Source organism: Janthinobacterium sp. SUN211, assembly GCF_030587315.1.
GTDB lineage: Bacteria > Pseudomonadota > Gammaproteobacteria > Burkholderiales > Burkholderiaceae_D > Janthinobacterium > Janthinobacterium kumbetense.
The window spans coordinates 688,519-746,189 of record NZ_JAPWIC010000002.1 but is presented as its reverse complement, the minus strand read 5'-3'; the positions used below and the strand labels follow the sequence as shown (position 1 = coordinate 746,189).

Here is a 57,671-nt window from a genome sequence, read left to right as displayed (position 1 = left end):
CTTGATCTGCAACAACTTGCCCATGGCGCGACCGGCCACGGCCGGCGCTTTTTGCGCCACGTCCTTGCGCAGCGACCAGTCTTTCAGGCGCACGAAAGCGATACCCGTATTCTGGCCGTTACCGCCGAAGCTGAAACCGGCCACGGCAAACACGGAAGCGACGTTATCTTTCTCGCTGTTCATGAAGTGGTCTTCGACCTGTTCGATCACTTTCAGGGTGCGCTCTTGCGTGGCGCCCGTCGGCAATTGAATCTGCGTAAACAGGATGCCCTGGTCTTCTTCCGGCAGGAAGGAGGTCGGCAGGCGCATGAAGATGAACACCAGGCCGGCCAGCAACAGCACATACAACAGCATCGAACGGGCGCGGTGGCGGATCATGCTGCCGACCAGGCCCTGGTACTTGTTGCTGCTGCTATCGAAGCTGCGGTTGAACCAGCCGAAGAAGCCCTTGTTCGTCGCGTGATGGCCTTTTTCGACCGGTTTGAGCAGGGTGGCGCACAGGGCTGGCGTAAACACCAGCGCGACGACGACGGACAGCACCATCGACGAGACGATGGTGATTGAGAACTGGCGGTAAATCACGCCCGTCGAACCGCCGAAGAAGGCCATCGGCACGAACACGGCCGACAGCACCATGGCGATACCGACCAGCGCGCCCGTGATCTGCGTCATGGACTTGCGCGTCGCTTCCAGCGGCGACAAGCCCTCTTCGCTCATCACGCGCTCGACGTTTTCCACCACCACGATGGCATCGTCGACCAGCAAACCGATGGCCAGCACCATGGCGAACATGGTCAGCGTGTTGATCGAATAGCCAAACGCGTTCAGGATACCGAAGGTACCCAGCAGCACGACCGGCACGGCCATGGTCGGGATCAGGGTGGCGCGGAAGTTCTGCAGGAACAGATACATCACCAGGAACACCAGGATCACCGCTTCGACCAGGGTCTTGACCACTTCTTCGATGGACAGTTTCACGAACGGGGTCGTGTCGAACGCCACCTGATAGCTCATGCCTTCAGGGAATTGCTTGCTCAGGTTGCCCAGCATGGCTTTCGCCGCATTGGCCGTATCGAGCGCGTTGGCGCCCGTCGCCAGCTTGATCGCCACGCCGGTTGCCGCATGGCCGTTGTAGCGGGCCACGGTATTGTAGTTCTCGCGGCCCAGTTCCATGCTGGCCACGTCCTTCAGGTACACCATGGCGCCGTTGGTCGTGGTTTTCAACAAGATGGCGCCGAACTGCTCCACCGTTTGCAGACGGCTTTGCGCCGACACGGTCGCGTTCAGCTGCTGGCCCTTGATGGACGGCGTGCCGCCCAGCTCACCGGCCGACACTTCCGCATTCTGCGCCTGCACGGCCGTGATCACGTCCGCCGGGGTCAGGTTAAAGCTTTGCAGCTTGGCCGGATTGAGCCAGATACGCATGGCGTACTGCGAACCGAACAATGTCACGTCGCCCACGCCGGGCACGCGGCTCAGCGGATCGACGACGTTGGCGGCCACATAGTCGCTCAAGTCGGTCTGGTCCATCTTGCCGTTTTCGGAAATGAAGCCGAACACCATCAGGAAGTTCTTCGTCGCTTTCGACACGACCAAGCCTTGCTGCGTGACAGCCGTCGGCAGCAGTGGCGTGGCCAGCTGCAGCTTGTTCTGTACCTGCACCTGGGCGATGTCGGGATTGGTGCCGCTGGTAAACGTCAGCGTGATGCTGATGCCGCCAGTGGCATCGCTCGACGAAGCCATGTAGCGCAAGCCGTCGATACCCTTCATCTTTTGTTCGATGACCTGGGTAACGGCGTCTTCCACGGTCTTGGCGGAGGCGCCAGGATAGGAGCCGCTGATCGAAATCGACGGCGGAGCAATGCTCGGGTACTGCGCGATCGGCAGGCTGAGGATCGAAATCACGCCGGCAAGCATGATGACGATCGCGACCACCCAGGCAAAAATCGGGCGGTCAATGAAAAAACGGGCCATTAATATTCTCCTGAATTAGTGGGCGCTGGCAGCCGATGCTGCGGCAGAGGCGGCAGCGGCCTTGGCCGGTACGGCAACGGCTGGTGCGCCTGGCTTGACTTTTTGCAAGCCTTCCACGATCACGCGATCGCCTGCGGCCAGGCCGGACGTCACCAGCCAGTTGGTGCCGACGGTGCCGCTGGTGGTCAGAACGCGTTGCTCGACCTTGTTTTCCTTGTTCAGGATCAAGGCGGTTGCCTGGCCCTTCTGGTTGCGCGTCACGCCCACTTGCGGCACGGTGATGGCTTTTTCATCGACGCCCGTTTCCAGCTGGGCACGTACGTACATGCCTGGCAGCAATTCGCCTTTCGGGTTCGGGAACAGCGCGCGCAAGATCACGTTGCCGGTGGTCGGATCGACCGTCACGCCAGCGAACTGCAGCTTGCCCGGTTCGCTGTACTTGCTGCCATCCGGCAAGATCAGGTCGACCTTGGCCTGACCTTCGCCCACTTTTTTCAGCGAGCCGTCGGCCATCTGGCGTTTCAGGCGCAGCAGGTCCGTGCTCGACTGGGTCACGTCGACATAGATGGGATCGAGTTGCTGCACGGTGGTCAGCGCGTCGGCCTGGCCCGCCGTGACCAGCGCGCCGGCCGTCACGCTCGAGCGGCTGGTGCGGCCGCTGATCGGCGCCGTCACGGTGCTGTATTTCAGGTTGATGTTCGCCGTTTCCAGCGCCGCGGTGGCGGACTCGACGTCTGCCTTGGCTTGCTCGAACGCAGCGACGGCATCGTCGTATTCCTGGCGGCTCACGCCTTCGATGGCGACCAGTTCCTTGTAGCGCGAGGCTTTCGGACCGGCCGTCAGCAAGTTGGCCTTGGCTTTCGACAGCGCGGCCTTGGCTGAATTATAGGCAGCCTGGTAGGTGGCGGGGTCGATCTGATACAGGGCCGTGCCCGCTTTCACATCGCTGCCTTCGACGAACAGGCGCTTCTGGATCAAGCCGCCGACTTGCGGGCGCACATCGGCGACCTGGTAGGCATTCGTACGGCCAGGCAATTCGGCGCTCATCGGCAACGCGGCCGGATTAACAGTAAACACGACCACCTGTGGCGCTTGCTGCGCGTGAGGTGCTTCCTGTTTTTTACTGCAGCCGGCCATGATTACAGTGGCGCACAGAACGGCAATAGCGCCGCTCGTACGCGGCGACGTCAAGGAAAATGTTGGTTGCATCTTGGACTTTCTGAAAAAGAAGCTGGCTAGTGTCGTTAGAAATGACTAAATTTATTAACGCAGATCAAAGAATGAACGATCATTCTAAAATCGTCAAGCATCGTTACAATTGAAACATAGTAACTATCAAGCGGATTAAATTATCAATGAGGCAATAAAATGAAGGCAACAACAGCGTCGGCACGCCCGCCAATTCGAATGGGAAGCGGGCGGGCGGCGGCAAAACGGCAAAGCGGGAAAGTTGGATTGAATGATTACTGTAGCAGGGTAATGCGTTTTTTGCTGAGACCGTGATCGCGTACGCAACACTGCCTTGCGCGCCCCCGCCCTGTCACGATGAATATTTACCAATGGTATCGAAAAGACATGTCGCGCCGGACGCGCTAGTATAGTGATCACGGCGTGGCAAAGCGGGGGCGCAACGATGACGGCACAGGCGCGAAACACAGGGCAGCACGATGGCGCGAGCGGCCCGGACGCGCCGCCGCTGCTGTCGACGGGCGTCGCAGGCCTCGACGCGATACTCACCGGCGGCATGCTGGCCGAGCGCCTGTACCTGGTCGAAGGCGCCCCCGGCACGGGCAAGACCACCCTGGCGCTGCAATTTCTGGCCGAAGGCGCGCGCAGCGGCGTGCCCGTGCTGTATATCGCCCTGGCGGAATCCGCGATCGAGCTGCGCGGTGCGGCCCTGTCGCATGGCTGGGACCTGGCCGGCATCGCCATCGAAGAAGTGGCGCCCGGCGACGATATCCTCGACCCCGAGCGCCAGTACACCATCTTCCACCCGTCGGAAATCGAACTGGCCTCGACCAACCAGCGCATCCTCGCCGCCATCGAAAAGCACCGCCCTGTCCGCCTCGTGCTCGATTCGCTGTCCGAACTGCAGTTGCTGGCGGAAAATCCTCTGCGCTACCGGCGCCAGGTCGTCGCGTTGAAACAATACCTGGCCAGCCGGCACTGCACCACCCTGCTGATCGATGACCGTTCCGCGCTGGACGACGGCTTGCAAGTGCGTAGCGTGGCCCACTGCGTCATTTCGCTGGAGCTGCAAAACCAGGCCTACGGCAATGACCGGCGCCGCGTGCGGGTGGTCAAATACCGGGGCGTGCCGTTTCGCAGCGGCACGCACGACTACAAGATCGCCCATGACGGCCTGGTCGTCTTTCCGCGCCTGGTGGCGGCCGACACGCGCCGCGATGGCGACCATCGGCGCCTGTCGAGCGGCGTGCCCGAACTCGACACCATGACAGGGGGCGGCCTGGAAGAAGGCATGAGCACGCTCATTTCCGGCCCGGCCGGCAGCGGCAAGTCCACCCTGGCGGCGCAATTCGTGCACGCGGCCATAACGCGCGGCGAACCGTGCGCCATGTTCCTGTTCGAAGAAGCGCGCAGCAAACTGCTGAACCGGGCCGACAACGTGGGCATGCGCCTGCAGCCGGCACTCGATTCCGGCCTGTTGAGTGTGCAGCAAGTCGATCCGGCCGAGCTGACACCGGGAGAATTCGCCCAGGCCGTGGTCGACGCGGCAGAACGGGGCGCCCAGGTCATCGTCATCGATAGCCTGAACGGCTACATGCATGCCGTGCCCGACGAGCGCTTCCAGAGCACCTATCTGCATGAACTGCTCAATTACCTGGGCCAGCGGGGCGTGGCCACCCTGCTCGTCGGCGTGCAGCAAAACATGCTGGGCACCTCGATGACGACCTCGGCCGACGCCAGCTACCTGGCCGACGGCGTCATCATGCTGCGCTATTACGAAACGGAAGGCGAGGTGCGGCAAGCCATTTCCGTCTTCAAGAAGCGCGGCAGCGCGCACGAGCGCAGCATCCGCCGCTTCGAGATCAGCCCGCAGGGCATCCGCATCGGCCCGGCCCTGGCCGGCTTTCACGGCATCCTGTCGGGCTTGCCCACCATCGGCGGCACGCCCTTCCCCTAGGAGTTGCCATGGAGCAGCGTATCCTGATCTACGCGCCTGGCGGCCAGGACGCCGCCCTGGCTGCCAGGGTGCTCGCAGGCGAGGCCATCGCCAGCCACGCCTGCCGCTCCGCCGGCGAACTGGCCGAGCAGCTGGCGCTGGGCGCCGGCGGCGTGCTGACGGTGGACGAATCCTTGCCTGCAGGCGTGTACGCCGTGCTAGACGCCTACGCCCGCCAGCAACCGGACTGGTCCGATTTGCCGATCATCCTGCTGACGCACGCGGGACTCGATTCCCTGTCTTTGCGGCAAGCCGTCGCCACCCTGGGCAACCTGACCCTGCTGGAGCGCCCCGTACACATATTGACCCTGATCACCTCGGCCCACGCCATGCTGCGCGCACGCCAGCGCCAGTACCAGGTGCGCGAGACGCAGCGGCGCAAGGACGAATTCCTTGCCAGCCTCGGGCATGAACTGCGCAATCCGCTGGCGCCCATCAAGACCTCGGTGGCCCTGCTCAAGCACCTGTATCCCGCATCGGAGCAGGTCAGCAAGGTCAGCGGCGTGATCGAGCGCCAGGTGATACACCTGACGCGGCTGGTGGATGATTTGCTCAACGTGGCGCGCATCACCAGCGGCAAGGTACTGCTGCAGCGAGAAAACATTGATTTACAGCAAGTACTCGACCATGTGATCGAACTGTGCCAGCCCGCGGCCGACAGCCGGCACATCAGCATCACGCAGACGTTGCCGCCGCATGCCGTGACCTTGCACGCCGACTATGCCAGGGTGGTGCAGATCTTTGCCAATATCGTGTCGAATGCCGTGAAGTTCACGCCGGAAGGCGGCCACATCCACATGACGGCGCGCCTGGCGCAAGGCTTGCTGCAAGTGGCGGTCGAAGACAACGGCATCGGCATCGAACCGGACGCCATCCCGCGCATCTTTTCCATGTTTGAACAGGGGCGCACGGTGGAAGGCCAGATGGCCAGCGGCCTGGGCATCGGCCTGAGCCTGGCGCGCCAATTTACAGAGATGCATGGCGGCAACATCGAAGCGTACAGCGACGGCCCCGGCCGCGGCAGCCGCTTCATCGTCACCCTGCCCGCCAGCGCCGGCGACGCCCAGGCAGCCGCCCCGGCCGCGCCGGAAGCTGCCCGCAGCGAGACGCCCGCCGGCGCTGGCCAGCCCGTGCAAGTGCTGGTGGTGGACGACAACCTCGATGCGGCCGATGCCTTGCAAAGCCTGTTCCAGCTCGAGGGCTATGCCGCCAGTGTCGCGTATGGCGGCGCGCAAGCCCTGGCGGCCGTCGACAGGTCGTGGCCGCAACTGGTCGTGATGGACCTGGGCATGCCGGACATGGATGGTTATGAGGCGGCGCGCCAGATACGTCAGCGTGCGCAGGGGCGCGAGGTGCTGCTGATCGCCCTGACGGGCTGGGGAGAGGCGCGCTCACGCACGGAACAAGCCGGTTTCGACCATCACCTGACGAAACCGGTGGACTTCGCCGCCATCGCCGCCCTGCTGGAACAGCGCCTGGCGGGGCGGATGGGGACAGCTACGCGAACAAAATAGCGTTTATTTCCACTTGCCGCGCAATTCCTGCACCTTTTGCTGCAACAGTTCCGGCGTGGCGGCCTCGGGCGCCACGGGCATGCCCACGGCCAGCGACAGGCGCGAGCGCAAGCCTGCCTTGAAGGCGCGCTCGAACAAATGGCCATTGCGATGGCTCAACAGATGTCCCCACAAGCCGCGCAGCGCCAGTGGAATCACGGGCACCTTGCTGCGCTCAACGATCTTCGCGATGCCGCCCTTGAATTCGCTGATCTGGCCCGTGCGCGTCAGCTTGCCTTCGGGGAAGATGCACACCAGCTCGCCCTCGTGCAGCGCTTGCGCGATATCAATGAAAGCCTTTTCCATGAGGAAAGGATCTTCCTTGGCCGGCGCGATGGGAATCGCCTTGGCCGTGCGGAAAATCCAGCCCATCAGCGGCATCTTGAAGATGCGGTGGTCCATGACGAAACGGATGGGCCGAGGGCTGGCCGCCATGATGACGATGGCGTCCACATAGCTGACGTGGTTACACACCAGCACGGCCGCCCCTTCCGTCGGGATGCGCTCGCCATCGACGACTTTCACGCGGTGCACGGTCTGTATCAGTATCCACGCGAGGAAGCGCATGAGGAATTCCGGCACCAGCGAGAAGATGTAGGCCGCCACCAGCGCGTTCAGGATGGCCGTGACGAGGAACAACTGCGGAATCGTAAACCCCTGGCCCAGCAGCACGATGGCCACGCCGGCGGCCGCCACCATGAACAGGGCGTTCAGGATATTCATGCCGGCGATCGTGCGCGAAATGTGTTTCGGGTCGCAGCGCGTCTGGATCAGGGCGAACAGGGGCACGATGAAAAAGCCGCCGAAGACGCCGATCATGACGATGTCGAGCAAGATGTGCGGCACGCCGGCCTGGCTGACAAAGGCCAGCGCATCGACCACTTGCGTATTCGCATACGCATTGCTGGCGAAATACAGGTCGATGCCGAACAGCGACAGGCCGATGGAACCGAACGGCACCAGGCCGATCTCGATCTTGTGGCCGGACAGGCGTTCGCACAGCAGGGAACCCGTGCCGATGCCGACGGAAAACACGGTCAGCAGCAGCACGAACACGCTGTGGTCGCCATGCAGGAAATCCTTCGAATACACGGGGAACTGCGCCAGGATCAGGGCGCCATAGAACCAGAACCAGGAGTTGCCCAGCATGGCCAGGAAGACGGGACGGTTCTTGCGCGAAAAATTCAGGTTGCGGAACGATTCGGCGACGAAATTCAGGCTCACCTTCAAGTCCGGCTCGGGCGCCGGCGTGCGCGGCACGCGGTAGCTGGCGATGAGGCCGAAGACGGCCACGGCAATCGTCGCGCCCGCCACCAGTTCCACGCCCAGCGGCTTGTGCACGATCAACACGGCGCCGAGGATTTCGCCCAATAAAATGCCGACAAAGGTGCCCATTTCGATCAGGCCATTGCCGCCGACCAGTTCCTCGGGTTTGAGCTGCTGCGGCAGGTATGCATACTTGACGGGGCCGAACAGGGTCGAATGCACGCCCATGCCCACGACGGCGGCCACCAGCAGCCACAGGGTATGCGTCATCCAGCCGGCGGCGGCCACGGCCATGATGGCCAGTTCCATCCATTTCACGAAACGGGCCAGGCCTGCCTTTTCGAACTTGTCGGCCAGCTGACCCGCCGTGGCTGAAAACACGACGTAGGGCAGGATGAACAGGCCGGGAATCAGGTTGGTGATGGTGGACGGGTCGAGCGTGGTCCAGCTCAGCGCATCGTAGGCGAGGATCACCATCAAGGCCGTCTTGAACAGATTGTCGTTAAAGGCGCCAAAGAACTGGGTCCAAAAGAAGGGCCCGAAACGGCGCTGCGACAATAAGGAAAACTGGCTGCTTTGACTCATGGCATGGGGAACTGGCAATTAAGGAATTGCTAAAATACAGCACTATCTTGCGCACGACAATCTGAATGTCGACATCTTGCTTGACATCAATATGAAAAGCCCGCTCCGGCCCCATGCTTGCCTTGCCGCCGCACGCACTTCCTGGCACTTGCCCTGACACAACAGAAATCGCCTGTTTCTTGATAATAAGGTAATGTGCGCATACATCGGGCGCCTTCGCCCTGCCCTTTCAGGAAAGCTGCCCCATGTTTGGATTGATCACGCTGTTCATCCTTGGCTTGCTGATTACCGCCTTCGTGCTGGTGCTGCAGTACCGCCGCAAGGTGGCGGATCTGGAACTGCTGACAGCCCGCCTGCGCAAGGAAGTCGACGGCATCCAGCAGCGCCTGCGGACGCTGGAAGGCCAGGGCGAAGCGCCTGCTGCCGTTCCCGCTGTAGAGAGCGCTGCGCCGCTGTCGGCACCAGTACCGGCGCCTGTTGCGGTTGCCCCGCTGGTGCCTGCGCCGCCTGCCGCCCCCGTGCCGCAAGCGGCCGCGAGCGAGCCCGTCGCACTGGCAAAGGCTGCGCCAGCCGCCCCATCCGCCCCAGCACCATCGGCTCCGCCGCCCCCTGCCAGGCCCGCCCCTGCCGTCCCGAATACCCCGTCCTGGATCGCGCACCCGGACGGCCTCGTTGCCAAGGCGAAAAACTGGCTATTCACGGGCAACCTGGTCGCCAAGCTGGGCTTGCTGATCCTCTTCCTCGGCGTCAGCTTCCTGCTCAAGTACGTGTCGGCCCAGGTCACGCTGCCCATCGAGCTGCGCCTGGCCGGCATCGCGCTGGCCGATATTGCCCTGCTGGCCTGGGCCTGGCGCATCCGCCTCAGCCGTCCAGGCATCAGCCTGCCGCTGCAGGGCACGGCGCTGGCGATATTGATGTTGGTCACGTTTGGCGCTTTTCGCCTGTATGAATTGATCCCGGCCGGCCTGGCGTTTGCCGTACTGTTCGTGCTGACGGCGTTCACGTGTCTGCTGGCCGTGCTGCAAAACGCTGTCTGGCTGGCCGTCTTCGGCATCGTCGGCGGCTTTGCCGTGCCCCTGCTGGTGTCGACGGGCAGCGGCAACCATATCGGCCTGTTCAGCTATTACGCGCTGCTCAATGCGGGCGTCTTCGCCATCGCCCTGAAACGCGCCTGGCGCGTGCTGAATGTGCTGAGCTTTGGCTTTACCTTTGTCGTTGCCACCACCTGGGGCCTGCTGCGCTACTCGCCCGAGCACTACCTGTCGACGCAACTGTTCCTGATCCTGTTCGTGCTGTTCTATATCGGCATCGCGATCGCCTACTGCGCGCGCCAGGCGCCGCGCCTCAAGCATTACGTGGATGGCACCCTCGTCTTCGGCACGCCGCTGGCGGCCATGGGCCTGCAATACGGCCTGGTCCGGCACTTTGACTTTGGACTGGCGTTTTCCGCGCTGCTTGCCGGCCTGTGCTACACGGGACTGGCCGTGGCGCTGTGGCGCCGCGCAGGTTTCAAACTGCTGGCCGAAGCCTTCCTCGCGCTGGGCATCGTCTTCGGCACCCTGGCCATCCCGTTCGCCCTTGACGGCCGCTGGACGTCCGCCGCCTGGGCGCTGGAAGGCGCGGGCATCGTCTGGGTCGGCTTGCGCCAGCGCCAGACGCTGGCCTGGGCTTTCGGCCTGCTGGTGCAGGGAGCCGCCTGGCTTGCCTTCCTCGGCGCCATGCTGGAACTCGATACGGCAGCGGCCCTGGACGCCAACATCTGGCTCGGCTGCGCGCTGCTGGCCGCCGCCGCGCTGGTGATGGCCTTCAACTTCCGCCGCAACGGCAGCCACTTGCATCCGGAGTTCATGAGCAGCCTGTCCGTGCTGTTCCTGACGGCCGCCACAGTCTGGCTGCTGGGCGGCATCTGGACCGAAATCCTGCTGCGCACGGATGCCGCCACGCAACTGAACCTGCTCACCGTCAGCGCGCTGGCAGTGGCAGCCCTGCTGGCGGCGCTGGCGCGGCGCGAACAATGGCATGCGCCGCGCGCGCTGCTGCTGGCCGTGCAGGTCCTGGCCGGCATGGTCATGCTCAGCCGCGCCAGCTGGGCCTGGGATCAGCATCCGGCCAGCCTGTTCGGCGGCTCCTTCCTCAGCGCCCTGCTGCTGGGCGCCGCCGCCTTTGCCAGCGCCCGTTTCCTTGCGCTGCGCGCGCGCGGCGGCGACGAGCTGCTGGCCCTGGTGGCGCGCCCCCTGCTGGCCTGGAGCGGCTTGCTGTGGTTTGCCGCCATCCTCGTGCCCTTCACCAGCTGGCTGCTGCGCCTGATCGACGGCAACCTGGCGCTGCAAGCACACGCGGGCGAACACTGGCTGGCGCTGTACCTGATCGCCGTCTGCGTCACGACGCCCGCGTTCGCCCTCCTGGCGCGGCGCCTCGATTGGCCGCAGCTGCGCTGGATCAGCGTGGCCGCCTGGATTGGCCTGGGCTTGTGGAGCGCCAACCTGCTGCTGGCGCTGTACCTGCGCGACTACCTGCCGACCGGCTTGAGCTGGCTGGCCCTGGCCAGCGCCCTGGCGGCAGGAGAATACCTGCTGCTGGCCTGGCCGCAAGCGGGCTGGCAACTCGACGTGCGTGCGCTGCGCCTGCTGCATACGCTGCGCACGGCCGCGCCCTGGCTGATGCTGTGGCCGCTTGGCGCCATGCAGGTCAGCGCCTGGCTGGCACAGCATGAAGGCAGCGTCAGCCCTGCCTGGGCCCGCTACTTGCCGGCCTGGGCCATGATGCTGGTGCTGGCCTGGCTGATCCGCCGCTGCCGCGCTGGCGCCTGGCCGGTGGCGCCGATTGCAGCGTGGTACCAGCGTTATCTGATACCGCTGGCGGCGGCATGGTCGCTGCTGCTGATCGCCGCATGGAATATCTTCGACGACGGCGCCATGGCACCGCTGCCGTATTTGCCATTGCTCAATCCGCTGGACCTGAGCACGGGTTTTGCCGTCCTGCTGGCCATTGCCAGCTACCGCTTGCTGCCGGCGGGCCAGATGCCGCTGCCCGCGCTGTGGCAAGCGCGCTTGCCCGTCGTGGCCGCGTGCCTGCTGTATGGCTGGTTCAACCTGATGCTGCTGCGCACGGTGTCGCAGTACCTGGGCGTGCCCTACACCTTTGACGCCATGCTGGCCTCGCAGTTCGTGCAAGCGATGCTGTCGCTGGTGTGGAGCGTGACGGCCCTGCTGCTGATGCGTCACGCGGCGCGCCAGCAGCGGCGCCAGCAATGGAGCCTGGGCGCCGTGCTGCTGGGTCTGGTCGTCCTGAAACTGTTCCTGATCGACCTGTCGAACGTGGGCGGCATCGAGCGCATCGTCTCCTTCGTGGGCGTCGGCTTGCTGATGGTCTTGATCGGCTACCTGGCGCCGTTTCCCAAGGCTGCCGCGCCCGCTTCAGCCGAACCGCAACAAGGAGCCGCATGAAGCCCTCATTGATCTGCTGCAGCCTGCTGGTGGCAGGCGCCGCGCTGGCCGCGCCCGGCCAGGACCGGCCACAGGACTATGCCTGGAGCATGCCCGTGCAGGTGCCGGCCGGCGCCGGCATCGTCCAGCTGATATTGCCCAGGGACGTCTACCTGCACGCCAGCTCGGCCAGCCTGGCGGACCTGCGCCTGTTCGACGCGGACGGCAAGCGCCTGGCCTACGCCATCGGCGCGCCGCCCGCGCAATCGGCCACGCAACGGACAGCCATTCCGGCCCGCATTTTCCCCGTGACGAGCGCGCCGGCAACTGGCGATGGCTTGCAAGGCATCGATATCCGCACGGCGGACGATGGCCGCTTGCTGTCGGTCAGCACGCGCGCCGGCACGGCGGCGACCACGGCGGCGCTGCAAGCGCTGATCCTCGACTTGGGCAAGCAAACGCAAGACAAGCGCATCGCCGCCTTGCGCTTCACGCCGCCGGCCCGCACGGACAATTACAGTGCGCAAGTGCTGCTGGAAGTGAGCGATGACCTGAAGCAATGGGACGCCATCAGCACCACCACCCTGAATTGGCTCAGCAACAGCGACACGCAAACCCTGGCCAACGACAGCATCGCCTTTGCGCCGCGCGCCTTCCGCTATGCGCGCCTGAGCTGGCAAGCGGGCGAACCGCTGGCCTTTGCGGCGATCACGGCGCAAGCCGTCAGCGAAACGGAGATCGCCCCAGCGCGCGCCTCCATCGTGCTGCAAGGCTTGCCCGGCAAGCAGGCGAATGAATGGCGCTACGCCACGCCCCTCGCCATTCCCGCCGACAGCATCGCCCTGCAATTGACGCGCAACAATGTGGTGCTGCCCGTGACTCTGGGCGTGTATCGCCAGCACAACTATGTTCCCCGGCACCGGCTGCACCTGCGCCACCAGGCGCGTCCCGCGCAAGGCGCGTATTTCGATCCCCTGCTGAGCACGACGTTTTACCGCATCGGCCTCGATGGCAAGGAGAGGATCTCGGGCGACCTGGCCATGCCCGTGACGCAAACGGGCGAATGGGTGCTGCAGACGGCCACGGAACTCCAGCTCGACGCCAGCGATGCGCCCGCCCTGCGCCTGGGCTGGACACCGGCCACCGTCGTTTTCCTGGCCAGCGGCAAGCCGCCTTATCAACTGGCATTCGGCAACAGCAACGCCGCCGCCGTGGCGCAACCGCTGTCGCAGGTGGCGCCCGGCTTCAAGGCGGACGAATTGCTGGCACTCAAGACGGCCAGCGCCGGCCCGCTCCACCCCAACGGGGGCGCGGCGGCACCCGCACGCGCCACAAAGGACGGGGCACCGTGGCGCCTGGCCGCGCTGTGGGGCGCACTGCTGCTGGGCGTGGGCGTGCTGGGCTTCTTTGCCTGGCGCTTGCTGTCGCAAATGAAACAGGAACAAGAAGAACAAGAGGGGCAGCAGAAATCGGGCCAACAGCAAACGGGGCAGCAATAAATGAGCCCGCAAGCAATGGGCCAGCAAGCAATCGAGGATGGCGCAAACAGGCGCGGCCAGCGGCCAGACTAGGGGCCAGAAAGACCCGGCGCCACGCATGGCTTTACACAAATGGCTTTATTGCGGCGTACTGACTTGCTGACTTGCTGGCTTGCTGGCTTGCTGGCTTGCTGGCGGCTGGCTTGCTTACAGGCTAGCAGGCTTGCTTATCGACCGGCTTGCACGCTCACTGCCGCAGTAACGCCTTGAACGTCTGCGGCATCCAGGGACGCGCCGCCAGCATGAAGCTGATGGCCAGGCGCTCATCGCCGGGCAGGCGCGCGTCTTCCTGGTGTTGCTGCGAGAATTCTACCGCCACTTGCTTCAGGCGTTCCAGCAAGGCCGCCGTGGATTTTTTCGACAGCATCACGTTCACCAGGCGCAACAATTCCGTTTCGCCATCGAATTGGGAATTCAAATAGTCACCATAGGCTTCCTTTTTGAAATACGTATGGATGGGACCGTTCGGTATCCACGCAAACGTACGCGCCACCAGCAGTTTGACCCGGTTATTCGGCAGCAGTTCCAGAAAGCCGATCTTGTCGAGGCGCAGCAGGTATTTCACGGCTTGCGCCTCGCTGATGTCGTAGATGGCGACGATCTGTTCCAGCGGCAGCAGGTTCAGGGCAGACACGGCCACCACGAACAGCCGGGTGTCCTCGATGATTTCCTTTTCCTGCGCATATGTCAGTCCCGTGATCAGGGTGGGCGCGGCCTGGGCAGACTGCACGGCCAGCGCCAGCTGCTGGAAATCGCTGCCGATGGCCACCAGGATCTGATCCAGGCGTTGCAAGGTAAATTGCTTCTGCGAAAACATCCGCTTGACGCTGGCTTCGGATACGCCGATGCGCTGGGCCAGCTCGGCATATGTGACGGCGCGCGCTTTCAACAGGCGTTTCAAGGCTTCTATCAAGGCGTGGGTTTGCGGCATGCATTTCCTTTATAAAAATGGCATCGGTTCTGACGGCAAAAAAGTAGCGCAATACGCTACCTGCGGTATGCCTGCCCGCTACGAGTAGCGTTTTCATTGACCAATTGCCCACAGTCTACAATGATGGCGTTGCCACTTGGCACACTTGAAGGAGAAACACATGAAACGCCTGCTGCCCCTCTGCCTGTCCCTGTCGCTGTTGACGCTCTCCGTGGCCGCTCCCGGCCTGGTCCACGCCGCCGCCTCGGAGAACCTGTCGAAAGGCTCGCAAAACCTCAGCCAGGGTTCCGCCATCGTCGTCGCCGGCTCCATGTCGATGCTGGTCGCCTCCGGCCAGGTGGTGGTCGCCAGCGTGGAAACGGTGGGCGAAGGCATCGTCATCGTGCTGAAAGGCGCGTCCGAAGCGGGCGGCGCTTCCATCCAGATGAGCACGCAAGCGGCCAAGGGCCTGTCGCTGGCGGCCGGCACCGTGGTCAACGTGGTGGCGCTGTCCACCGGACACATGCTGGTTCTTTCCGGCAAGGCCATCGCCTTCATCCCGAACGAACTGGGCAAGGCGCTGCTGCACCACTCCAAAGTGTAACCACCAATGAAGAACGGAAATCCCATGAAACATCTGCTCGCCACCGCCCTGCTGTGCGCCGCCACCATGGCGCCGCTGGCCCAGGCCGCCAATTCCGACACCACCAACGCGTCCGACAATGCCAGCATGGCGTCGGCCATCGTGCTCGTCGGCTCCATGTCGGTGCTGGCCGCCGCCGGTGAAATCGTCATCGACAAGGTGGAAGACGTGGCCGACGGCAGCGTCCTCGTGCTGAAGAGCGCAGCCAGGGGCGCCTCGCAGGCGGCCACGGCCTCCGTCAAGCTGAGCCTGAAAGCCGCGCAAGGCCTGTCGCTGGCGGCCGGCACGGCCATCCAGGTGGTTGCCGTCTCGACGGGCCACATGCTGGTACTGTCAGGCAAGGCCATCGCCTATGTGCCGGATGCGGCCGGCAATGCCATCCTCCACCATTCGAAAGCGTGAACCCATGAAACGCCTGACTGTCATGATCATCAGCCTGGCCCTGGCCGGCGCCGCCCATGCGGGACGCTCGTGCGAGGAAAAGCCAACGGATGCGACCACCCTCGTCAAATCGATGGATCTGGCGCAAAAGACCCTGCAGGCGCTCGATGGTTCGGGCGCGCAAGTGGCGCTGGTGGCGCGCGCCGGGCAAGACTTGTCGAAGTACAATTTGCGCTATTCGCACATGGCGCTGGCCTGGCGCGACCACCCGAAGGGCCGCTGGCTGGTGGTGCATGAACTCAATGAATGCGGCACGGCGCAATCGTCGCTGTACAACGAAGGCTTGGGCAATTTCTTCATGGATGACGTGTTCATGTATGAAAGCCTGATCCTGATTCCCGGCCAGGATACGCAGCAGCAACTGGTGCGACTGCTGACGTCGAACACGCCCAAGCGCCTGCATGAGGCGCACTACAATATGCTGGCCTATCCGTTTTCCACCAAGTACCAGAACTCGAACCAGTGGGTGCTGGAAACCCTGGCCGCTGCCAGCAACGAGCCGGGCAAGATCGAAACGCGCGCCGAAGCGCAAAGCTGGCTGCGCAGCGCCAGCTACGCGCCGCAAACGCTCAGCATACCGGCCGCCACGCGCCTGGGCGCGCGCATGTTCCGCGCCAATATCGCCTTCGACGATCACCCGTTCGAGCGCCGCATGACGCGCCAGATCGACGTCGTCACGGTGGACTCCATCGTGCGCTTCATGCGCCAGCGCGAACCGCAGGTGCAGGAAATCGTCGTGCGGGGAAATTAAGGACGCGGCAGCAGGCGAAACAGCGGTCCGATCAGCAATACCAGCACTACCATGCGCGCCACGTGGAAGGCCGTGACGATGGGGACGCCCAGATGCAGGGCCTTGGCCGTCAGCGACATTTCCGCGATGCCGCCGGGCGAGGTGGCCAGGACGGCCGTGCCGGGATGGATGCCCAGCCAGTGCGACAGGCCCAGTCCGAAGGCGGCCGCCAGCAGCAACATCAGGACGCTGCACAGAGCCACGCCGGCCAGGTAGCGGGGAGCAGCATGCAGGAAGGCGGGAGTGAAGCGCGTGCCCAGGGCGATGCCGATGAACAGCTGGCCCGCGCGTATCATCCATTCGGGCAGGCGCGACAGATGGATGCCGCAGGCCGTCAGCAGCAGCGCGGCCAGCAGCGGGCCGATGACCCACGCGTTGGGCAGCCGGCCCCGTTTTAATGCGAGGGCCGCCAGCACCGTGATGCCGACCAGCAGCGCCAGCCCGCCATAGTCGACCAGCGCGGCGCCCGGCACGAAAGTCTCATGCCCTTCTGCCAGGCCATGGCTGCCCCAGTAGCGCACGCCGAACGGAATCGTCGCCACCACCAGCATCATGCGCAGGCTGTGCGCGGCGGCCACCTTGCCCACGTCGGCGCCATGGCGCTCGCTCTGCACCGCCATCTCGGATGCGCCACCCACGGCCATGGCAAAGAAGGCGGTGGCATGGTCGACGCCGGAGAGGCGACGCAGCAGCATGGCGCCGGATGCGCCCAGCGCCAGCGCGAACAGCACGGCGCCGGCGATCCATGGCGTATAGACCGTGAGCACGGCCAGCACGGGCGCCGTGAAATACAGACCCAAGGCCGTGCCGATGGCCCACTGTCCCGCTTCCCGCACGCGCACGGGACAGGCCAGTTCGCGCCCTGCCAGGCGCAGCGCGGCCGTGGCAAACAGGGGGCCGATCATCCACGGCAGCGGCGTGTGCAGCCACAGGCAGATGGCGGCACCCGCCAGCCCGGCGGCCAGCGCCGCGCCGACTGCGCGCCAGCGCGGCCACCACGGCACCGTTAAAACACCCAGAGCTTATCGGCCGGCATGTGCAGCCAGTACTTGCCCGCCTCGAGCTTGTGGCGCGAATACGCGCGCAAGCTGATGTTCTCGGCGCCGCCGCGTTCGAACAGGCATTCCCAGCGGTCGCCCAGGTACATGCACGTCAGCAGCGGCAGCTCGATGGCGTTGTCGACCTGTGTGGCGCTGATCTTCACTTCCTCCACGCGTATCATGGTGGTCACTTCCGTGCCCGCGTTGGCGCCGCGCGCCACGCCCTGCATGGAGGCGCCATCGACCAGCAGGCGCACCTGCTTGCCGTCGCGCTGCACCACCTTGCCGGGCAGACGATTGTTACTGCCCATGAATTCGGCCGTGAACAGGGTGTCCGGCGTTTCATACATGCTTTGCGGCGTGCCCTGCTGCTCGATCTTGCCGTTATTGAGCAGCAAGATACGGTCGGAAATGGCCATCGCCTCGCCCTGGTCATGCGTCACCATCAGGGCCGACAGGCCCAGGCGCACGATCAGTTCGCGCAGGAAGGCGCGCGCCTCCTCGCGCAGCTTGGCGTCCAGGTTCGACAGCGGTTCGTCGAGCAGGATCACGGGCGGGTTGTACACCAGCGCGCGGGCGATCGCCACGCGCTGCTGCTGGCCGCCGGACAGCTGGTGCGGATAGCGCTCGCCCAGATGTCCGAGTCCCAGCTGCGTCAGCACTTCCTTGATGCGTGCGGCGATTTCCGTGCTGCCCATCTTGCGCAATTTGAGGCCGTAGGCGACGTTGTCGAACACGGTCTTGTGCGGCCACAGCGCGTACGACTGGAACACCAGTCCCAGGTTGCGATGCTCGGCCGGCATCTCGAAATGCTTCGCGCCGTCGAAGACATTGCGCTCGCCGATCTGGATGGTGCCCGCCTTCGGGCTTTCCAGCCCGGCGACGGCGCGCAGCAAGGTGGTCTTGCCGCTGCCCGAAGGTCCCAGCAGCGCGACCACTTCGCCTTTTTGCAGGTGCATCGAGACACCTTTCAGGATCTGGTTGGCGGCGGCGCCCGTGCCGTAGTCCAGGTACAGCTCATTGACGGTCAATTCATTCATGATGTGGTCTCAGTCTATTCTTAGTTATGCAGCTCAGTTATGTAACTTCACGCCAAAGCGCAGCGCGATGCCCAGGCCGATGGCCACCAGGGTGATATTGATGAAGGACAGCGCCGCCACCAGGTCGGTCGAGCCGCCCGCCCACAGCGACACCAGCATGGCGCCGATCACTTCCGTGCCCGGCGAGAGCAGGTACACGCCCGTCGAATATTCGCGCTCGAAAATCAGGAACACCATCAGCCAGGCGCCCAGCAAGCCGTACTTGATCAGCGGCAGGGTCACGTCGCGCGTCACCTGGCCACGGCTGGCGCCGACGGCGCGCGCCGCCTCTTCCAGCTCCGGCCCCACCTGCAGCAGCGCCGTCGAAATGAGGCGCATGCCGTAAGCCATCCACACCACCGAATACGCGAGCCACAGGGCGAAGATCGTCGAACGCACTTCGCGCAGCACGGGAATCACATGGCCGCTGAGCCACAGGGCCACGCCGTTGTCCATGCCTTTCAATATGCCGTCGAGCCAGGCCGGCACGAACAGGAACACCCACAGGAACGACAGGCCGGCCAAGAGGCCCGGCACGGCGCGCGGCACCAGCACGCTGTAATCGAGCAGGCGCGTGATGCCGTCCTGCTTGCGGTGCATGGCCAGTGCGATGAAGCTGTAGCAGCCCACGGCCAGCGCGCCGCCGACGACGCCGATCAGGATGGTGTTGACGATGCCGCGCACCAGCGAAGGCTGGTCGAAAATGTCGCGGAAATGCTGCAACGTCAGCACGTCGGCCAGGTGCACGCCCTCGCCCCAGTACTGCACGAAGGAGCGCAGCACGATGCCCGTCAACGGCAGGATGATGGTGAAGATCAGCCAGCCGGCCAGCAAGGCAAACGCCAGCCACTTCCAGCGGCCCAGCGGCATGGCCTTGCTGCGCGCGCCCTTGCCCTTGATCGACACGTATTTGTTGGCGGATTTGAGCAGCCAGCGCTGTATCATCACCAGCGGCATGGTCACCATCACCAGGCAGACGGCGACGGCGGCCATCAGGTGGTACGACGGCGTGCCCAGTTTGTTCGTCAGCTTGTACAGATAGGTCGGCAGCACCAGATGGCCTTCCGGATCACCGAGCACCAACACCAGGCCGAACACCTCGAAGCCGAGGAAGAACACCAGCACGCCCGCATACGCCAGCGCCGGCATGATCATCGGCAGCGACACATTGAGCATCACCTGGATCGGCGAAGCGCCGGCCACGCGGGCCGCTTCTTCCACGTCCGAACCCAGGCTTTTCAAGGCCGACGAGGCATACAGGTAGACGTGCGGCACGTGCGTCAGGCCAGCGATGATGACAATGCTGGTGAAGGAATAGATATTCCAGGGCACGAAGCCCAGCAGCTCCTTGGCCCAGATCGAGTAGAAGCCCACGGGTCCCATCGAGACGACGTAGCCAAAGCCCATCACCATCGGCGAGACAAAGATCGGCACCAGCAGCATGGGCGCAACCCAGCCGCGGCCCGGCAAATCCGTGCGCACCATCAGGAAGGCCAGCATGCCGCCCAGCGGCACGGCGATGACGGTCAGGCCGAAGGCCAGCATCAGGCCATTCTTGAAGGCCATTGCGAAATCGGGATCATCGAAGATGAAACGGTAGGAATCAAAGCCGAATTCGCGCACCGGCATGAAGAAGGGCGCGTTCAAAAAGCTCTGGTAAAAAATCAGGAACAGCGGCAGGAAAATGGCGACCAGGGTGATCGCCACGACCACGCCGCGCGGCCAGTTCAGGCGCGACAAGGGAGAGCGCGACCGTGCAGGCAGCGGCAAGATAGCAGTTTGCATGATGAATCCAATGAATGAAGGGTACGGCGTGCGCCCGCAAGCCAGGCTCGCGGGCGGCTAAGTCGGCGTTATTTTTTGCCGGCTGTTTCTTTCCATTGCTTCAGGAAGGCCATGCGCTTGGCTGGCCCCAGGAATTGCAGGATGATCGGATGCACGGGAATCGGCTTGACGTTGGCCGTACCGATTTCCTTGATCAGTTCCGCCGAGGTCGTCTCGCCCGTGACGTCGGCGCGGATGGCGAACAGCTTGGCGCCGTTGGCGATGATGGTCTGGCCGCGGTGCGACAGTATGTAATCGAGCCACAGCTTGCTGGCGTTGACGTTCTTCGCGTTCTTGTTGATGAACTGCACGCGCGACAGGATCAGGGTGTAATCCTTGGGCAGCACCACGCCGATCGACGGGTCGGTCTTGGCGCGCACCAGCGCGTAAGAGCCCAGCACGTTGTAGCCGATCAGGTTTTCACCGGACGAGATACGCTCCATCATGGTGCCCGTCGACGACTGCACGCGCACCTTGGCCGTGCCGAACGCGTTTTGCAGCGCCAGGAATTGCGAATATTCCTTGGCATCCTGCGCCATGAACATGAAGCCGACGCCCGATTTCTCGATGTCGTAGGTGGTGACCTTGTCCTTGAACTTCGGCGTGGCGATCAGCTTGACGAAGTCATCGTGGTTCTTCGGCACTTCCTTCGGGTCGAGCAAACGCTTGTTATAGACGATGGCGGCCGGCTCGAACGTGGTGCCGTATGCCTGGTCGTCCCACATGGCCCAGCCGGGGATCTTGGCCGCTTCGACCGACTTGTATTTCAGGGCGTAGCCATCGGAGGCCAGGCGCATCTGCAAGTCCATTGCCGAAGACCACATCACGTCGGCCGTGTTGCCGCCGGCGGCCACTTCGGAAATGAAGCGGTTATACACTTCGGTGGAATTCATGTCGTTGTATTCGACCGAGATGCCGGGATACAGGGCGCTGAAGTCCTTGATCAGCGGCGCGGCGGCCTTGCTGTCGGTAGCGCTGTAGATCACCACCTTGCCTTCCTTTTTGGCCGCGTCGATGATCTTCTGGTAGTCGGCCGGATAACCTGCCGGTACCTGGGCGAAAGCGGCGCCGGCCAAGCTGGCAAACGCGGTGGCAAGGGCGGCTTGAAGCAGGGTCTTGGTTTGCATGGGGTTGTCTCCGTCTATGAATAGGTTTTTTATTTAATATGAGGTCGATCAGCGCATCAGGCCAAGCTCATTTGCCTGCCTGGCATACTCGTCGACCGCCTTCCTGACATACGCCGTCAGCTTCGGCCCCGTCAGGGCGAATGGATACAGGCCGGCCTGCGCGCGCCATTCCGCGAACTGCGGCGTGGCCATGACGCGGTCAAAGGTGGCCACCCAGCGCTGGTAGTCCGTCTCCGGCACCTGGGGCCCCATCCACACGCCGCGGATGATGGGCCAGACCACGTCGACGCCTTGCTCGCGCGCCGTCGGCACGCCGGCCAGCACGCCCGGCAGGCGCTTCTCCGACAGCACGGCCAGCACGCGCGCGTGGTTGGCGCTGGCGTTCAGGGTGGCTTCAGACGTGTCGCCCGAAACCACCTGCACATAATCGGCCTGCATCGCCGTAAACACTTCGCCGCCGCCTTCGAGCGCGACAAAACGCAGTACTTTCGGATCGATGCCGGCGTGGCGCGCCACCAGCGCCATCTTCAACCAGTCCTGGCTGCCGATGGTGCCGGAGACGCCGATCAGCACCTTGTCCGGATGCTGCCGCAATGCCGCGATCAGGTCGCCCAGCGTCTTGTAGGGCGAATCGCTGCGCACGGCGATCATGCCGTAGTCGGCGCCCAGCGCCGCCACCCAGCGCACGTCGCCCGCCTTGGCATTGCCGAACTTGCCCTGCGCCAGATTCAACAGCGAACCGCCCGAAAAGGCCACCAGGGTGTTCGGCTCCGCGCGGCGGCGCTGCGAACCCATCGAGTGCCAGGCCACGGCGCCGATGCCGCCGGGCAGATAACTGATGCGCATCGGTGCCATGGCGGCTGCCGCGCCCTCCTGCGCCAGGCCTTTTTTCGCCAGCTTGCAGGTCAGGTCCATGGCGCCGCCCGGCTTGGACGGCACCACGCACTCGGCCGGCGCCGACGCCTGCGCCCCCGCGAGGGCGGGCAGCAGGCACAGCAAGGACAGGAACAGGGAGCGCAGCATCGTCATGCCTTAGAAGCGGTGCTGGATGCCGGCGATCAGGCCGCGCTGCGTGTCGCCGAAACCGGCATCATCACGCGACAGGCTGACCAACTGATTGTGCTTGGCCTTGGCGTAGGCGCCGGCCACGTACAGGTCGGTGCGCTTGGACAGGGCATAGCGCACGCGCGCCACGTACATGATCGGATCGGCATTGAGGTTGGCGGCCACGTTTTTCACGTCCTGGTAGTAGATCACGCCCGTCAGGGTGATCACCGGCGTGGTCTTGTAGCTGACGCCGCCCCAGTACAGGGTGCCGCGTACGTCAGCCTTGCCGGAGGCAGCCGGATCGAGCTTGTAGTCGCGCGCCGCCGCCTGCACTTTCCACGGGCCGTCGTCATACATGGCGCCCAGGTGGTACACGGTGGTCTTGTCGCGCGCGCCGCCGGCGATGGCATTGCCGTTCACCTGCTCATACGTGGCCAGCAGGCTGACAGGACCGGTCTTGTAGGTGACGGCCGTGGACAGCTTGGCGCTGTCCGAGTTGCCCGTCGACTGCTCGCCGAAGCCGTACGATGCGCCGTAGCTGAAGTCGCCCGTCTTGCCCGAATACTTGACCATGTTGTCGAAGGCCGTCGTCATGCCGTACTTGCTCGGGCCCGTCGCGTTGGCCGAAGTGGCCCACGAATAGAACGGCGCATAGGCCATCGGATCGAACGGCAGCACGAAGTCATACACGGTGGTGAACGAACGGCCCAGCACGACGCGGCCAAACGCGCCTTCCAGGCCCACATTGGCCTGGCGCTTGAACAGCGCACCGTCGGCCGCGCCCGTGTCGACCAGGATGCCTCCTTCCAGGTTGAAGACAGCTTTCAGGCCGCCGCCCAGGTCTTCGCTGCCCAGGATGCCCCAGCGCGAGGTGTTCATGCCGCCGGAGCTCACTTGCGTCATCGAGCTTTTGTTCGGACCGGCGTTGCTGGTGGTGCTGACGCCGGCGTCCAGGCGGCCGTACAGCGTGACGTTCGATTGTGCCTGGGCGCTGCCAGCGGCGGCCAGGACAGCCAGAGCGGCCAGCGAGTATGCGGTCTTCTTCATGTAGAGTATCTCCCTTAGATATAGTTATTAGTGATATGCCTGATCAATTTCATGAATCAGGATCACACTATATGAGCGCGATCCTTTCAATTCGCTTTCAGACTGACAGGTGTCGCCAGCCAGCCACAAAGGGGACAAACATATTCATTGCCGCCCCTGTCGGCGCGGCGCCGGCAGGCTTACACTGCATCCATTTCAACGAATGGCGGAGACCATGCGCATATTATTAGTGGAAGACCATCTGGAGCTGTCGCACTGGCTGGCAAAGGCCCTGCGCGACGCGCACCTGACGGTGGAGACCGCCCACAACGGCGCCGATGCCGACGCCCTGCTGCACACGCAGGAATACTCGCTGGTGCTGCTCGACCTGACCCTGCCGAAGATGGATGGCCTGGACGTGCTGCGCCGCCTGCGCGCGCGCGGCGGCACGCGCGGCAAGACTCCCGTCATGATACTCACGGCGCGCGGCGGCCTGGATGAAAAAGTGCAGGGCCTGAACCTGGGCGCCGACGACTACATGGCCAAGCCGTTCGAGCTGGCCGAACTGGAAGCGCGCGTGAAAGCCCTGCTGCGCCGCAGCCAGGGCAACGAAGCCCTCGTGCATGCGTGCGGTGCCCTCAGTTTCGACACCGTCACGCGCATGTTCAGCTATGCCGGCGCCCCGTTTCCCCTGACGCCGCGCGAACACGCGGTGCTCGAAGCGCTGATCACGCGCTCGGGACGCGCCGTGTCGAAGGAAAAACTGTTCGACGAAGTCTTTGCGCTGGCCGACGACGCCAACCTGGACGCCATCGAACTGTATATCCACCGCGTGCGCAAGAAGCTGGAAAGCGGCGTGGAAAGCGGCTCGCCCGACGGCGCCGTCATCACCACCCTGCGCGGCATCGGCTACCTGCTGCAGCCGCGCAGCGCCATGGCGCCGGCCGCGCCGAAATGACGGTGCGCGCCCCACGCCCGCCCCTGCTCGAACGCCTGCGCCGGCGCTGGGCGCAGGGCCGGCCGCTGGGCAGCCTGCGCAGCCAGCTGCTGCGCTGGCTGCTCATCCCCCTGGTGATGCTGGTGCTGCTCGATGCCGTCTTTGTCTACCGCAACGCGCTCGACGCGGCCGACATGGCCTACGACCGCTCCTTGCTGGCGTCGACGCGGGCGCTGGCCGAGCGCGTCTCCATCGTGGGCGGCAAGGTGGTGGCCGAAGTACCCTACGTGGCGCTCGACAGCTTCGAAACCGACACCCTGGGCCGCATCTACTACAAGGTAACGGGCATCAATGGCGAACTGGTGTCTGGCTATGGCGACTTGCCGCCCGTGCCGAAAAACGTGCCGCGCTCGCAGAATTATCCGGCCCTGGTGCGCTTCTACCATGCCGACTACCACGGCAAGCCGATCCGCATCGCCGCCCTGCTGCAACCCGTGTACGACGACTCGATGCGCGGCATCGCCCTGATCCAGGTGGCCGAAACGCTGGACGCGCGGCGCGGCCTGTCGAACCAGATCCTGTTCGATACCCTGAGCTGGCAGGCGGCGATGATACTGGTGATGGGCGCCCTCGTGTGGTTTGCCGTGCGCCTGGTGCTGCGCCCGCTGATGCGCTTGAAAACGGAAGTCGAGACGCGCACCCTGTCCGACCTGTCCGACGTCGACCCCACGCTGGTGCACAAGGAAATGCGCCCTCTGGTGAGCGCCATGAACGGCTCCATGTCGCGCCTGCAGCAGCTGATCGCCAGCCAGCGCCGCTTCATCGCCGACGCCTCGCACCAGTTGCGCACGCCGCTGACGGTGCTGAAAACCCAGGCCGAACTGGCCATGCGCGAGTGCGACCGCCAGGCGGGCGCGCCGCCGGACATCGCCGCCTTGCGCGACATCGTGCGCTCGATCGCCGCCACCACCGATTCGACCGTGCTGCTGGCCAACCGGCTCCTGACCCTGGCGCGCATCGAGCATGGCGGCGACAGCCTAGCGATGGACACCGTCCCCTTGCGCGACGTGGCGCAGCAGGTGGGACTGGAAATGGCCATGGCCGCCGTCGGCAGGCATATCGACCTGTCGCTGGAAGCGCCCGACGAAGCGCCCGTGCATGGCCAGGCCCTGCTGCTGCATGAACTGGTGGCCAACCTGGTCGACAACGCCCTGCGCTACACGCCGCAGGGCGGCAGCGTGATCCTGCGCGTGCGCGCGGCGCAGACGGGGAACGGCCACGAATACGGCGCCGTGCTGGAGGTGGAAGACAGCGGCAAGGGCATCCCGCCGGCCGAGCGCGAACGCGTATTCACGCCGTTCTACCGCGTCGGCACGGCGCTCGAGAGCAATCCTGGCGGCGCGGGGCTAGGTTTAGCCATCGTGCGCGACATCGCCGCCCTGCACGGCGCACGCCTGGAACTGGCGACGGCGGAAAATGGCCACGGATTGAAAGTCAGCGTGCATTTCGGCGTGGCCGCATGATGGCCTGCATAGATAGTCATTCGACACGAATCGTTGCCCAAAAACAACACGTAGTTTATTTCTAATATTTTTTAAATAATTGCCTTACATAAACATATTCATCCCTATACAATTCGGCTCCCATTAAGCGGCGAGACAGTCTCTCCGCATTAATTACCTAGGATCAATATGAAAAAGCAATTGTTTGCAGCAGTCGTAGGCGCCGCCCTGGCATTCCCATTGTTCGCCCAGGCTGAAGGCTACTACGTCGGCGCCAACGTCGGCCGTTCGGAAATGAAACTGTCCATCGATGAAGCAGGTTCGTCCAAAAAGAGCGATACCGGCTACAAAGCCTACGCCGGCTACGACTTCACGCAAAACTTCGGCGCGGAAGCCGGCTACATCGACTTCGGCAAGCGGACTTTCGACATCGACGGCGAAAAACTGGACGTGAAAAACCACGCATTCTACGTCGCCGCCACCGGCACCCTGCCGCTGAACGAACAGTTCTCGCTGTTCGCCAAGGCTGGCGCCGCGCAAAACCGCACCAAGCCAGCCGATGACAAATCGATCAACAAAACCTCCGCCATCTTCGGCATCGGCGCTGCTTACCACTTCGACAAAAAACTGTCGCTGGTAGCGGAATACGAAAACTTCGGCAAGGTAGCGAGCGAAGACGGCGCCAAGCTGAAAGCCGACCTGCTGTCGATCGGCCTGCGCTACAAGTTCTGATTCACGCTTGCGTGAATGAATGTCCAGCCGATTTCATGGCGGATAAGAAAAACCGGCTGCACAGCCGGTTTTTTTATGGGCGCATGGCGCGCCACGGGCGCCGATGTTAAGATCTCGCCCTGAAATTGACTGAAAGATTCCGCCATGATGACCAAAGAAGACGTAAGCGAACTGTTCGCCAACATCGCCGAGAACGCGCCCTGGGACCTGTCCCAGCCGCTGCTGTGGGGCTATTACTTCACCAACCCGACTTCCGAACCGCTGGAGCAGGCCGCCACCGTGCTGGCGCTGCAGGGCTACCGCCCAGTGGAACTGTACCAGCCGGAACTCGACGATCCGGCTGCACCGCCCGTGTGGGTGCTGCACGTGGAAAAGGCCGAAGTGCATGGCGTCGACAGCCTGCACGCGCGCAATGGCGAACTGATGGCATTTGCCCAGGAAAACCAGCTGGCCAGCTATGACGGCATGGATGTGGGCCCCGTCGGCGCGCCCGACGTACCGCAGCATTAAGACAGTCATCGGATGAAAAAACGGCGCCCGCGGGCGCCGTTTTGCATGGATCGCTTGAAAACGCTCAGCTGAGGTTTTCCAGGCGAATCTTGGTGACCGTACCCACCACGCTATTTAACGCTTCCATCTTCTCGATGGCGGCCGTGACGTTCTTTTCCTGCGTCTGGTGCGTCAGCATGATGATGTCCGTATGCGTTTCGCCTTCGGCCGGCTCTTTTTGCAACATGGCGTCGATCGAGATGCTACGTTCGGCCAGGATGCGCGTCAGGTCGGCCAGCACGCCCGGCTGGTCGGCCACGTGCATGCGCAGGTAGTAGCTGGTGGTGATTTCCGACATCGGCAAGATGGCGATGTCGGTCATCGCGTTCGGCTGGAACGCCAGGTGCGGCACGCGGTGTTCCGGGTCGGCCGTGGCCAGGCGGGTGATGTCGACCAGGTCGGCGATCACCGACGAAGCGGTCGGCTCGGCGCCCGCCCCGCGGCCCGAGTACAGGCTGGCGCCGACGGCGTCGCCATGCACCAGCACCGCGTTCATGGCGCCTTCCACATTGGCGATCAGGCGCTTGGCCGGGATCAGGGTCGGATGCACGCGCAGCTCGATGCCTTCCACGCCATTGACGGTGGCGCGCTTGGTGATGCCCAGCAGCTTGATGCGGTAGCCCAGTTGCTCGGCGTAGCGGATGTCGACGGCATTGAGGTTGCTGATGCCCTCCACATAGGCCTTGTCGAACTGCACCGGGATGCCGAAGGCGATGGCCGACATGATGGTGGCCTTGTGCGCGGCGTCGACGCCTTCGATGTCGAAGGTGGGGTCGGCTTCCGCGTAGCCCAGTTCCTGCGCCTGTTTCAGCACGGTGGCGAAATCGAGGCCCTTGTCGCGCATCTCGGACAGGATGAAATTGGTGGTGCCGTTGATGATGCCGGCGATCCATTCGATGCGGTTGGCCGTCAAGCCTTCGCGCAGCGCCTTGATGATGGGGATGCCGCCGGCGACGGCCGCTTCGAAGGCCACCATCACGCCCTTGTCCTGGGCGGCGGCGAAGATTTCATTGCCGTGCACGGCCAGCAGGGCCTTGTTGGCCGTGACCACGTGCTTGCCGTTGGCAATCGCCTGCATTACCAGGGTTTTCGACAGGTCGTAGCCGCCGATCAGTTCGACGACGATGTCGATCTCGGGATCGTTGACGATCAGGTAAGGGTCATTGACGACCTTGCAGCCGCCGGCGACGAGCGCTTCGGCGCGCGCCACGTCGCGCACGGCGACGGCGACGACTTCAATGCCGCGGCCCGCGCGGCGCTTGATTTCTTCCTGGTTGCGTTTCAGGACGCTGAACGTGCCGTAACCGACATTGCCCAGGCCCAGCAGGCCGATCTTGATGGATTTCATAGTTGTGCTTGACTGCTCATAAGTGGCGCCCCCCTTGGGCGACGCCAGGTTGATCGGTATTGCTACTGTCTGGCTCAGCCCCGGCTATGGCGCTTGCGGTAACCTTCGAGGAAGCGCGCAATGCGACCCATGGCCTCGGTCAGGTCATCGGAGTTGGGCAGGAAGACGACGCGGAAATGATCGGGCGCGATCCAGTTGAAGCCCGTGCCCTGCACAATCAGGACCTTCGCTTCGGCCAGTAATTCATAGGCAAACTGCTGGTCGTCGGCGATCGGGTAGATCTCCGGGTCCAGGCGCGGGAACATGTACAGCGCGGCCTTCGGCTTGACACAGGTGACGCCCGGAATATCGGTCAGCAGCTTGTGCGCCAGGTCGCGCTGTTTCAACAGGCGCCCGCCGGGCCCCACCAGGTCTTGTATGCTCTGGTAGCCGCCTAACGCCGTCTGGATGGCAAACTGCCCCGGAGCGTTGGCGCATAGCCGCATCGAGGCCAGCATGTTGAGGCCTTCGATGTAATCTTTTGCGTGGCGCTTTTCGCCCGAGACCACCATCCAGCCGGAACGGTAGCCGCAAGAGCGGTAATTCTTCGACAAGCCGTTCATGGTGATGAACAGCACGTCGTCGGCCAGCGAGGCGATCGACACGTGCTCGGCTTCGTCGTACAGCACCTTGTCGTAGATCTCGTCGGCGAAAATGATCAGTTGGTGCTGGCGCGCCAGTTCGACGATCTGCAGCAGCACTTCCACTGGATACAGCGCGCCCGTGGGATTGTTCGGGTTGATGACGACAATAGCCTTGGTGTGCGGCGTGATCTTGCGGCGCATGTCCTCGATGTCGGGATACCACTGGTTCTGCTCGTCGCACACATAATGCACGGGATTGCCGCCCGACAGGCTGACGGCGGCCGTCCACAGCGGGTAATCGGGCGCCGGCACCAGCACTTCATCGCCGCTGTTGAGCAGGGCGTTCATCGACATGACGATCAGTTCGGAAGCGCCATTGCCCAAATAAATGTCATCGATGGTCACGCCGGCGATGTTCTTGCCCTGCGTATAGTGCATGACGGCCTTGCGCGGCGCGAACATGCCCTTCGAATCCGTATAGCCGGCGGCATTTTGCAGGTTGAGCATCATGTCGCGCACGATCTCGTCCGGCGGATCGAAGCCGAATACGGCCAGGTTGCCGATATTGAGCTTGGTGATCTTGTGGCCTTCTTCTTCCATTTGCCTGGATTTTTCCAGGACCGGGCCGCGGATGTCATAGCAGACGTCCGCCAATTTATTCGATTTCTGAATCGGTCGCAAAATAAATCCCTGTCGTGATGCGGCGCGGTAAGCAGAACTTGCAGCATGATAGCCGCGCCAGAACTATGAACCCGTGAAACTGCGATGCGAAAGACTGCAAGGCGAAAACAACCATTCTCGCCGAAAACAGGCCATTTTATCAAATTAAACATGGCCAACCCCAGCATTTGACGCCGATTCTGCCACGCCGGCGCCTCCGGACGACAATCCGGCACGCGCCATCTTCATCTTCCCTTAATCTGGCAGCATTACCATGGCGCAAGCAGGCAGTCCCTCTGTGGCGCCGAAGATTGCAATTTGGAAAGGATATTGCTTTTCAGTCGCTCTTTTCTGTCATTTATGGCATGCTTACGCCCTTGGCCGCGGCACGCAGTTTGGCCGCGCGCGCACCGATCAACCGACACGACCAGCCCCCGATATCGCCATGAAACTCCATGCCAGCAGCACCCAACAATACCAGACTGTCACCGGCTATGACGAAAACGGCGTGGAGATCAATGCCCAGCCCTACAACTACAGCCTGATCGTCATGCCGGAAATGCCTCCGCGGGCGTGGGAAGTGGACAGTTTCGAGCAATTGAACGAGGCGCATTTCGCGCAAATCCTGGCCGATGCGCCCGACGTGGTCATCCTCGGCACGGGCGAGCGCCAGCGCTTCGTGCATCCGAAGCTGACGGCCGCGCTGACCATGCGCCGCATCGGCGTCGAATGCATGGATAGCCAGGCTGCCTGCCGCACCTACAATATCCTCATGGGCGAAGGCCGCAAGGTCACGCTGGCACTGATCCTGGCCCCGGCCGCGGGCAAGGCCGCATGAAAATCAATGTCAACGAACTGCACTCGTCGCGGGTGCTGATGTGGTCCCTGCTGGGCATCTTCATCGTCGTCACCCTGTATGCGCTGGGCGTGCGTACCCTGGTACCGCCCGACGAGGGCCGCTACGCCGAGATGGCGCGCGAAATGTTCGTCACGGGCGACTGGATCACCACGCGCCTGAACGGCATCAAGTACTTTGAAAAGCCGCCGCTGCAAACCTGGATGAATGCGCTGACCTTCGCCGCCTTCGGCCTGGGCGAATGGCAGGCGCGCCTGTGGACTGGCCTGTGCGGCATCATCGGCGTGTGCATGACGGCTTACGCGGGCAAGAAAGTGTTCGGCCCGCGCGTGGGCCTGTATGCGGGCCTGGTGCTGGCATCGAGCCTGTTCTGGCTCGCTTCCGGCCAGATCAATTCGCTGGACATGGGCCTGTCGGGCATGATGACCCTCACCCTGGGCAGCCTGCTGATCGCCCAGCGCGACGACGCCACGGAGATCGAGCGGCGCAACTGGATGCTGGCCTGCTGGGCCGCCATGGCGCTGGCCGTGCTGGCCAAGGGCCTGATCGGCATCGTGCTGCCGGGCGCCGTGCTGGTGCTGTATTCGCTGTGCGCGCGCGACTGGCGCATCTGGACGCGGCTGCACCTGGTCAAGGGCTTGCTGCTGTTCTTTGCCATCGCCACGCCGTGGTTCGTGCTGGTCGCCCTGCGCAATCCGGAACAACCGCATTTCTTCTTCATCCACGAGCATTTCCAGCGCTTCCTGATGAAGGGCCACAAGCGCGAAGGCGCCTGGTATTACTTCCTGGTGCTGCTCATTCCCGGCATCCTGCCATGGATAGGCGTGCTGCCGCAAAGCCTGGCCGCCGCCTTCAAGCGCCAGGAAGGCGCCTTCCAGCCCCGCTTGATGCTGCTCGTCTGGGCCGTCTTCATTTTCTTCTTCTTCAGCTATTCGACTTCGAAGCTGCCTGGCTACATCGTGCCCATCTTCCCGGCGCTGGCCCTGCTGGTGGCGCTGTACCTGGAATCGGCCTCGCGCCGCCAGCGCCTGTTCGCCGCCGGCCTGCTGTGCGTGCTGGGCGCGGCCATCCTGATCGGCGGACCGATCGCCTTCAGCAAGGCCAGTGCACGCGACGCGGAAGCCCTGGTCGCGCTGAAGGGCTACCAGCCATGGCTGATGGCGGCCGGCTTCTTCGCCCTGGCGGGCGGCGCCCTGGCCTTGCTGCATGCGCGCCAGTTGCGCCGGGACATGACGGTGCTGACCATCGCCGGCGCCGGCTTCCTGGCCACGCACTGCATCCTGGCCGGCTCCGAACTGTATGGCCAGAACCGCGCAGGCACCGACATGCTGCCGCAGATCCAGGCCGAACTGACAGCCGATACCAAGCTCTATTCGGTCGGCATCTACGAACAATCGCTGACCTATTACCTGCAGCGGCCCGTGATCCTCGTCGATTACTGGGATGAGTTTACGTTTGGCCTGAAACAGCAGCCCGAACTGTCCATCCCGAACATCGAGCCTTTCATCACGCAATGGACGAACGATGCCAATGCCGGCGTGCACGACATGGCGATTATCAGCCTGAACCGTTACAAGGAATTGCAGGGGCGTGGCGTGCCCATGCGTGTGATTGCCGAAGATGCGCGCCGCATGGTCGTTGCAAACAAGTAAATATTTAAAGGGGCGCGAGGCTACACGGATCGCGCCCCCGGCCAGCTTGCCCCGCCCCTGCATCAGCATGTTTTTTCACCGCTGAAAGGCTGCGCCGCCATACTGACAATATAAAATAGCCATGCCTGCCGGCGCCTTTTGACAGCACTGGCAGCGTCGGCGATGCCGATACCCTGACACAATACAGATCCAAGAACTGCGCCCCATGACCTCTACCCTGCCCTTTTTGCCCTTTTCCAAACCCACCATCGATGAAGCGACCATCGCCGCCGTCGGCGAAGTGCTGCGCTCGGGCTGGATCACCAGCGGCCCGAAAGTGCAGGCTTTCGAAGCCCAGCTGTCCGAGTATTTTGGCGGGCGCCCCGTGCGCACCTTCAATTCGGGCACGTGCACCATGGAAATCGCGCTGCGCATCGCTGGCATAGGCCCCGGCGACGAAGTCATCACCACGCCCGTGTCGTGGGTCGCGACGGCCAACGTCATCATCGAAGTGGGCGCCACGCCCGTGTTCGCCGACATCGATCCCGTTACGCGCAATATCGACCTCGACAAACTGGAAGCGGCCATCACCCCGCGTACCAAGGCCATCATCCCCGTCTACCTGTCCGGCTTGCCCGTCGACATGGACCGCCTGTACGCGATTGCTGAAAAGTACAACTTAAGGGTCGTGGAAGACGCTGCACAAGCGTTCGGCTCCACGTGGAAGGGCAAGCGCATCGGCGCGTTTGGCGACTTCGTCTCGTTCAGCTTCCAGGCCAACAAGAACATCACCACGGGCGAAGGCGGCTGCCTCGTCCTCAACAACCTGGAAGAAGCCAAGCTGGCCGAGAAATACCGGCTGCAGGGCGTGACGCGCAGCGGCGTCGACGGCATCGACGTTGATGTGCTGGGCGGCAAGTACAACATGAGCGACATCATGGCCGCCATCGGCCTGGGCCAGTTCGCCAATATCGAAGCGATCACGGCCCACCGCCGCGCGCTGGCACGCCACTATTTCGCGCAATTCGACAGCGATTTCGAAGCGCTGAGCGGCGCCCAGCTGCCCGTGCAAGACTTTGAAAACAGCAACTGGCATTTGTTCCAGATCATCCTGCCTGACAATGGACCCGGCACGCGCGCCGCCTTCATGCAGCAAATGGCGCAGCAAAACGTGGGAACGGGCTATCATTACGCACCGATCCACCTGTTTACCATGTACCGCGAACGCGGCTTTACCGAGGGCATGTTCCCCGTCTCGGAAAAGATCGGCCGCCTGACCGTGACCTTGCCGATGTTCTACGCCATGACGACACAGGACGTGGAACGCGCCGTCGCCACCGTCAAATCCATTCTCATCAAATGAGCAGCGCGCCGATGAAACCTGAACTGTCCATTATCATTCCGATCTACAACGAGCAAGATGGCCTGGCCAGCCTGTTCGCCCGCCTGTATCCGGCCCTCGACGCCCTCCAGACGAGCTACGAGATCATTTTCATCAACGATGGCAGCCGCGACAATTCGGTACCCATCCTGGCGGAACAGTTCCGTCAGCGCCCGGACGTCACGCGCGTAATCTTGTTCAACGGCAATTATGGCCAGCACATGGCCATCCTGGCTGGCTTCGAGGCATCGCGCGGACAGATCATGATCACGCTCGACGCCGACCTGCAGAATCCGCCCGAGGAAATCGGCAACCTGGTGGCGAAGATGCGCGAAGGCTACGATTATGTGGGCTCGATCCGGCGCAAGCGGCAAGATTCCGCCTGGCGCACGCTGGCCTCGAAGATGATGAACCGCCTGCGCGAAAAAATCACGAATATCAAGATCACCGACCAGGGCAACATGCTGCGCGCGTATGGCCGCAACGTAATCGACTTGGTCAACCAGTGCGCCGAAGTCAATACCTTCGTGCCGGCACTGGCCTACACATTTGCCCGCAAGCCGACGGAAATCATCGTCGAACACGAGGAACGGGCGGCCGGCGAATCGAAATACTCGCTGTACAGCCTGATCCGCCTCAATTTCGACCTGGTCACGGGCTTTTCGCTGATTCCGCTGCAAATCTTTTCCATGCTGGGCATGGCGCTGTCGCTGGGCTCGGCATTGCTGGTGGTCTTCCTGCTGGTACGCCGCTTCCTGCTGGGCGCGGAAGCCGAAGGCGTGTTCACCCTGTTCGCCATCGCCTTCTTCTTCATGGGCGTGATCCTGTTCGGCATCGGCTTGGTGGGCGAATACGTGGGACGCATCTTCCAGCAAGTGCGCGCCCGTCCCCGCTACGTGGTGCAAACCATCTTGCAGGACGGCATGACACAGGCGGAAGCCGAGGCGCCATCGTATGTGCGCCTGGAAAAGCGCCAGGTGGGCCGCTGATGGGCGCCCCGCGCGCCGTCGTCTTCGGCTACCACAATGTAGGCGTGCGCTGCATCAAGGTGCTGCTGGCCGGCGGCGTCGACATCGCCCTCGTCGTCACGCACGAAGACAGCCCCACGGAAAACCTGTGGTTCGAATCCGTCGCCAGCCTGTGCCAGGCGGAAGGCATTCCGTACATCACGCCATCGGACGCCCGCGCGCCCGAGTTGCTGGCGCAGGTGCAGGCGGCAACACCGGACATGCTGTTCAGTTTTTACTACCGCCACATGTTGCCGGCTAGCATCTTGGAAGTCGCACCCGCCTACAATATGCACGGCTCGCTGCTGCCGGCGTTCCGCGGCCGCGCGCCCGTCAACTGGGCCGTGTTGCATGGCGCCCCGCAAACGGGTGCCACCCTGCATGAAATGACGGTCAAGCCCGATGCCGGCGCCATCGTCGCGCAAACGGCCGTGCCCATCCTGCCCGACGACACGGCCTTCGAAGTCTTCGGCAAGGTCACCGTGGCGGCGGAACAAACCCTGTGGAACGTGCTGCCGGCTTTGCTGGACGGCACGGCGCCGCGCCAGCTCAACGATTTGCGCCAGGGCGGCTATTTTGGCGGCCGCAAGCCCGAAGATGGCAGGATAGACTGGAAGTTACCCGCGCAGCAGGTTTACAACCTGCACCGGGCCGTCGCGCCCCCCTATCCCGGCGCCTTCACCGAAGTCAATGATGTCATTTACATTATCGAAAAAGCCCGTTTGAGCAAGCTTTCCGCAGGAAGTTTGCCACCGGGCTTGGCGGTAGTGGATAATTGCATCTTTGGCGTCTGCGGAGACGGCCGCATGCTGGCCATTTCCGCGCTGAGGGCTGCCGGGGAGCCGATTTCGGCTCAACAATTGCAAGCAAGTCTGACCACCCGCGTCAGCACACACTGATTTAACTCAAGAGAATCTCACATGAAAAAAGTCCTCATCTTAGGCGTCAACGGCTTCATCGGCCACCACCTGTCCAAACGCATCCTGGAAACCACCGACTGGCATGTCTACGGCATGGACATGAACACGGACCGCATCACGGAATTGCTGGAAGATGACAACTACAAGTCGCGCATGCACTTCTTCGAAGGCGACATCACGATCAACAAGGAATGGGTCGAATACCACGTCAAGAAATGCGACGTCATCCTGCCCCTGGTCGCCATCGCCACGCCTTCGACCTACGTCAAGCAGCCGCTGCGCGTCTTCGAACTGGACTTCGAAGCCAACCTGCCGATCGTGCGCTCGGCCGCCAAGTACGGCAAGCACCTGGTCTTCCCGTCGACCTCGGAAGTGTATGGCATGTGCCATGACGAGGAATTCGACCCGGAAAACTCGGAACTGATCTGCGGCCCGATCAACAAGCCGCGCTGGATCTATTCGAACGCCAAGCAGCTGATGGACCGCGTAATCTGGGGCTACGGCATGGAAGGCTTGAACTTCACCCTGTTCCGTCCGTTCAACTGGATCGGCGCCGGCCTGGACTCGATCCACACGCCAAAAGAAGGTTCCTCGCGCGTGGTGACGCAATTCTTCGGCCACATCGTGCGCGGCGAGAACATCTCGCTGGTCGATGGCGGCGCGCAGAAACGTGCATTCACCTACATCGACGACGGCATCGATGCGCTGATCCGCATCATCGCAAACAAGAACGGCATCGCCAGCGGCAAGATCTACAACATTGGCAATCCGACCAATAACTATTCGATCCGCGACCTGGCCGGCATGATGCTGACCCTGGCCGCCGAATACCCGGAATACGCCGAAGGCGCGAAACACGTGAAAATCGTGGAAACGACCTCGGGCGCCTACTACGGCGCCGGCTACCAGGACGTGCAAAACCGCGTGCCGAAAATCACGAATACCTGCGAAGAGCTGGGCTGGGCGCCGACCACCACCATGGCCGATTCCCTGCGCAACATTTTCGACGCCTACCGCAGCCAGGTAGCCCAAGCCAAAGCACTGATGGATTAATGTTGAGCAAGCCGTTCCTGACCCTGAAAATCGACGTCGATACCTATCGCGGCACCCGTGAAGGCATGGGCAATCTGGTGCGCATGCTGGCCGCGCACCAGGCCAAGGCCACCTTTCTGTTCTCGCTGGGCCCCGACCACACGGGCTGGGCCCTGCGGCGCGCCTTGAAACCCGGCTTTTTCAGCAAGGTATCGCGCACCTCGGTGGTCGAGCACTACGGCTTGAAAACATTGATGTACGGCACTTTGCTGCCGGGACCCGATATCGGCAAGCAATGCGCGGCGCAATTGCGCGCCGTGCGCGATGCCGGTTTCGAGTGCGGCATCCACACCTGGGATCACACCCTGTGGCAAGACAACGTGGCCAAGCGCAACGCCGCCTGGACCATCAACATGATGCGCAAGGCCGCCAACCGCTACGAACAAGTGTTTGGAACAAAGCCGCACACGCACGGCGCGGCCGGCTGGCAAATGAATGTCAGCGCCTTTGTCGAACACGACACGGCCGGCTACCGCTTTGCCTCCGATGGCCGCGCCATGCTCGACGCGCGCGGCGCCATGGTGCATCCAAGCAATGGCCCGCACCGCGTGCGCAACGGCAACACGATCCTGCAATGCGTGCAATTGCCCACCACCCTGCCCACCCTGGATGAATTGCTGGGCTGCGAAATCGACGGCAAACTGATCACGACCGGCAATGTTGCGGCGCATATCCTGTCATTGACGGCCGACAATCCGCGCGATCACGTATATACCTTGCATGCGGAACTTGAAGGACAGAAACTCGCCCCCATTTTCGAACAACTGCTGGCTGGCTGGAAAGCCCAGGGCTACCAGTTTGCAGCGATGGGCGATTATTATGAAAAGATAAAAAATACGGACTTGCCCGTTTGTCCCGTCACCTGGGATGAGTTGCCAGGCCGTTCGGGACGCCTGATTGTGCAGGGCAAAGCGGCCTGAATGCTGTATTGTTGCACCTGGATGCGTTGCCAGATTAAAAACAGCGCTGATGATCACCGTTCAGGAGAGAACCTGTGGCTGATAGCCAATCCCTCGTTAGCATACCCGACTTTAGCGCCGCGATGACCAGCGGCAAGACCTTTCAGTTGCTGGGCCGCCCGGCCAAGGCCACGGTGCTGTTTTTCTATCCGAAGGACAACACCCCTGGTTGCACCACGGAAAACATCGCCTTTCGCGATGCGTATTCGCAATTCGTCGCTGCCGGCGTGGAAATCTACGGCATCAGCCGCGACTCCCTGCGCTCGCACGAAAGCTTCAAAGCCAAGCTGGAGCTGCCATTCGAGCTCATTTCCGACCCGGACGAAGCCGTTTGCCTGCTGTTTAACGTCATGAAGATGAAACAGATGTATGGCAAGACGGTCCGTGGCGTCGAGCGCAGTACGTTTGTGATTGACGCCCAGGGCCGATTGGTGAAAGAATGGAGAGGCGTGAAGGTCGCAACTCACGTGGAAGAAGTGCTGGAATTCGTAGCGCATCTGAATTGATCGTCCATTTTGATCCAATGCGCGTTGCCGGCTTCCAGCGAACTTAGTTCAACCGCAGTTCAGTTCACGGTACCTATCGCCATTTTGAGTCAACGAAGCGCCTCCATCCACTCCGCCAGGCGGGCCTGCAGCCCGCCGATGGCGTCCATGACCGGCCATGCTGCCGGCCTTCCGGCAGTTACTCGTCCTGTAGCATTGTTGTTCCCCCCGCATCCACCCCATGAGAAGTGCCGCCAGAAGCTGGCTGCCCATGGGCGATTCATTCCAGAAATTTTTTGATTGAGATCCTGATGCCACTGCCAAAATTACCGAGCAAGCCAGCCACCATCCTGGCCACCCAAGATTACCCAACCGCAGGCGCAGCGCGCCCGGCCACCAAAACCCCGGCAGCCAAGAAAGTGGCTGCACCGATCATTGAAGCGGCGATCGCCGAAGTTGCCAAGCCAGTCCGCAATGCGGCCACGAAGATCAAGCAGGTGGCGGCCCTGATGGTCGCCAAGCCGGCACAGGCGCCCGCACCGGCGCCAGTGACCGCAGCCCCTGCTCCTGCCGCGAAAACCAAGCCGGCAGCCAAGGGCAAGGTCACGCCGCTGAAATCCGTCAAGCAAGTCGAGCAGCCGCATCCGGCCAAGCACAAGGCGGTCGAAGTCCAGCTCAAGTCGTCCGCCAGCCGCGCCGCCGATCAGCGCGGCATCAGCAAGCTGTTCGTGCTCGACACGAACGTGCTGATGCACGATCCATCGTCGCTGTTCCGCTTCGAGGAACACGATGTGTACCTGCCGATGATGACCCTGGAAGAGCTGGACAACCATAAAAAGGGCATGACGGAAGTGGCGCGCAATGCGCGCCAGGTCTCGCGCACCTTGGACGCCCTGATCAGCAACACGGATGACGACGCCATCGAGCACGGCATCCTGCTGTCCAAGCTGGGCAACAAGGATGCCAAGGGCCGTCTGTTCTTCCAGACGCGCCTGCAAAGCGCCGACCTGCCGGCTGGCTTGCCAGTAGGCAAGGCCGACAACCAGATCCTGGCCGTCGTGCGCTCGCTCGAGTCGGAACAGGATGGCCGTCCCGTCGTGCTGGTGTCAAAAGACATCAACATGCGCATCAAGGCGCGCGCCCTGGGCTTGCCAGCCGAAGATTACTTCAACGACCATGTGCTGGAAGACACGGACTTGCTGTACTCGGGCATCGTGCAATTGCCGGACGACTTCTGGAACAAGCACGGCAAGGACATGGAATCGTGGCAGGAAAGCAAGAACGGCTACAGCTCCACCTTCTACCGCGTGACGGGCCCGTTCATTCCATCGTTGCTGGTCAACCAGTTCATCTACCTGGAACCGAAAAACGGCGAAACGCCGTTCTATGGCCAGGTGAAACAGATCAACGGCAAGACGGCCGTGCTGCAAACCCTGCGCGACTTCAGCCACACGAAGAACAATGTATGGGGCGTGACGGCGCGCAACCGCGAGCAGAATTTCGCGCTGAACTTGCTGATGAATCCGGAATGCGACTTCGTCACCCTGCTGGGCCAGGCCGGCACCGGCAAGACCCTGCTGGCCCTGGCCGCCGGCCTGGCGCAGGTGCTGGAAACCAAGCTCTACAATGAAATCATCGTCACCCGCGTGACGGTGCCGGTGGGCGAAGACATCGGTTTCCTGCCAGGCACGGAAGAGGAAAAGATGTCGCCATGGATGGGCGCCTTCGACGACAACCTGGAAGTGCTGAACAAGTCCGACTCCGATGGCGGCGAATGGGGCCGTGCTGCAACGCAAGACCTGATCCGCTCGCGCATCAAGATCAAGTCGCTCAACTTCATGCGCGGCCGCACCTTCGTCAACAAGTTCCTCATCATTGATGAAGCGCAAAACTTGACGCCGAAACAAGTCAAGACCCTCGTCACGCGCGCCGGTCCCGGTACGAAGATCCTGTGCCTGGGCAACATCGCACAGATCGACACGCCGTACCTGACGGAAGGCTCGAGCGGCCTGACCTACGTGGTCGACCGCTTCAAGGGCTGGACCCACAGCGGCCACGTCACCCTGGCGCGCGGCGAGCGTTCGCGCCTGGCCGACCACGCCAGCGAAGTACTGTAAGTGATGGCGGGCGGCGCGAGCTGCCCAGTTATTCGAAAGCCCCGGCTGCAGCGATGCAGGCGGGGCTTTTTTCATGTGCGCGACTTTTCCCTGCGACATGTTCTAATACCGCTCCATTCCACCAGGACACCTCACCCGATGCATCCCGCCCTGCAGTTGCTGCTCTGCTTCATCCTTTTCATGTTCCTCCACATTTCCATCATAGCCCTGTGCGCTCGCGCCTTGGGTATTACCGTGCGCAGCATCAGCTACGGCGTGGGACCCGCCTTGCTGACCTTGGGGAAGGTGCACGTCAGGCTGCTGCCCCTGGCCGGCAACGTGGTGCTGAAAGATACGCGCGAGGAAACGCTGTACGACGACGATCCCTGCCGCGATGCCTACAACTTCCAGCCGCTGTGGAAACAGGTGCTGCTGCCCCTGAGCGGCGTGGCGGTGCTGCTGGCCGTGGCGCTCTGGCTCATGGGGCCACAAGGCTGGGAGCGCTTTGTCGCGGCCTTCGGACAAATCGTCCATGGCGCGCTGGCGCCGTTGTCAACGGCGCAGGAATTGCTGGGTGAAGGGGAAACCTTTGCTCGCACGCACGGCTTTGCGCTGGTGTTCGCCCTGTTCTCGTTGAAACTGTGCGCCTTCAACCTGCTGCCGTTTGCCGGCTTGAACGGGGGACAGGTGCTGCTGGCCATCGCGCGCGGCGGCAAGCCCTTTGTGGCGTGGGAAGAGGCGGCGGCAAAATGGCTGTTGCTGCCGGGGCTGGCGATCTTGCTGGCGTGGCTGGCGGCGTTTGCCTGGCATGGCTGGAAAAGCATGGGGATGTAGTCGGCTGGCGCTATTCTTTTTTGCCGACCTGTCGTATGCTCGCACCACTATCCCATCCAATAAACGCGACCGGCCAAGGAGAGCGCATTTTCTCATTCGACACCTGCGGTACGCAGCTGGCCCTGTGGGCAATCGGTGCCTACCAGCGCTATCTGTCGCCCCATAAAGGGTTTTCCTGCGCCTACCGCGTGCTCACGGGACGCGACAGCTGCTCCGTGTATGGCCACAGGGTCATCGCCCGCCATGGCTTGCGGCCGGGACTGTCCCTGCTGCGGCGCCGCTTGCACAGCTGCAGCGCACACCACCGCCTGCACCAGGCCCAGCACGCCAGGGGCCGCAGCGCGCGCCATCGGGCGCAGGCAGGGTATTGCGATCTGCAGGTCCCCGATTGCGGCGACTGTGCCTGCGACTGCGCCGATATCGCCAACCTGGCCGATTGCACCTGGCCAGGCCGCAGCAAGAACCCGAAGTGGTTCCGCAACGACTATGCAGCCAGTGCAGCATTGAAACGACAGCAAGAGGAACACCGCAAGAAGCTGCGGCAAGGGCGGGATGCGGGCAACTGAGATTCACACATTCACTTACAAATGAAATATTCATTCATAAAATGAATAATATCCATTATCACTGTGAATTGGCGGGAAGCGGGACGGCGGCCTATACTCATGCCGTCTCCCCTACACTGCGTCCCATGCACACCCAGCTCAGCCCGCACACACTGCGGGCTTTTTGTTCCCGGCATTTGCCACTCTGCCATTCCACACAATGGTTTTTCAATAACAAGAACAGGGCACGGCTTTCACCGCCAGCCCAGCACCCGACAGGGAGCACAGCATGATCGTGCGCGAGCGTCCTTCGGCGCTGCGGCTGTTCCTGGTGGTGCGCGGCTCCGTCCTGCCGCGCATCCGCACCACGCTCATCGTCAATACCCTGATCGCCACCCTCGTCACGTGGTGCCACGGCACCTTGTTCGACCACAAGGTCATCCTTACCACCATCCCGTTTACCCTGATCGGCTTGCCGCTGGCCATCTTCCTGGGCTTTCGCAACACGGCCGCCTACGACCGCTACTGGGAAGCACGCAAGCTGTGGGGCGAACTGGTCTTGCGCAGCCGGAATTTCTCGCGCCAGTGCCAGACGATGATACGCGGCGACATCCCTGCCCACGCCAGGCTGGGCCTGGAGGACGTGCGCGTGCGCATGATTTACCGCACCATCGCCTTTTGCCACGCGCTGCGCCACCAGCTGCGCGACACGCGCGGACCAGCCGACTTGCAGCCGCTGCTGCGTCCAGCCGAATGGGAGGCGGCCTGCAAGGCGGCGAACCCGTCCGACTACCTGATGCTGCAGATGGGCCACGACCTGGCCGACTGCGTCCGGCAAGGCCGCATCGACAGCATCCTTGCCACACAGATCGATAACACGGTCTCGGCCATGGTAGCGGCAGGCGCTTCGTGCGAACGCATCCGCAGCACGCCGATTCCCTTCTCGTATTCGCTGCTGCTGCACCGCACGGCCTACCTGTACTGTTTCCTGCTGCCCTTCGGCCTCGTCGACTCGCTGGGTTTCATGACGCCGTTCGTCGTCGCCATCGTCGCCTACACCTTCTTTGGCCTCGATGCGCTGGGCGACGAGATCGAGGAACCGTTCGGCGAAGACGCCAACGATCTGCCGCTGTCGGCCATGTGCCGCGCCATCGAAATCAGCCTGCGCGAATCCGTGCAGGATGACAATGTGCCTCCGCCCATGCAAGCGAGCGACTTCCTGCTGCATTAATTTCCAGTACGCCCATGCTTCCGCTTGACCTTCCCATCGGGGCAAGGATTACAGTGGAAGCACTTAATCATTCAAGGAGTGCTTGCCATGTATCAGTTACAAGTTGAAAACATGAGCTGCGGCCATTGCGTCGGCTCGGTCACGAAAGCGGTGCAAGGCGTCGATCCGCAAGCCCAGGTACAGATCGACCTGGCCAGCAAGCGCGTGACGGTGGAATCACCCGCCGAACTGGGCGCCATCAGCGCGGCCATCGTGGAGGCGGGCTACCCCGTTACCAGCGCGCAATAAACAGCAAGGACACGACAGCCGGCCAATGCGCCGGCTGTTTTTGTTTATCCGTCCAGTTCAGGGTAATGGCGAAAGATGCCTTCTTCATTGAACGGGATCCTGCGCTTCGACTTCAGGTAACGGGCAATATTCGGCCGCGCCGCCACGGCGTCATGCAAGTCAGACAAGGCAGGATATTCGGGCGCCAGGCGCGCCATGGCTTGCGGAAACGCATAGTGCAAACCGGCCAGCATCTGGAACAGCGACAGGTCGCCATACGTGAGTCTTGCACCCACCAGATACTGGCCGCGGCTGCTCAGCAATACTTGTGTGAAGTAGGATAGGAATTTCGGCAAGCGTGTTGCGCGGAAATCCGCACTGCGCAGCATGGCCGCCTGCTTTTGCTCTTCGTAATACTGATTCATCGACAGCGGATGGTGCGTGTCATGCACTTCCGTCAACCAGTCGGCCATCGTCAGTTGCAACTGGTTCAGCCACAAACAGCCGCTTTCCGCGCGCGGCGCCAGGCCCAAGTGCCGGCCCAGGTAGAACAGGATATTCGGCGTCTGGCCGATCAGCATGTCGCCGTCGCGCAGCACGGGCGGCGCGTAGGCGGCCTGTGGCGTGCTGTCGCCATCGAGGCAGGCCAGCATGGCTGGCATGCCCTGCCCCGGGCGTTCAGGCAGGCGGGCGATATCGCGGTAATCGGCGCCCGCCTCTTCCAGCGCCAGGCGGATGAATTCTCCGCGTCCCTGTATCGTGGGCCAGTAGTACAGTTCATAGGCCATACACACCTCCGTTGATTTACATCAATGGCAACATGGTTTCGCTTCCGGATCGCCGGCCAGTCCCAGGCTTTGCAGGATGGGGCAATCGGGCTTGTCGTCGCCGTGGCACGATTGCGCCAGGTGGGCCAGGGTATCGCGCATTTCCGTCAGTTCGGCGATGCGCTGATTCAAGTCCGCCACGTGGGCCAGGGCGATGCCTTTCACGTCCGCACTGGCGCGCTGGTCGTTTTGCCACAGCGACAGCAGTTCGCGGATCTGTTCCAGCGAAAAGCCAAGACCCCGCCCGCGCTTGATGAAGCGCAAGGCGTGCAAATCGTTCGGCGTGTAGATGCGGTAACCGGCGTCGCTGCGCGCGCTGGGTTTTAGTAAGGTAATGCTTTCGTAATAGCGTATCATTTTTGCCGATACGCCCGTCTCGCTTGCCGCCTGGCCGATATTCATCCTTATTGCTCCTTGGTATGCACGCTACCTGTATGACTGCGGGCTTTCCAGCGCCGCAGCAACAGGGCGTTGCTGATCACGCTGACGGAACTGAAGGCCATCGCCGCGCCCGCCACCATGGGGTTGAGCAAGCCGAAGGCGGCCAGCGGAATGCCGATCAGGTTATAAATGAAGGCCCAGAACAGATTTTGCCGTATCTTGCTGTAGGTGCGGCGCGAGATATCGATGGCGTCCGCCACCAGGGCCGGATCGCCGCGCATCAGCGTGATGCCGGCCGCATGCATGGCCACGTCCGTGCCTGTCGACATGGCGATGCCCACGTCGGCGGCCGCCAGCGCGGGCGCATCGTTGATGCCGTCGCCCACCATGGCCACCTTCGCCCCTTCGCCTTTCAGCGCGACAATTTTAGCGGTTTTATCGGCCGGCAGCATTTTCGCCGCCACCGTATCGATGCCCAGCAGCTTGCCAACGGCGTCCGCGCTACCCTGGTTATCGCCCGTCAACATCACCGTGCGGATGCCCAGGCTGTGCAAATGGGCAATGGCCGCCTGCGCGTTCGGCTTGACCTGGTCGCTGAAGGCGAACAGGCCCAGCAGTTCCGCTCCCGCAGCCAGCCACGAAATCGTGTTGCCCGTGGCTTCCAGGGACAAGGCCTGTTCCGCCAGCGGCGTCATGTCTACATGCAACTCCTGCATCAGCCGCGTGCTGCCCAGTTTCAACTCCAGGCCATCGACCTGGGCCGCCAGGCCACGCCCCGGCAAGGCCGACAGGCCCGTGGCTGGCAAGGGTTCGAGGTCGCGCGCGGCCGCCGCATCGAGCACGGCCGTAGCCAGGCTGTGCTCGCTGCCGCGCTGGATGCTGGCCGCCAGTTGCAGCAGCCGGGCATCGTCGATGCCATGCGCATGCAGGGCCGCCAGCGCAGGTTTACCCACCGTCAGGGTGCCCGTCTTGTCGAACACGACGGTATTGACGGCGTGCGCCACTTCCAGCGCTTCCGCGTCCTTGATCAGGATGCCGTAACGGGCAGCGACGCCCGTGCCGGCCATGATGGCCGTCGGCGTGGCCAGGCCCAGCGCGCATGGGCAGGCGATCACCAGCACGGCCACGGCATTGATGATGGCATTTTCCAGCTCGCCCGTGGCGAACCACCAGCCCAGCATGGTCAGCAGCGCCAGCACCAGCACCACGGGAACAAAGATGGCGCTGACCTTGTCCACCAGGTGCTGGATCGGCGCCTTGGCCGCCTGCGCATCTTCCACCAGACGGATGATGCGCGACAAGGTCGTCTCGCCGCCCACGGCTTGCGTGCGCACCAGCAATAAACCATCCGCATTGATGGCACCGCCCGTCACCTTGTCGCCCGGATGCTTATCAACCGGCAAACTTTCGCCCGTGATCAGCGATTCGTTGATCTGGCTGGCGCCTTCCACCACCACGCCATCGACGGCCACCCGCTCGCCGGGACGGATGACCACCAGGTCGCCCACTTTGACTTGTTCCACGGGCAAGTCGATTTCCACGCCGTCGCGGCGCACGCGGGCCGATTCCGGACGCAGGACTTGCAGCGCGCGAATGGCCGAGGCCGTCTGGCGCTTGGCGCGGCTTTCCAGCCATTTGCCCAGCAGCACCAGGGTGATGACGACAGCCGACGCTTCGAAATACAGGTGCGGCAGCATCTCGCCCGCCGTCAGCCACTGGTAGACGGACAAGCCATACGCGGCGCTCGTGCCCAGCGCCACCAGCAGATCCATATTGCCGCTGCCGGCGCGGGCAGCCTTCCAGCCCGCCTTGTAGAAGCGCGCGCCAAAATAGAATTGCACAGGTGTCGCCAGCGCGCATTGCAGCCAGCCGGGCAGCATCAGATGGATGCCGGCCCATTCGAGCAGCATGGGCAGCATCAGGGGGAAAGCCAGCACGGCCGCGAACGCCACTTTCAAGCCGTCTCGGTTCGGCGCGGCAAGGGGCGCGCTGGTCCGGCTGGCGGCGGGCACGGTGGCTTCATAGCCGGCCTTGTCGATGGCGGCGATCAAGGTGCCAGCATCGGCCTCGCCCGTCACCTTGATGCGCGCGCTTTCCGTGGCCAGGCTGACGCTGGCGGCCAGCACGCCCGGCACCTTCAGCAAGGCTTTTTCCACCCTGCCCACGCAAGAGGCGCACGTCATGCCGGCGACGTTCAGGTCGATTTCGCGCTGCGCCACGCTGTAGCCAGCCTTTTCCACGGCCGCCTGCAAGGTGACCAGGGGAATCGGCGTGTCAGACGTGACCTTGGCCACTTCGGTGGCCAGGTTGACGCTGGCCTGGGTCACGCCGGGCACGGCGGCCAGGGCCTTTTCCACGCGGCCCACGCACGAGGCGCAGCTCATGCCTTCGATGGCCAGCGCCTGCGCATGGGCGGCGGAGGGAGGAGGACTGGAATTGGCGGGAGCGAGTGTGGTCTGGTGCATGGCAGATCCTGTACGAAAAAGTAACGAATACGGACAGGATCTGCTATCCCATGATGGGAAGGTCAAGCCCTATTTGCACGGTGTGCCGGGCTTGTTTGACGACGCTTAGCGCACGACGCAGTCGATTGCGGCCGGCTTGCTGCCGCCTGCCGCGCTGCCCGGGCCCGATGACGACGATGAAAAGACCGGCGGCGGCGTGAACGGGATGCCGGGATTGACAGGCAGCATCACGGGCGGCTGCTTGAAGCTGGGCGTAAAACCAAATTGCCCGGCGGCAAAATTCTGCGTCCCGGCAGGATTGGTCACGTGAATCAAGCCATCGAGCACCTGGACATACAGGCCCGGCGCCCTCGCCCCCCCACCTGGTGTCGGCACCGTTGGCACCGCCTGCGCCGAGGCCGGCATATAGGTGGCAACAAACGTCGTGCCGCGGATGCCGATGGTGGCGGCCGGCGTCTTCATCTCGAAACGCTCCTTGTTGCGCTTGCCCAGCAAGCCTGTGACGGAACGCAAGCCGCCCTTGAGCAGGCTGAAGATGGCGTGGTCCCCGTCGGGCTGCTCGGCCGTGTAGCTGAATTGCTCGATGACGAAACTGGTATTCGGCTTCAGGGTGATTTCGCTATTGTCGATCAGCTTGATCAAGGCATAGGTTTCCTTTTCCGTCAGCAAGGTGTCCCCCTGCTCGACTTCGGACTTGATGGCCAGGATTTTCACCTTGCCATCCGCCTTCTTGGCCATCAGCGGACCACTCAACTGCATCACCGTGCCCGCCACCTGTCCGGCCCAGGCGTGCGCGCCCACGCACATCAGGGCCAGCCACAGCAAGGCCTTAATTGCAGTACATTTTTTTTGCGGCATCATCGTATTTGTATCCTGTGGGTTTATCTGTGGCATCGGCAACATCCTTGCTGTCTTTCTTCTTGTCGTCATCCTTGGCTGGCGACGCAGAAGCGAGCGGGGCGTTGGCACGGTCGGCCTGCTTGATGATACGCAAGGCTTCATCGATGGCTGCGCTGGCGCTGGCATCGATGGCGGGCTTGTCGACGGTCGTGGCAGGCAGGAAGATGGCGTCCGCCATGTTCACCGTGCCATTCGGCGCCAGCAAGCTGACGTTGGCGCGCTGGCGGTTGATGCGCACGCCCGAGTCGCCCGTGATGCTGCCCGCTTTCGCCAGCACGCTCATGTTTGCCGCAGCCGGCAAGGCGAAGCTTGCCGTGTCCGCAAAGCGCACATTGCCCCCCGCGCTGGCGCTGAAATTGCCGCCGCCGAGGACCTGCGCATTGCCTTCGATACGAATGTCGCCGCCGGCCGCCAGGCTGATGTCGCGCGCCGCTGCCAGCTGCGCGCCATTGCCCAGCAACACATCCGTGCTGGCATTGAGCGCAATGTCCTTGCCCTCGATCTTGCCGTTGACGGTGACGGGGCTGTGCGCCGTCACGCTGACGTTGCCGCCATTCGCATTGATGTTGCCGGCCATGACGCCGCCCGTGTTATCGATGGCAATGTTGCCCGCGCCCGTGACCAAGGTTCCCAGGACCAGGGTGCCCGGCGCCGAGGTATTGTTCAGCGCAATGCCGCCCCCTGCGCTATTGCTGGCGGTAAAAATGCCCACCTGGTTGCCCGCATGGCCCAGCACGATGCCATCGCGCGCCTGCGCAACCAGGCTGCCGGCGAGCAAGACACCATCCTGGCCGATGGCGCCGTTCAGGGCGCTCAGTTTCACCTCATTGGCCGCCAGGCTGGCGAAGCGCACATCTCCCGCCGCTTGCGTGATGGCCAGCTGGCCCGCCAGCCGGATGGCGCCGGCCGTCTGATTAAAACTGTTGGCGACGAGCAAGTTACCGTTGCCGCTCAGCACACCGCCGCCTTGCGCATAACGGTCCGCCGACAGGCTGCCGTTCAGCAGCAAGCTGCCGCCGTTGATTTCCAGGCCGGCCAGGCCGCCCAGCACGGAGAGGTCCAGCGCGCTGTCACCGAGCGTCAGGCTGCCGCCCGTCAACAGCAAGCCCGATGCCGAATGCAGGTTTTTCAGGATGGTATTGCCGGCCGCCGCGCTGTAGGTGACGATGCCCTTGCTGTTGCTGAAGTCGACGGCCAGCACGTTCGCGCCTTCCGGCACCACGCCGCCGTCCCAGTTGGCCGCGTCGCTCCACAAGCCGCTGCCGCTGCCGACCCAGGTTGACAATTGTTTTTGCGCAATCGTTGCCTGCGCCGTGCCGCCCGTCGTTTCCAGTGTGTAATTGCCCGCATCGGCGCCCGCCAGGCGGAAGCCGCTGGCTGTCACCAGCTTGCCCGCGCCCGCATTCTTGTCGGCAAAGCTGCCGCTGCCGCCCACCACGCTGACCACATCCTGGCCCAGCACGCCGTTCGCCGACGCGCTGACGGCCGCATTCGTGGTGCCGTCATACACCTTGCCGGCCGCGCTCAGGCTGGCCAGGGTCAGGCTGGCGGGTGTAATGCTGGCCAGCAAGCCCGTTGGCAAGATGATAAAGTAATTGCCCGCATCGGCGCCCGTCAGCGCCGCGCCACTGAGCTCCACCGCCTTGGCCGCGCCCACGTTCTTGTCCGCAAAGTTGGCCACTGCCGAGGCCACCAAGCTGTCGCCGGCGAGACGGTCATCGCCCAGAACCAGGCTGGCGCCCGTCGTGCCATCGTAGACCTTGTTACCCGCCACGCCGGACAGGTTCAGCGCGCGCGCGCCGATGTCGGCCGTGGTGCTGCCTGCATTCGCGCTCAGCACATAGTTGCCCGCATCCACGCCATCGAGGCCCACATTCGTGACAGTGACGGTTTTTCCCGCACCCGCGTTCTTGTTGCCAAATGAGCCATTTCCGCTCACGCTCAAGGCGTCGCCTTGGACGCGGTCGTCGCCGAAGCCGACTTGCGCGGCCGTCGTGCCGTCATAGGTCTTGTTGACGCCGTTAAAGTTCACGTTCAAGGTGCGCACGCCGATGTCGGCCGTGGTGCTGCCTGCATTCGCGCTCAGCACATAGTTGCCCGCATCCGCGCCATCGAGGCCCACGTTCGTTACGGCGACGGTTTTTCCCGCACCCGCGTTCTTGTTGCCAAAGGCGGCGTTGCCCGCCACCGTCAGGCTGTCTCCGCTGATCCGGTCATCGCCAAAGCCGACCTGCGCGGTCGTCGTGCCGTCATACGTCTTGTTGACGCCGCTAAAGCTCACGTGCAAGGTACGCGCGCCGATGTCGGCCGTGGTGCTGCCTGCATTCGCGCTCAGCACATAGTTGCCCGCATCCACGCCATCGAGGCCCACATTCGTGACAGTGACGGTTTTTCCTGCACCCGCGTTCTTGTTGCCAAATGAGCCATTTCCACTCACGCTCAAGGCGTCGCCCTGGATGCGGTCGTCGGCAAAGCCGACTTGCGCGGCCGTCGTGCCGTCATACGTCTTGTTGATGCCGTTAAAGCTCACGTTCAGGACACGCGCCGTGATGTCGGCCGTCGTGCTGCCCGTGTAATCGTTGAGCACATAATTGCCCGCATCGGCGCCCGTCAGGTGGCCCGTCGCCACCTGGTAGTCTACGCTCTTGCCGCTGCCCACGTTCTTGTCGCGGAAGCTGCCCAGCAAACCGGCCATGCCGACCTGGTCGCCCGCCACCATGCCTTCAAAATAGCCATCCAGGGCCGCTTGCAGCGTGCCGTCGTAGACGCGGCTGTGCGCGCCCGTGACGCCATAGTTGAGCACGCGCGCCGTGATGGCCGCCGTGCCGTCCGCCGTCGTCGCGGCCAGGCTGTAGTTGCCCAGCTCATTGCCGTCCAGGGTCAGGCCGCTGGCGTGCACGGCCTTGCTGCCGCCCGCGTTCTTGTCGAGGAAGGCGGCGCTGCCGCTGATGCGGATATTGTCGCCCGTTACCACATTGCCCAGCACGAAAGTGGCGCCGTCATAGCTCAGGTTGCCGTCATATACCTTGCCATTGCCGCCGATGCCGACCGTCAGGATGCGCGGCGTGATCGCATAGGTGGTCGTGCCGCCCAGGCTGATGTCGTACTTGGTCGACCACAGCCCCGTCAAGCCGTAGGTACCCACATTGCGTGCATTGCTCCCATAGCCGAGGCTGCCATTCACGCCTGCGTCGCCGTCGAGCAGTCCCACGTAGCCTATCGTGCCCAGGAAGGCGGCCAGCTGGCCATCGTAGACCTTGCCGCTGGCATTGTCCGTGACATGCACTTGCAGCGGTTTCAGGAGCGCCTTCAGCATCGGCGTCGTATAGCCATCGTAGATGCGCCAGACGCTGCTGAAATTGAAATCGTTGAAGCTGCCCTGCTGCTGCATCTGCGCCGTGGTGCGGCCGCTGGCGCCGCCCTGGTCCATCTGGATGCCGGCCGTCTCATAGTTCCAGAAACCAAACGCAATGCCCGCGCCCACATCGGCGCGGCCCACCAGCCCGCCCACCGTGCCGCCCGCAAAGCCGCTGCCGGCCACGGCGCCGCTGCTGTAGACGTGGCTGGCGCTGCTGCCCGCCACGCTCCAGCCGATCAGCCCGCCCAGGTTTGCGCGGGGCACCGCCTGGTCGCCATCGGCCGACACGCCGACGGCGCCGGTGGCGTAGGCGTCGCTGATGCTGCCGCCATTGCGTCCCGCCAGGCCACCGATATTGGCCGCGCCGCGGGCGGTGCCCGTGGCGTAGGACTGGGAAATGGCGCCGTCATTGTTCCCCACCAGGCCGCCGACCTTGTCGCGCGCTCCCGTCACGTCGCCAATGGCGTAGGCAGCATCGATACTGGCGCCGGCCAGGTTTGCTCCCACCAGCCCGCCGATGCTGCCGCCATTGGCCGCATTGATGCCCGCGACGCTGCCGCTGGCGCTGGCATTGCGCAGCGTGCCGCCGTTGCTGCCGACCAGGCCGCCGACGGCGCTGGCGCCGCTGACCGCGGCGCTGCTGCGCACGCTGTCCAGCGTCCCGCCGATATTCAGGCCGACCAGCGCGCCGACATTGTTCACCCCCGCCACGCTGCCATTTTGCAGGGCCAGGTTGCGTACCGTCCCCCCCTGCACCTTGCCGAACAGGCCTACGCCTGAGCTGACGGTCGGGTTCAGGGCATTGATGTACAGACCGTTGATGACAAAACCGCCGCCGTCGAACATGCCCGCATACCCTGCTCCATCGCCGCCGGCGATGGGCGCAAAACCGGCGCCCTGGTTCCAGCTGACGGTGCCGCTGGCGTCGATATTGCCCATCAGCCGGTAGTTGTTGCCCAGCCCCAGGCTGCCGATGCCTTGCAAGCCGTAGATATCGACGATCTGGTATGGCGCGGCCGTGCTGCCGTCGCCGCCGCTCACGCGCAGGAAGCTGGCGCCCGGCGCGATGGCAAAGCGGCTGGCGGAGAAAGCGGCCAGGCCAGGCGCATTTTGCATCCACGCGCCGCCGTCGAGGGCAAACAGGCCGCCGACCGTGACGGCGCCCGTGGCCGTGATGGGCGAAGCTGAATTGAGGCGCAGGTCGCCCGCCAGATTGATCGCATTCGAGATGCGCATGCCGCCCGTGTTGCTGCCGTCGCCGATGGTCAGCGAGGATGCCGAGATGCCGGCCAGTTCGGCCGCGTCCAGGCCCAGGGCGCCGCCGGACTTGCTGCCCAGGTCGATGAGGCGCGAGCTGCTCAGGGGCTTGATCGCCACGCTGGCGCGCCCGCCGGTGCCGCCGAAATCCAGCGTGCCGCCGATGCTGATGCTGTCAGCCTGCAAGGTCACCGTCTGGCCGCCGGTGCCGCTGCCCGTCAGCCGCGCGCCGCCGCCCGTCAGGTTGATTTCGCCGCCCGAGAAATTGGCGCGCAGGGACAGGTTGCCGCTGCCGACGCTGACCACGCCGCTGCCCGCCACGCTGGCGCCGGACAGCGACACATTGCCGCCGTTCGTCGTGATCGGCGCGTTAAGGTGGATATTCGCGCCGGAACCATACGCGGCGCCGCTGCTGGCGTCGTTGGCCGACAAGATCACATTGCCGCCGTTGGTGCTGATGGCCGCATACACATTGATCGTCTCGCCCGCCGTGGCGCTCAGGCCGATGCCGGGATTGAGCATATTGACGGCGCTGCTGAAATTGATGCGGTGCTGGGCCTGCAAGGTCACGTTGCTGTTGGCGTTGGAAATCACGTCGGCGCCGATGCTGGTGCTGCTGGAGGGCTGACCTTCGGCAAACTCGTCCACGTCACCGAGGCTGCCGCCGCCGCCTTGCACCACATCGATATCGTAAGGGTCGAGCAGCCAGCTGCCGCGCTTGCCGCGGCGTGCGCTCGTATCGACGCGGATGCCGCCCACGGCCAGGGAATGGCCCGAGGTTTCCACGAAGCCGCCGTCGCCGCCTTGCGCGCCGCCGCGCGCGGAAATGCTGCCGTGCACCTGCGCCGATTCATTGCCCCAGGCGATGACCTTGCCGCCGTTGCCGCTGTCGATGGCATCGGCCTTGACGCTGGCATCCTTGCCGACGAGCACTTGCCGCGCATTCTGCACGGCCGCGTTCTTGCCCTGATAGTCGCCGCCCAGCAAGACCGTGCCGCCGCCCGTGGCGCCGCTGGCGTCGATCGCCGCATTGCCCAGCAAGCCCACCTGCTCGCCCAGCACCTGGATGTCGCCGCCCTTGCCTGTCGCGCCCGTGGCGCTGGTCACGCTGCCCCCTTCGAGCAGCGCCTTGCCGCTGGCCTTGAGGATGATCCTGCCATTGTCGCCGACGACGGCGCTGTTCGCGTTGAGCACGCCGCGCTGGCTGACCAGTGCGCCGGCCATGCCGATGCTGCCGCCCTGGGCGATGATCTGGCCCAGGTTCAGCGCCTGGTCGGCGGGCGCCGACACCAGCACGCGCAATTGCGGATTGCCGGGGTCGGCCAGCTGCACGCTGCGCCCGGCCGCCAGGATCACTTCGCCGTTCGGCGCCGTGATGAGGCCCGTGTTTTCCACGTTCGGCGCGATCAGCAGCACTTGTCCGCCCTTGCCCGCGTTGATGGTGCCCGCATTGCCGACGGCACCGGCCACGCCGCCCGCCGTGAACTGGCGCTTGCCGGCCAGGAAATCCTCGTTCGTCATGCCCAGGCTGGACGCCACCAGTCCATTGACGTCCACTTTCGCGCCCTGGCCGAAGACGATGCCGTTCGGATTGATCAGGAACACCTTGCCATTCGATTCGAGCGCGCCCAGGATCTTGCTGGGGTCTTGTCCCGTGATACGGTTGAGTACGGCGCTATTGCTGTTTTGCTGGATGAAGCGCGTGATTTCACCCGCATGGATGGAAAAGCTCTGCCAGTTGATGATGGTGTTGGGCGTGTTCGTGATCGAGAACACATTGCCCTGCTGGTTGAACGTCGCCTGTCCATGGACCACCTGCGGCAAGGCGGGGTTGGCCTGCGCCGCGCCGAAGCAGCCGGCCAGCAGCAGCGCCAGCGCCGTGCGGCGCAGGGGTAGCGCACGAGGTGGAGCAAATGATGGCGTCAGGATGAAAACGGAGGCGTGCTGGGCGTGGTTTTGCATGGTGTTCATCCTGATACTAGTAGGCCAAGGCGAGGCGGAAATGCAGGCGGTTGGCATCGCGCTGTCCCGTGTCGCCGCCATTGACGACATGGGCGTAATCGAGTTGCAGATTGGCGTAGCGGCTCAGCAGCAAACGCAGGCCGAGTCCGCCGCTGGCTATGCCTTGCGAAGCGCTTTCGCCGGGCAGCGCATGGTTGCGGCGCAGCCAGGCCGTGTCATAGAAGGCCAGCGCGCGGCATTGGTAACCGAGGGCCTGGCCGCACCAGTTCGGCGTGTACAGCTCCAGGTTCAGGCTGGCGCCCGAGTCATTCGACACCTCGCGCTCGGCAAAGCCCCGCACGGACGACGCGCCGCCGGCGCCGAACTGCTCGCCCGGCACCAGCGCGTCCGGCGTGACTTGCGCATTGACGAGCGCGCGCCATTGCCAGTCGCCGGCCAGCACGCGTCCCGAGCTGGCGCTCAGGCGCACCGTGTTGTAGGCGGCCTTCGCATGCGCGCGCACGCGGTCGAAATCGGCTTGCGCGCCATGCTTGCCGCCAGGAATGTTATGCGCGAACGTGACGGCCACGCTGGTCTCGCCCGCGGGCAAGGTCCAGTTGCCGATGTAGCTGACGCTGAGCGGGTGCACGGTGACGTCGGCGCCCAGCTCCATGCCGAACAGCTGCACGCTGTTGCGGTACGCCTTGTAATCGATGCCGTACACGAGCTTGGGTTCGAAATCGCCGCTGCGGGCAAAGTTCTGGTTGTAGCGGATGCCGGCCATGCTGCCCTGGCCGCTGACGGCCAGGTCGAAGATGCCGGCCGAGACGCTGCCCGAATCGACGTTCGAGTAGCTGGCGAAAAAATCCATCGAGTCGCCCAGCGCATACAGCGGCAAGTGGTAGCCGGCGCCATACACGCCCACCTTGTCCGGCTTTTCCAGGCTGCTCGTATATTGCAGGCTGGCCACATGGTCGCGGCCGAACAGGTTGGCATGCTGCAGCACCACGCCCACGTGCGTCTTGCCCGTTTGCGCATTGCCCGTATTGTCCACGTTGAGCATGGCTTTCCAGGGCTGCTCATCGGCCACCGTGACGATGGCGTCGATGGCGCCCGCCGGCTCGTCGGCCTGCAGGCGCACTTCGATCTTGCGCGCCGGATTTTCGTTGGCCAGCTTCAGGCTTTGCGACAGGGCCGGCAAGTTCGGCGTCTCGCCTTCGCGCAGCTCCGGCAAGGCGCGCCGCACGTTGGCCTCGTCGACATGGGTATTGCCGCTGATGGCGAGCTTGCCCAGCGGTGTTTGCAGCACGCTCAGGCGCACCACGCCCCGTTCCAGTTCCTGTTCCGGCAGTTGCACCTGCACGGCGCTATAACCGCGCTCGCGGTAAGCCGCCTCCAGCGCCTCGACGGCGCGCGCGATGTCGGAAAAATCGCGCTGCACTCCCGTAAAGGGCGCCAGCAGGGCTTGCACCTGCGCCGACGTGAGCAGGGTATTGCCCTGGACGTCGAAGCGGCGGATCTCGAAGCGCGGCACGCCATCTTCCTGCAGGGCAGGAGCAGCGTCATCCATGGAAACGGCAGCGCCGGCGGCGCCGACGGCGAACAGCAGCGCGGAACCCGCAAGCAGGTGCACCAAACGATATGTCATGTGAAGGATTTCTTGTGTAACCGGACAAGCGCGCGGCCCGCAGGCGCCAGCGTGTCCGGCAATGGATTGAAGACAAATTTTAGACGGCTTTTTGTTTCCAGTCAGAAATTTCTAACATTTCTCCCCGTTTTTTATCGCAACGCAACAAACAGTGCGCGCACAGTGATAAAAATGCCGTAATAACGGGCATTTTCCGGCGCGCTGGCCGCCTTATTTACTGTGCAATTCTGTCACGCCATCCCAGTCGGCTGGCGGCGGCAGGCTGCGATAGCGCTCCAGGCGCGCCGCGTACAGCCGGTACAAGCCGTCATCGGGAAAGTCCGCCTGCAAGCGGGCCAGCTGCGCGCCGGCCGCCGCCCAGTCGCGCGCGCGCAACAAGGCCAGCACCGCGTGCCAGCGTTCCACCTGCGCCAGTTCCGCGGCCGTAGCATCAGCCAGCAAGCCGCGCGGCTCGAAGATGGCCACGGCTTCCTGCTTGCCCTGCACTCTGACCCGATCCAGCTCGCGGTACAGGAATTCGGCGGCGGCCGCGCGCGTGGCCTCGCCCACCACGATGCCCACGCCATACAACTTGCTGGCGCCTTCCAGGCGCGCGGCGAGGTTGACGCTGTCGCCCATGACGGTATAGGCGCGACGGATACGCGAACCCATGTCGCCCACATGCATGGGTCCCGTATTGAGGCCGATGCCGATGCGCAGCGCCGGCCAGCCGTGTGCGCAAAACTGCTGGTTCAGCCGCGCCGCGCTGCCCTGCATCAGCAGGGCGCTGGCCACGGCCCGGCTGGCGTGATCGGCAAAGGCGACGGGCGCGCCCCAGAACGCCATCACGGCGTCGCCGATGTATTTATCGAGGGTGCCGCCATGGCTGTCGCGGATATCTTCCGACATGGCCGTCAGGTATTCGTTGATGTATTCGCGCAGCGCGGCCGGCGCCAGCTGCTCGGAGATGGCCGTGAAACCGCGCACGTCGGCAAACAGCACCGTCAGTTCGCGGTTCTCGCCCTCCATGGTGTAGCGCTGCGGATCGTCGGCCATTTCGGCGACCAGTTCGGGCGCCACATATTCGCCGAAACGGGCCACCAGCGCGCGTCCCTTGCGCACCTCGAAAAAATAGCCCCACGCCAGGTTGGCGATGAACAGCGCGACGATCAGCAACAGCAGCACGGCGCCGCCCAGCACCAGGTCGTGCACGGCGTACAGGTACAGATTGATGGCGATGACGGCCGCCAGCGCGCCCACGGTCGCCAGCATCACGCCGGCCGGCGGCAGCATGGCCAGGGCGCCCGCCAGCAGCAGGCCAAACAGCACGATCTGCACCAGTTCGAATGCCAGCGCATAGTCGGGCCGCGCCTTGAAGCGCCCGTCGAGCATGGACTTGATCAGATTGGCGTGCACTTCCACCCCCGGATACTCGGCATTCACGGGCGTGGCGCGGATGTCGTTCAAGCCCGGTGCCGTGGTCCCCACCAGCACGAGGGCGCCCTTGAGCAGCGCGGGCGGCACCGCGCCGGCCAGCACGTCGGACGCCGACACATAACGGAAGGCGCCGCCATCGGGGCCGCCCACGCCGCGGTACTGCACCGTGGTGGTCAGGGCTTCGCCCACGGGGATCGCCAGCGCGCCGCGCGGCGTGAACAGCATGATGTGTTCGAGTCCGCCGCTGGCCAGTTCGCGCGTCGACAGGGTATCGGCCGTGCCCGTGAAACGGGGGGCGATGGCGCGCGCCTGCAGGTAGACGGCCACCGTGGCCAGCGACAGCGACGGATAATAGCCGTCGCCGATGCGCT

43 protein-coding genes (2 of these 43 only partly in view) are annotated in these 57,671 nt (G+C 63.6%); 24 read left to right on the top strand and 19 right to left on the bottom strand.

Annotated elements, in window-relative coordinates:
* Both O3301_RS09075 and O3301_RS09070 read right to left on the bottom strand, forming a co-directional pair.
* Window positions 1-1,974, bottom strand: the 5' portion of a protein-coding gene (locus O3301_RS09075) for an efflux RND transporter permease subunit (RefSeq protein ID WP_289916605.1). Its footprint begins 1,191 nt before the window's first position; the window shows 1,974 of its 3,165 coding nt (coding positions 1-1,974); it begins with the start codon at window positions 1,972-1,974; its stop codon lies beyond the left edge, outside the window.
* A gap of 15 nt (window positions 1,975-1,989) precedes the next feature.
* Entirely contained in the window at window positions 1,990-3,183 is a 1,194-nt protein-coding gene (locus tag O3301_RS09070; protein WP_305056180.1) for an efflux RND transporter periplasmic adaptor subunit, read from the bottom strand.
* A gap of 424 nt (window positions 3,184-3,607) precedes the next feature.
* Between O3301_RS09070 and O3301_RS09065 the strand changes: the two genes are divergently transcribed.
* Together O3301_RS09065 and O3301_RS09060 are read left to right on the top strand one after the other, a co-directional pair.
* Entirely contained in the window at window positions 3,608-5,119 is a 1,512-nt protein-coding gene (locus O3301_RS09065; protein ID WP_305056179.1) for an ATPase domain-containing protein, read from the top strand.
* A gap of 8 nt (window positions 5,120-5,127) precedes the next feature.
* Window positions 5,128-6,672, top strand: a complete 1,545-nt coding sequence (locus O3301_RS09060; RefSeq protein ID WP_305056178.1) for an ATP-binding protein — start codon at window positions 5,128-5,130, stop codon at window positions 6,670-6,672.
* A gap of 3 nt (window positions 6,673-6,675) precedes the next feature.
* On the opposite strand, the gene O3301_RS09055 is transcribed toward O3301_RS09060, so the two are convergent.
* Window positions 6,676-8,562, bottom strand: coding sequence for an MFS transporter (locus O3301_RS09055; RefSeq protein ID WP_305056177.1), 1,887 nt, complete (start codon window positions 8,560-8,562; stop codon window positions 6,676-6,678).
* A gap of 245 nt (window positions 8,563-8,807) precedes the next feature.
* Between O3301_RS09055 and O3301_RS09050 the strand changes: the two genes are divergently transcribed.
* Window positions 8,808-12,008 carry a DUF2339 domain-containing protein gene (locus O3301_RS09050; RefSeq protein WP_305056176.1) on the top strand — a complete coding sequence of 1,067 codons (3,201 nt, stop codon included), beginning with the start codon at window positions 8,808-8,810 and terminating at the stop codon, window positions 12,006-12,008.
* Window positions 12,005-13,486, top strand: coding sequence for a DUF3999 family protein (locus O3301_RS09045; RefSeq protein ID WP_305056175.1), 1,482 nt, complete (start codon window positions 12,005-12,007; stop codon window positions 13,484-13,486). Before O3301_RS09050 ends, O3301_RS09045 begins: the two co-directional genes overlap by 4 nt.
* A gap of 226 nt (window positions 13,487-13,712) precedes the next feature.
* Here O3301_RS09045 and O3301_RS09040 read toward each other — a convergent pair whose 3' ends face one another.
* A complete protein-coding gene (locus O3301_RS09040; RefSeq protein WP_077407465.1) occupies window positions 13,713-14,456 on the bottom strand; it encodes a helix-turn-helix transcriptional regulator in 744 nt (247 codons plus the stop codon).
* Window positions 14,457-14,616: 160 nt separating this feature from the next.
* Between O3301_RS09040 and O3301_RS09035 the strand changes: the two genes are divergently transcribed.
* The 3 genes from O3301_RS09035 to O3301_RS09025 are packed head-to-tail and all read left to right on the top strand — an operon-like array spanning window position 14,617 to window position 16,270.
* On the top strand, window positions 14,617-15,039 hold the full coding sequence (locus tag O3301_RS09035) for a hypothetical protein (RefSeq protein WP_251350458.1): 423 nt from the start codon (window positions 14,617-14,619) through the stop codon (window positions 15,037-15,039).
* 24 nt (window positions 15,040-15,063) lie between these two features.
* Complete coding sequence (locus tag O3301_RS09030; RefSeq protein ID WP_305056174.1) at window positions 15,064-15,480, top strand: hypothetical protein; 417 nt, start codon at window positions 15,064-15,066, stop codon at window positions 15,478-15,480.
* Window positions 15,481-15,484: 4 nt separating this feature from the next.
* Entirely contained in the window at window positions 15,485-16,270 is a 786-nt protein-coding gene (locus O3301_RS09025) for a DUF2145 domain-containing protein (protein ID WP_251350456.1), read from the top strand.
* Here O3301_RS09025 and O3301_RS09020 read toward each other — a convergent pair.
* The 6 genes from O3301_RS09020 to O3301_RS08995 form a co-directional block, all read right to left on the bottom strand.
* Window positions 16,267-17,313 carry an AbrB family transcriptional regulator gene (locus tag O3301_RS09020; RefSeq protein WP_305056173.1) on the bottom strand — a complete coding sequence of 349 codons (1,047 nt, stop codon included), beginning with the start codon at window positions 17,311-17,313 and terminating at the stop codon, window positions 16,267-16,269. The genes O3301_RS09025 and O3301_RS09020 overlap by 4 nt on opposite strands.
* A 2-nt stretch (window positions 17,314-17,315) precedes the next feature.
* Window positions 17,316-18,389, bottom strand: a complete 1,074-nt coding sequence (locus tag O3301_RS09015) for an ABC transporter ATP-binding protein (RefSeq protein ID WP_289910994.1) — start codon at window positions 18,387-18,389, stop codon at window positions 17,316-17,318.
* 33 nt (window positions 18,390-18,422) lie between these two features.
* Window positions 18,423-20,213: an iron ABC transporter permease gene (locus O3301_RS09010; RefSeq protein WP_070219148.1), complete on the bottom strand. Its 1,791-nt coding sequence runs from the start codon at window positions 20,211-20,213 to the stop codon at window positions 18,423-18,425.
* 68 nt (window positions 20,214-20,281) lie between these two features.
* Entirely contained in the window at window positions 20,282-21,379 is a 1,098-nt protein-coding gene (locus O3301_RS09005) for an ABC transporter substrate-binding protein (protein ID WP_305056172.1), read from the bottom strand.
* Window positions 21,380-21,427: 48 nt separating this feature from the next.
* Window positions 21,428-22,408 carry a tripartite tricarboxylate transporter substrate binding protein gene (locus O3301_RS09000; RefSeq protein WP_305056171.1) on the bottom strand — a complete coding sequence of 327 codons (981 nt, stop codon included), beginning with the start codon at window positions 22,406-22,408 and terminating at the stop codon, window positions 21,428-21,430.
* Between the two features lie 3 nt (window positions 22,409-22,411).
* Window positions 22,412-23,473, bottom strand: coding sequence for a porin (locus O3301_RS08995; protein ID WP_099667023.1), 1,062 nt, complete (start codon window positions 23,471-23,473; stop codon window positions 22,412-22,414).
* 214 nt (window positions 23,474-23,687) lie between these two features.
* Between O3301_RS08995 and O3301_RS08990 the strand changes: the two genes are divergently transcribed.
* From O3301_RS08990 to O3301_RS08975, 4 genes are all read left to right on the top strand, one after another.
* Entirely contained in the window at window positions 23,688-24,410 is a 723-nt protein-coding gene (locus O3301_RS08990; RefSeq protein ID WP_251350454.1) for a response regulator, read from the top strand.
* Window positions 24,411-24,412: 2 nt separating this feature from the next.
* On the top strand, window positions 24,413-25,912 hold the full coding sequence (locus O3301_RS08985) for a sensor histidine kinase (protein WP_305056170.1): 1,500 nt from the start codon (window positions 24,413-24,415) through the stop codon (window positions 25,910-25,912).
* A 168-nt stretch (window positions 25,913-26,080) separates the two neighbouring features.
* Window positions 26,081-26,623 (top strand): outer membrane beta-barrel protein, encoded by a 543-nt coding sequence (locus O3301_RS08980; RefSeq protein WP_099667021.1) that lies wholly within the window; start codon window positions 26,081-26,083, stop codon window positions 26,621-26,623.
* Window positions 26,624-26,767: 144 nt separating this feature from the next.
* Complete coding sequence (locus tag O3301_RS08975; RefSeq protein ID WP_077407485.1) at window positions 26,768-27,133, top strand: ribonuclease E inhibitor RraB; 366 nt, start codon at window positions 26,768-26,770, stop codon at window positions 27,131-27,133.
* Window positions 27,134-27,197: 64 nt separating this feature from the next.
* Here the strand turns inward: O3301_RS08975 and O3301_RS08970 are convergent, their stop codons facing one another.
* Together O3301_RS08970 and O3301_RS08965 are read right to left on the bottom strand one after the other, a co-directional pair.
* Window positions 27,198-28,520, bottom strand: a complete 1,323-nt coding sequence (locus tag O3301_RS08970) for a homoserine dehydrogenase (protein ID WP_251350452.1) — start codon at window positions 28,518-28,520, stop codon at window positions 27,198-27,200.
* Between the two features lie 74 nt (window positions 28,521-28,594).
* Complete coding sequence (locus tag O3301_RS08965) at window positions 28,595-29,824, bottom strand: pyridoxal phosphate-dependent aminotransferase (protein WP_305056169.1); 1,230 nt, start codon at window positions 29,822-29,824, stop codon at window positions 28,595-28,597.
* Between the two features lie 424 nt (window positions 29,825-30,248).
* On the opposite strand from O3301_RS08965, the gene O3301_RS08960 reads away from it, so the two are divergent.
* The 13 genes from O3301_RS08960 to O3301_RS08900 all read left to right on the top strand — a co-directional run bounded on the left by O3301_RS08960 (window position 30,249) and on the right by O3301_RS08900 (window position 43,128).
* Complete coding sequence (locus tag O3301_RS08960; protein ID WP_070260554.1) at window positions 30,249-30,641, top strand: Mth938-like domain-containing protein; 393 nt, start codon at window positions 30,249-30,251, stop codon at window positions 30,639-30,641.
* On the top strand, window positions 30,638-32,311 hold the full coding sequence (locus O3301_RS08955; RefSeq protein WP_305056168.1) for a glycosyltransferase family 39 protein: 1,674 nt from the start codon (window positions 30,638-30,640) through the stop codon (window positions 32,309-32,311). Before O3301_RS08960 ends, O3301_RS08955 begins: the two co-directional genes overlap by 4 nt.
* Before the next feature lie 205 nt (window positions 32,312-32,516).
* Window positions 32,517-33,653: a DegT/DnrJ/EryC1/StrS aminotransferase family protein gene (locus O3301_RS08950; RefSeq protein WP_305056167.1), complete on the top strand. Its 1,137-nt coding sequence runs from the start codon at window positions 32,517-32,519 to the stop codon at window positions 33,651-33,653.
* Between the two features lie 11 nt (window positions 33,654-33,664).
* Complete coding sequence (locus O3301_RS08945) at window positions 33,665-34,660, top strand: glycosyltransferase (RefSeq protein WP_251350449.1); 996 nt, start codon at window positions 33,665-33,667, stop codon at window positions 34,658-34,660.
* A complete protein-coding gene (locus tag O3301_RS08940; protein WP_251350448.1) occupies window positions 34,660-35,577 on the top strand; it encodes a formyltransferase in 918 nt (305 codons plus the stop codon). Before O3301_RS08945 ends, O3301_RS08940 begins: the two co-directional genes overlap by 1 nt.
* A gap of 21 nt (window positions 35,578-35,598) precedes the next feature.
* On the top strand, window positions 35,599-36,651 hold the full coding sequence (locus O3301_RS08935) for a bifunctional UDP-4-keto-pentose/UDP-xylose synthase (RefSeq protein ID WP_070290550.1): 1,053 nt from the start codon (window positions 35,599-35,601) through the stop codon (window positions 36,649-36,651).
* Complete coding sequence (locus O3301_RS08930; RefSeq protein WP_077407497.1) at window positions 36,651-37,610, top strand: polysaccharide deacetylase family protein; 960 nt, start codon at window positions 36,651-36,653, stop codon at window positions 37,608-37,610. The genes O3301_RS08935 and O3301_RS08930 overlap by 1 nt, the downstream gene beginning before the upstream one ends.
* Window positions 37,611-37,684: 74 nt before the next feature.
* Window positions 37,685-38,155 carry a peroxiredoxin gene (locus tag O3301_RS08925; protein WP_034785468.1) on the top strand — a complete coding sequence of 157 codons (471 nt, stop codon included), beginning with the start codon at window positions 37,685-37,687 and terminating at the stop codon, window positions 38,153-38,155.
* Between the two features lie 290 nt (window positions 38,156-38,445).
* On the top strand, window positions 38,446-40,251 hold the full coding sequence (locus O3301_RS08920) for a PhoH family protein (protein ID WP_305056166.1): 1,806 nt from the start codon (window positions 38,446-38,448) through the stop codon (window positions 40,249-40,251).
* A gap of 138 nt (window positions 40,252-40,389) precedes the next feature.
* Window positions 40,390-41,064: a site-2 protease family protein gene (locus O3301_RS08915; RefSeq protein ID WP_305056165.1), complete on the top strand. Its 675-nt coding sequence runs from the start codon at window positions 40,390-40,392 to the stop codon at window positions 41,062-41,064.
* A 35-nt stretch (window positions 41,065-41,099) separates the two neighbouring features.
* Window positions 41,100-41,630, top strand: coding sequence for a membrane protein insertion efficiency factor YidD (gene yidD / locus O3301_RS08910; RefSeq protein ID WP_305056164.1), 531 nt, complete (start codon window positions 41,100-41,102; stop codon window positions 41,628-41,630).
* A 268-nt stretch (window positions 41,631-41,898) separates the two neighbouring features.
* Entirely contained in the window at window positions 41,899-42,840 is a 942-nt protein-coding gene (locus O3301_RS08905) for a bestrophin family protein (RefSeq protein ID WP_305056163.1), read from the top strand.
* A gap of 87 nt (window positions 42,841-42,927) precedes the next feature.
* Window positions 42,928-43,128, top strand: a complete 201-nt coding sequence (locus O3301_RS08900; protein WP_077407505.1) for a heavy-metal-associated domain-containing protein — start codon at window positions 42,928-42,930, stop codon at window positions 43,126-43,128.
* A 44-nt stretch (window positions 43,129-43,172) separates the two neighbouring features.
* On the opposite strand, the gene O3301_RS08895 is transcribed toward O3301_RS08900, so the two are convergent.
* The 7 genes from O3301_RS08895 to O3301_RS08865 all read right to left on the bottom strand — a co-directional run.
* Window positions 43,173-43,895, bottom strand: coding sequence for a glutathione S-transferase (locus O3301_RS08895; RefSeq protein ID WP_305056162.1), 723 nt, complete (start codon window positions 43,893-43,895; stop codon window positions 43,173-43,175).
* 21 nt (window positions 43,896-43,916) lie between these two features.
* The gene (gene cueR / locus O3301_RS08890; RefSeq protein ID WP_305056161.1) at window positions 43,917-44,336 is read right to left on the bottom strand and encodes a Cu(I)-responsive transcriptional regulator; all 420 of its coding nucleotides are present in this window, start codon (window positions 44,334-44,336) and stop codon (window positions 43,917-43,919) included.
* A 2-nt stretch (window positions 44,337-44,338) separates the two neighbouring features.
* Complete coding sequence (locus O3301_RS08885) at window positions 44,339-46,780, bottom strand: heavy metal translocating P-type ATPase (protein ID WP_305056160.1); 2,442 nt, start codon at window positions 46,778-46,780, stop codon at window positions 44,339-44,341.
* Window positions 46,781-46,885: 105 nt separating this feature from the next.
* Window positions 46,886-47,641, bottom strand: a complete 756-nt coding sequence (locus O3301_RS08880) for a FecR family protein (protein ID WP_305056159.1) — start codon at window positions 47,639-47,641, stop codon at window positions 46,886-46,888.
* Window positions 47,610-54,257, bottom strand: a complete 6,648-nt coding sequence (locus O3301_RS08875; RefSeq protein ID WP_305056158.1) for a YDG domain-containing protein — start codon at window positions 54,255-54,257, stop codon at window positions 47,610-47,612. The genes O3301_RS08880 and O3301_RS08875 overlap by 32 nt, the downstream gene beginning before the upstream one ends.
* A 16-nt stretch (window positions 54,258-54,273) precedes the next feature.
* Window positions 54,274-55,884, bottom strand: coding sequence for a ShlB/FhaC/HecB family hemolysin secretion/activation protein (locus O3301_RS08870; RefSeq protein WP_305056157.1), 1,611 nt, complete (start codon window positions 55,882-55,884; stop codon window positions 54,274-54,276).
* Window positions 55,885-56,094: 210 nt separating this feature from the next.
* On the bottom strand, window positions 56,095-57,671 hold the 3' portion of the coding sequence (locus O3301_RS08865; RefSeq protein ID WP_305056156.1) for a CHASE2 domain-containing protein. 679 nt of this gene lie beyond the right edge of the window; only the last 1,577 of its 2,256 coding nucleotides appear in the window; its start codon lies beyond the right edge, outside the window; its stop codon occupies window positions 56,095-56,097.

Excerpts from the sequence above, each read along its gene's own strand:
- O3301_RS09070 (WP_305056180.1), bottom strand. The coding sequence starts at position 3,183 with ATGCAACCAACATTTTCCTTGACGTCGCCGCGTACGAGCGGCGCTATT.
- O3301_RS09065 (WP_305056179.1), top strand. The coding sequence starts at position 3,608 with ATGACGGCACAGGCGCGAAACACAGGGCAGCACGATGGCGCGAGCGGC.
- O3301_RS09060 (WP_305056178.1), top strand. The coding sequence starts at position 5,128 with ATGGAGCAGCGTATCCTGATCTACGCGCCTGGCGGCCAGGACGCCGCC.
- O3301_RS09055 (WP_305056177.1), bottom strand. The coding sequence starts at position 8,562 with ATGAGTCAAAGCAGCCAGTTTTCCTTATTGTCGCAGCGCCGTTTCGGG.
- O3301_RS09050 (WP_305056176.1), top strand. The coding sequence starts at position 8,808 with ATGTTTGGATTGATCACGCTGTTCATCCTTGGCTTGCTGATTACCGCC.
- O3301_RS09045 (WP_305056175.1), top strand. The coding sequence starts at position 12,005 with ATGAAGCCCTCATTGATCTGCTGCAGCCTGCTGGTGGCAGGCGCCGCG.
- O3301_RS09040 (WP_077407465.1), bottom strand. The coding sequence starts at position 14,456 with ATGCCGCAAACCCACGCCTTGATAGAAGCCTTGAAACGCCTGTTGAAA.
- O3301_RS09035 (WP_251350458.1), top strand. The coding sequence starts at position 14,617 with ATGAAACGCCTGCTGCCCCTCTGCCTGTCCCTGTCGCTGTTGACGCTC.
- O3301_RS09030 (WP_305056174.1), top strand. The coding sequence starts at position 15,064 with ATGAAACATCTGCTCGCCACCGCCCTGCTGTGCGCCGCCACCATGGCG.
- O3301_RS09025 (WP_251350456.1), top strand. The coding sequence starts at position 15,485 with ATGAAACGCCTGACTGTCATGATCATCAGCCTGGCCCTGGCCGGCGCC.
- O3301_RS09015 (WP_289910994.1), bottom strand. The coding sequence starts at position 18,389 with ATGAATGAATTGACCGTCAATGAGCTGTACCTGGACTACGGCACGGGC.
- O3301_RS09010 (WP_070219148.1), bottom strand. The coding sequence starts at position 20,213 with ATGCAAACTGCTATCTTGCCGCTGCCTGCACGGTCGCGCTCTCCCTTG.
- O3301_RS09005 (WP_305056172.1), bottom strand. The coding sequence starts at position 21,379 with ATGCAAACCAAGACCCTGCTTCAAGCCGCCCTTGCCACCGCGTTTGCC.
- O3301_RS09000 (WP_305056171.1), bottom strand. The coding sequence starts at position 22,408 with ATGACGATGCTGCGCTCCCTGTTCCTGTCCTTGCTGTGCCTGCTGCCC.
- O3301_RS08995 (WP_099667023.1), bottom strand. The coding sequence starts at position 23,473 with ATGAAGAAGACCGCATACTCGCTGGCCGCTCTGGCTGTCCTGGCCGCC.
- O3301_RS08990 (WP_251350454.1), top strand. The coding sequence starts at position 23,688 with ATGCGCATATTATTAGTGGAAGACCATCTGGAGCTGTCGCACTGGCTG.
- O3301_RS08980 (WP_099667021.1), top strand. The coding sequence starts at position 26,081 with ATGAAAAAGCAATTGTTTGCAGCAGTCGTAGGCGCCGCCCTGGCATTC.
- O3301_RS08975 (WP_077407485.1), top strand. The coding sequence starts at position 26,768 with ATGATGACCAAAGAAGACGTAAGCGAACTGTTCGCCAACATCGCCGAG.
- O3301_RS08970 (WP_251350452.1), bottom strand. The coding sequence starts at position 28,520 with ATGAAATCCATCAAGATCGGCCTGCTGGGCCTGGGCAATGTCGGTTAC.
- O3301_RS08960 (WP_070260554.1), top strand. The coding sequence starts at position 30,249 with ATGAAACTCCATGCCAGCAGCACCCAACAATACCAGACTGTCACCGGC.
- O3301_RS08955 (WP_305056168.1), top strand. The coding sequence starts at position 30,638 with ATGAAAATCAATGTCAACGAACTGCACTCGTCGCGGGTGCTGATGTGG.
- O3301_RS08950 (WP_305056167.1), top strand. The coding sequence starts at position 32,517 with ATGACCTCTACCCTGCCCTTTTTGCCCTTTTCCAAACCCACCATCGAT.
- O3301_RS08945 (WP_251350449.1), top strand. The coding sequence starts at position 33,665 with ATGAAACCTGAACTGTCCATTATCATTCCGATCTACAACGAGCAAGAT.
- O3301_RS08940 (WP_251350448.1), top strand. The coding sequence starts at position 34,660 with ATGGGCGCCCCGCGCGCCGTCGTCTTCGGCTACCACAATGTAGGCGTG.
- O3301_RS08935 (WP_070290550.1), top strand. The coding sequence starts at position 35,599 with ATGAAAAAAGTCCTCATCTTAGGCGTCAACGGCTTCATCGGCCACCAC.
- O3301_RS08930 (WP_077407497.1), top strand. The coding sequence starts at position 36,651 with ATGTTGAGCAAGCCGTTCCTGACCCTGAAAATCGACGTCGATACCTAT.
- O3301_RS08920 (WP_305056166.1), top strand. The coding sequence starts at position 38,446 with ATGCCACTGCCAAAATTACCGAGCAAGCCAGCCACCATCCTGGCCACC.
- O3301_RS08915 (WP_305056165.1), top strand. The coding sequence starts at position 40,390 with ATGCATCCCGCCCTGCAGTTGCTGCTCTGCTTCATCCTTTTCATGTTC.
- yidD (WP_305056164.1), top strand. The coding sequence starts at position 41,100 with ATGCTCGCACCACTATCCCATCCAATAAACGCGACCGGCCAAGGAGAG.
- O3301_RS08905 (WP_305056163.1), top strand. The coding sequence starts at position 41,899 with ATGATCGTGCGCGAGCGTCCTTCGGCGCTGCGGCTGTTCCTGGTGGTG.
- O3301_RS08900 (WP_077407505.1), top strand. The coding sequence starts at position 42,928 with ATGTATCAGTTACAAGTTGAAAACATGAGCTGCGGCCATTGCGTCGGC.
- O3301_RS08895 (WP_305056162.1), bottom strand. The coding sequence starts at position 43,895 with ATGGCCTATGAACTGTACTACTGGCCCACGATACAGGGACGCGGAGAA.
- cueR (WP_305056161.1), bottom strand. The coding sequence starts at position 44,336 with ATGAATATCGGCCAGGCGGCAAGCGAGACGGGCGTATCGGCAAAAATG.
- O3301_RS08885 (WP_305056160.1), bottom strand. The coding sequence starts at position 46,780 with ATGCACCAGACCACACTCGCTCCCGCCAATTCCAGTCCTCCTCCCTCC.
- O3301_RS08880 (WP_305056159.1), bottom strand. The coding sequence starts at position 47,641 with ATGATGCCGCAAAAAAAATGTACTGCAATTAAGGCCTTGCTGTGGCTG.
- O3301_RS08875 (WP_305056158.1), bottom strand. The coding sequence starts at position 54,257 with ATGCAAAACCACGCCCAGCACGCCTCCGTTTTCATCCTGACGCCATCA.
- O3301_RS08870 (WP_305056157.1), bottom strand. The coding sequence starts at position 55,884 with ATGACATATCGTTTGGTGCACCTGCTTGCGGGTTCCGCGCTGCTGTTC.